Genomic DNA, 57168 nt, shown 5'->3' on the forward strand with positions numbered 1-57168 from the left:
GACCCGCGCAAGACCGCTCGTGTTTCGGGTTGCCATTACACTAACCTCCCCTTGGGCCTGCGCCATGACATGCGCCCGGCATATCCGGAAGAACCGGCTCATTCTTGTTCTGATTTGAAAGGCTTGAACGCCGCCATACAGACCGGCGGCTTCCGGCCCGGAGAGTTCGCTGCCCGGCATTGGCGCCGGACAGCGATCTTCGGGAGGATTACTTGATGTAACCGGCGCGGGTCATTTCACGCGTTGCTGTCGACTGGGCGCCCGCAAGCGCATCGTCAACGCTGGACTGACCGGCAACAACCGCCGAGAACAGCTGACCGACCGTCGTGCCGAGCGCCTGGAATTCAGGGATCGCCACGAACTGACCGCCGGTATAAGGCACGGGCTTTACGGTCGGCTTGGTGATATCGGCGGCGTCCATCGCGGCAAGCGTCGGCTTGGCGAAGGCGGCGGCCTTTTCATAGTCGGCATTCTTGTAAAGCGAGGTGCGGGTGCCCGGAGGCACGTTTGCCCAGCCTTCCTTGGAGGCGACGAGCGCGGTGTAGTCCTTGCTGGTTGCCCAGGCGATGAACTTCTCGGCCGCTTCCGACTTCTGCGAGCTCTTCGGGATCGCGAGGTTCCACGACCACAGCCAGTTGCCGTGATTCTTCAGCTCACCATGGGTCGGGAAGATGGCGTAACCGACCTTGTCGGCAACGGTGGAATCCTTCGGGTTGGAGACGAAGGAAGCAGCCACCGTGGCGTCGATCCACATGCCGCATTTGCCCTGCTGGAACAGCGTCAGGTTTTCGTTGAAGCCGTTGGAGGAAGCGCCCGACGGGCCGGCATCCTTCATCAGATCGACATAGAACTGCAGCGAGCTCTTCCATTCCGGCTGATCGAACTGCGGTTTCCAGTTTTCATCGAACCAGCGGCCGCCGAAGGAGTTGGTGAGCGCGCTGATGAAGGCCATGTTTTCGCCCCAGCCGGCCTTGCCGCGCAGGCAGATGCCGTTGATGTCGGCCTTGCGGTCGGTGACCTTGCGGGCGGCATCGCCGATGAATTCCCAGGTCGGGCTGTCAGGCATCTTCAGGCCGGCTTTTTCAAACAGGTCCTTGCGATACATGATCATGGCGGATTCGCCGTAGAAGGGCGCGGCGTAAAGCTTGCCTTCCATGGAAAGGCCGCCGCGGATGGCCGGCAGCAGATCGTCGATGTCATATTTGTCGCCGAGCTTTTCGAGCGGCAGCAGCCAGCCCTGCTTGGCCCAGATCGGCACTTCGTAATTGCCGATGGTCATGATGTCATATTGACCGCCATTGGTGGCGATATCGGTCGTCACGCGCTCACGCAGGACGTTTTCTTCAAGCGTCACCCATTCCACCTGGATGTCGGGGTTCTTGGCGGTGAAGTCCGAGGTCAGACCCTGCATGCGGATCATGTCGCCGTTGTTCACGGTCGCAATCGTCAGCGTCTCGGCGGAAGCAAGGGTCGAAAAGGCGAGTGCCGAGCATGCGCCCAGCAAAATGGTCTTCAATGTCATATCTTCCTCCCAGAAGAAAAATGATGAGCATTCGCTTTGCTCTGGAGCATTTACTCACCTGACGCGTAAAAAAGTCAAGCGACATCCTGTGCTGCGGCGCACATGGAAAAACCAAGCCTTTGATTTTATGTATTTAATTTTTGCTCAGTGAGTGAGCAAATATTCGCTTGTAACTTCATCGGTGATGAGGCCGTTCAGCAGACCGCCCCTCAGCGCCGCCAGAATCGAGGCGTTCTTGCGCGTCCCCTGCGCCATGCCGATGACCGTGCAGGTGTTTCGCGAGGGGATGGGCACGGAGGCGACACGCTCGTTGACCGAGTGCTCGAGAATGCGGCCATTGGCATCATACATCCAGCCGCAGATCTCGCCGACAGCCCCGCTCGCCATCAGCGCCTTCATCTCGTCGACGCCGAGAAAACCGTCAACGCAGAGCGGCGCGTTTTCGCCGAGTTCGCCGACGCCAACGAAAGTGACATTGGCCGCGGAACCCAGCGCCAGCGTGGAGCGCACCATGGACTGGTCATGCAGCAGTTCGCGCTCTTCCGCAGAGGAGCACAGTACCGGCAGCGGCATTGGAAAATGCCGCGCCTTGATGGCATCGGCCATGCTGAAGATGACGTTATAATAGGCGGCCGAGCCATCCGGCCCGATATTGCCCGTCAGCGACACGATACGGTGCTGCGGGCATTCCATCGGCGGCAGCTGGTCGACAGCGGCCTTCAATGTACGGCCGGTGCCGATGGCGAGCACGATGGGATCGGCATTCTTCAGCCAGCGCTCGATTTCCGCCGCCCCGGCCTCGGCGATCCCCACAGTGGAGGAAACTCCAGCCGGATCGCTCGGCACCACCTCGATATATTTGAGAGCGAATTTTTCCTTGAGACGCTCGGCCCTTTCGAGACAGGCGGCGATGGGGTGATCCAGCCGAACCTTGATCAACCGTTCGGCGACGGCAAGCGACACCAGCCGCTGCGCCGACTGCCGGGAAATGCCCATGGCGGCGGCGATCTCATCCTGCGTGCGGCCGGCGACATAATAAAGCCAGCCGGCGCGGGCCGCATCGTCCAGCCGTCCATGTGCGTCGTTTCGTCTGGCCATGCCGCTGCCCTTTTCGAATTCTGCTCGCGCATTTGCTGGCATTTTTTTGCGTCGGCTGTCAAACGGGGGATGCGGACGGGCACGTGCAGTGAACTGAAAATGACTGGCACGACGGTACGGCGCGTTTCTTCTCCCCGCCGGGGAGAAGGTGGCCCGAAGGGTCGGATGAGGGGGCGACGTCAGCGATATGCGGAGAGCTTGCCCCCTCATCCCGCTGCCGCGACCTTCTCCCCCCACGGGGAGAAGAAGCAAGCGGTAATCGCCCGGTCCCTTACCGGTGCTCAGCCCGAAGCCAGCACCGCTCGGTTACGCCGCTTCCTGCACCAGATGCCCCGCCGAAACCTCGCGGTAATGCCGCTGTGGCGGCACATAATCCACCGGCCGGATCGGGCTTCTGATCTCGTCGATCGCCATGTTGCGCCGGATCTGCCGCCGCGCCGGATCCGGCACCGGCACGGCAGACATGAGCTTCCTCGTATAGGGATGCTGCGGATTGTCGAAAACCGCCGCACGCGGGCCGATCTCGACGATCTCACCGAGATACATCACCGCCACACGATGGCTGACCCGTTCCACGACAGCCATATCATGCGAGATGAACAGGAAGGCGAGATTGAGGCTCTGCTGCAGGTCGAGCAACAGGTTGCAGACCTGCGCCTTGATCGACACATCGAGCGCAGACACCGCCTCGTCGGCGACGATGACCTTGGGGTCGAGCATCAGCGAGCGGGCGATGGCGATGCGCTGGCGCTGACCGCCGGAAAATTCATGCGGGAAACGCCGCATCATATCCGGGTTGAGGCCCACTTTTTCCAGAAGATCCGCCGCCTTTTCACGCGCCTGCTGCCTGGCGCCGAGCCGGTGCTCGATAAAGGGCTCCATGATCGCCGTGCCGATGCTCATGCGCGGATCGAGCGAGGCGAAGGGGTCCTGGAAGATCATCTGCACGCTGCGGCGCATGGTGCGCAGCGTTGTCTTGTCGAGCTTCAGCACCTCGTAACCGTCAAGCGTGACATTGCCCGATGTCGGCTCGATCAGCCGGGTGATCGAGCGGCCCGTGGTGGATTTACCGCAGCCCGATTCACCCACCAGCGACAGGGTCTCGCCTTCGGCAAGATCGAAGGAGACTTTCTCCACCGCATGCACGGCGCCGGATTTGCGGCCGAAAAGGCCGGAACGGATATCGAAACGTGTGGTCAGGTCCTTGACCGAGAGAATGGGCGTGCGCGAGCCGGAGACAGTGTCCTTCACCTCCACCACGGGCTGGCTCTCGCCAGTCTTGATATCGATGATCGGGAAACGCGCCGGCAGCACCCTTTCCTTCATCGAACCGAGCTTCGGCACCGCCGAAAGCAAGGCGCGCGTATAGGGATGCTGGCCGCGATGGAAGATGTCGTCGGTGGTGCCGGTTTCCACCACATCGCCGCGGAACATGACGATGGTGCGGTCCGAGACTTCCGCCACCACGCCCATATCATGGGTGATGAACAGGACCGACATGCCCTCCTCTTCCTGCAACGTCTTGATAAGGTCGAGAATCTGGCCCTGAATGGTGACGTCGAGCGCCGTCGTCGGCTCGTCGGCGATCAGCAGCTTCGGTTTGGAGGCGAGCGCCATGGCGATCATCACGCGCTGGCGCATGCCGCCGGAAAACTGGTGCGGATAATCGTCGAAACGGTTCTTCGCATTGGGAATACGGACTTTCTCAAGCAGACGGATGACCTCGGCGCGCGCGGCGGAAGAGGAAATATCCTGATGCACGGTCAGCGCCTCGGCGATCTGCTTGCCGATCGGGAAGATCGGGTTGAGGCTGGTCATCGGCTCCTGGAAGATCATCGAAATGTCTTTTCCGCGAACCTTGCGCATCTCCTCTTCCGGCAGCGCCAGCAGATCGCGCCCGCCGAGCATGCCCCTGCCTTCGATGCGGCTCGTCTTTTTATCGAGGAGGCGCATGATGGAGAGCGAGGTGACGCTTTTGCCCGAGCCGCTTTCGCCGACGATCGCCACCGTTTCGCGCGGCGCGATCTCGAAACTCATGTTGCGGACCACGGATTTCCAGCCGCCATCGACGCGGAAGGATGTGGTGAGATTCTGAACCGATAAAACCGGGCTTGCCGAACCGCCGGTCTGTTCCATTGATGTCGCCGCCAAAAGCATGCCTATCTCCTGAAAAGCAGAAGGCGGCCACGAGGGCCGCCGGTTGTCTTACGCAGCAAGTGCGGCTTCGGCCATCGAAACCCAGTAGCTGATGCCGTAAGGCAGCGCATCGTCGTTGAAATCATAGGCGGCGTTGTGCAGTCCGGCGGTATCGCCGTTGCCGATGAAGATGAAGGCGCCGGGACGCGCTTCCAGCATATAGGAGAAATCTTCCGCACCCATATGCGGGTTGGGATTGGTGTTGACGGCGTTTGCGCCGGCGACGCCCATCGCAACACCGGTCGCAAATTCGGTCTCGTCATTGTGGTTGAAGGTGACGGGATAACCGCGGTCATATTTCACCTCGGCCGTCGCACTATGCGCCATGGCGGTGGCGGTCGCCACTTCCTTCAGACGCTTTTCGGCGAAATCGCGGGTTTCCGGCAGAAGCGTGCGCACCGTTCCCGTCAACGTTACCGAACCGGGAATGACGTTTGAGGCCGTGCCGCCATGGGTGGTGGCGACGGTGACGACCAGCGATTTCAACGGGTCCGTCTCGCGTGAGACGATGGATTGCAGCGCGATGATGATATAGGCCGAGGTCAGAACCGGATCGACCGAAAGATGCGGTGCTGCCGCATGGCTGCCCTTGCCGGTAATGGTGATCTCGAAGGCGTCTGCCGCCGCCATGGTGGAACCCTTGCGGATGGCGAATTGCCCGACCGGAATGCCCGGCTCGTTATGCATGCCATAGACCTGCGAAATGCCGAATTTCTCCATCATGCCGTCATTCAGCATGGCGAGCGCACCCGCCCCGCCCTCTTCGGCCGGCTGGAAGATCACCGCCACGGAGCCCTTGAAATTGCGTGTCTCGGCCAGATATTGCGCCGCCCCCAGAAGCATCGCCGTGTGCCCGTCATGGCCGCAGGAATGCGCCTTGCCCGGCGTCTTCGAAGCCCAGGGCTTGCCGCTCGTCTCAAGGATCGGCAGCGCGTCCATGTCGGAGCGGAAACCGATGGTCGGGCCGTCCCCGTGCCGGCCCTTGATGATGCCGACCACGCCGGTCTTGCCGATGCCGGTCTCGACCACATCGCAGCCGAAGGATTTCAACTTTTCGGCCACGAATTTCGATGTTTCGTAGACATCGTAAAGCAGCTCCGGGTGTTCATGCAGATGGCGCCTCCAGCCGGCAACGTCTTCCTGCATTTCAGCCACACGGTTCAATATCGGCATTCTCTTTTTCCCTTTTTTTGTTCCCCGCCGGGTTGTCGGACGACATATTGCGTTTGGAATTTCTTCTTTTGCAAGCATGAAATTTGCTGCATGGGTGAAAAATAGGCCCAAAACTAAATGGCTCAAATTTTGTTCACTAAAGAGACATGGGGACTTGCTTTTCAAAAAAACTGACAATAGCATCATCGGGAATGGAGGAGTATTCCTTAGCAAAGTCAAATACTTACAATAAAAGACCTTGCACATGACGACGGGAAAAGCGTCAAACATTCAAATAGATAAAATCTAAAAAGGGGAAAACCACATGAAGAAACGCAACGTTCTCTTTGCCAGCACGGTGGCGGCGATGGCTCTCGCAGGCTCCGCCGCCCATGCCGAGCGCGGCAGCGACGGCGAACTGAAAATCCTGTTCTGGCAGGCCGTATCGACGCTTAATCCCTATCTTTCAGGGGGCACGAAGGAAATCTACAGCTCTTCCATGGTGATCGAGCCGCTGGCGCGTTACGATGAAAAGGGCGAGCTGGTGCCGATGCTGGTCACCGAAATTCCAACGATCGACAATGGCAGCGTCGCGAAGGATCTGCTCAGCATGACCTGGAAGCTGAAAAGCGATGTCAAATGGTCCGATGGTACGCCTTTCACCGCCGAGGATGTGATCTTCACCTGGAAATATTGCACCGCGCCGGATGGCGGCTGCGCGCAGGCGGCGCAATATGAAGGCGTGAAGAATGTCGAGGCCGTCGACGCCCATACCGTCAAGGTCAGCTTCACCGAACCGAAACCTTACCCCTATTCCGCATTCGTCGGCGCGCAATCGCCGGTCATCCAGAAGAAGCAGTTCGAAAACTGCGTCGGCGCCGCAGCCCCCGGCTGCACCTCCGCCAATTTCGGTCCCATCGGCACCGGCCCCTTCGTGGTCAAGGATTTCAAGCCGAATGACGTGATCAGCTTCGTCGCCAACACCAATTATCGCGACCCCGCCAAGCCCGCCTTCGCCACGGCGACCCTGAAGGGCGGCGGTGACGCCGCTTCTGCCGCGCGCGCCGTGCTGGAAACCGGCGAATTCGATTATGCCTGGAACATGCAGGTGGAGCCGGAAATCCTCGCGACCATGGTGGCCGCCGGCAAGGGCAAGCTGGAAACCGCCTTCGGCACCCAGGTCGAGCGCATCAATCTCAACTGGTACAATGCCGATCCTTCACTGGGCGACAAGCGCTCCACCAAGGAAGGCGGCCCGCACCCGGCCATATCAGACCCGGCCGTGCGCCGTGCATTGTCGCTCGCAATCGACCGCGATATCATCGACGAAGCCGGTTATGGCGAGGCGGGCAAGCCGACCTGCAATATCGTGCCGGCACCGGAAGCCGTCGCTTCGACCAAGAATGACAGCTGGTGCCTGAAGCAGGATGTGGAAGGCGCAAACAAGCTGCTGGACGATGCCGGCTGGGTGAAGGGCGCCGATGGCATCCGCGCCAAGGATGGCGTGAAGCTCTCCTTCCTCTACCAGACATCCACCAATTCCGTTCGCCAGGCCACGCAGGAACTGGTGAAGGACATGTGGTCGCAGATCGGCGTCGCTTCCGAACTACGCAATGTCAGCGCCTCGGTCTTCTTCGGCGGCGACCCGGCAAGCCCGGATACCTTCCAGAAATTCTTTGCCGACGTCGAAATGTACACCAATAATTTCGACGGCACCGACCCGGAAAAATATCTGGCGGAATGGCTGTGCGACAAGATCCCGGCCCCGGCAAACGGCTGGCAGGGTCAGAATATTCCGCGTTACTGCAACCCGGGATTCGACAAGCTGGTGGGCGAACTCTCCAAGACCGCCGACATCGCCAAGCGCGGTGAGATTTCCAAACAGCTCAACGACATGCTGACGGAGGAAGGCGCGCATATTCCGCTCATCCACCGCGGCAGCGTTTCCTCGCATTCGCTGACGCTGGAAGGCGTTCGCATGAATGCCTGGGACTCGGAACTCTGGAACGTCGCGGACTGGTCCCGCAAGAAGTAACACGCAGATGCGCCGGCTTCTCCACCCGGAGAGGCCGGCCCTCTGCATGCCCCTGGACCATGATCTGAAGACACATTTGCCGCATAAAGGCGAAAACGCTCCCAATTTTCGTCCTGCCGCGCTCTGGGTCTGGAGAGTTTCAGATGTTTACCTTTACGCTCCGGCGGCTTGCCTTTGCCGTACCGACGCTGCTTGTCATCAGCTTCGTCATCTTCGCGCTGCTCGATCTTGCGCCGAACGACCCGACCGGCGACCTGCCGCTCACCATCCCGCCTGAAGTGCGCGAGCAAATCCGCGCCTCGCTTGGCCTCGATCAGCCCTTCTTCATCCGCTACCTGATGTGGCTGCAGCAATTCTTCATCAACGAGCCGCTGAACCTCATTGAAAGGCTGACCGGCTGGCAGATCGGCGATGGCAGCCGCATGCGGGTGCTCTCCTGGGCGACACGCAGCCCGGTGGTCGATCTCGTCATTCAGCGCATGCCGCAGACGCTGTGGGTGGTAGGCCTCGCCTATCTCTTCGGTGCGCTTCTGGCCATCCCGATCGGCGTGATTTCCGCCTACAAGCAATATTCGATCTTCGACCAGATCGGCACCTTCGTCTCGATGGTGGGTTATTCGGTGCCGACTTTCTTCACCGGCGTGCTGCTGGTGGTCATCTTCAGCTCTTACCTGCAATGGTTCCCTTCCGTTTACGACACCAACCTTCAGGTGACCGACTGGGGAAGTTTCGTGGCGCAGGTGAAGCAGATGTTCCTGCCCGTGCTGGTGCTGACGCTCTACAATGTCTCGCAGATCAGCCGCTTCGTGCGCGCCTCCATGCTCGACAATCTGCACCAGGATTATGTGCGCACCGCGCGCGCCAAGGGCGTGAAGGAAAAATCCGTCCTGCTCGTCCACGTACTGCGCAACAGCCTGATCCCGGTGGTGACCGTGATTGCGCTCGGCGTGCCGACCATCTTTTCCGGCGCCATCATCACCGAGCAGATATTCCGCGTGAACGGGCTTGGCCAATTGCTGATTACCGCCGTTCAGGGCGCGGATATTCCGCTGGTGCAGACGCTGACCTTCATTTTCGCGGTGCTTATCGTGCTCTTCAACCTGATTGCCGACGTTTTGTACGGCATTCTCGACCCGAGGATCCGCTATGACTGACGCCACCATCGCAGCGCCGACGGTTGCGGCCACCCCCACACAATCCGCCCTTGCCGATATCTGGAAACAGTTCCGCGTTCACAAGGGCGGCGTGGCGGGGCTCTTCGTCTTCATCTTCATTCTGCTTGCGGTCTATGTCGGCCCCTATATCCACACCGTCGCGCCCAACGCCATCAATGTGAGGGAACGCAACCAGTGGCCGTCATGGGCGCATCCCTTCGGCACCGATAATCTCGGCAAGGACATGCTGGCGCAGGTGCTGGCCGGCGGCCGCATCTCGCTTGCCGTCGGCATCACCGCCATGCTGCTGGCGCTGTTTCTCGGCACGCTGGTGGGGGTGCTTTCAGGTTATTTCCGGAATCTGGATGGGCCGCTGATGCGGCTTACCGACCTCTTTCTGGCCCTGCCGCTTTTGCCGCTGCTGCTTGTCATCCTGATGCTGTTCCGCGATACGCTGCGCGCGGCCTTCGGGCCGGAAACCGGCATCTTCATCCTGATCGTCTTCGTGATCGGGATAACCAGCTGGATGCATACGGCCCGTATCGTGCGCGGCGATGTGCTGACGATCAAAAGCCAGGAATTCATCATGGCGGCGAAATCGAGCGGCATGCGCGAATACCGTATCATCCTCAGGCATATATTGCCGAATGTGCTGAGCTCGATCATGGTCTCGGCCACGCTCGGCATTGCCGCCGCCATCATCACGGAATCCGCGCTGTCCTTCCTCGGCCTCGGCTTCCCCTCCGATTTCCCGACCTGGGGACGGCTGCTGTTCGATGGCGCGAACTTCCTGCAACTGACGCCCTCGCGCGTTTTGTGGCCGGGGCTGGCGATTTCGCTGACGGTTCTGAGCGTCAACTATATCGGTGATGCGGTGCGCGATGCGCTTGATCCAAGGGCGCTGAAGAGTTGAGGAGACGGTGCGGCGCAAGCGTTGGCCGCAGAGGATGAAGACGAAAAACCTCTCCGCGTCATCCTCGGGCTTGACCCGAGGATCCATTGCCGTGCGTGATTGTGGATCCTCGGGTCAAGCCCGAGGATGACGTCGAGTGTGAGGCTCCAAATTAGTGATAATTCACCTTTTCCGCATCGAGAATGCTGTCCGCATCCAGCGCCGCAATCGGAATATCGCTGCGCGCCGGAATATCGCCGGAAAGCTGAAGCGCCAGATAACGCCCGCAGCAGACCCGCAGGAACGAGGTGAAATTGCCAAGATCGTGCCCGGCGTCGATCGATTCATTATAGAGCTTGGCGATCAGCTGCACGCTGTTCATGCCGTCGCGGCGCGCGATCTCGTCCAGTGTCGACCAGAAGAAGTTTTCAAGCCTGACACTGGTGACCATGCCATCGATCCTGAGCGACCGCGTATGGCTCTCCCAAAGCGTCGGGTCTGCCTTGATGAAAAGCTTGCACATGGTTTCCTCCCTCACCACGCCTGAAAGATAGGCTGAAAACGGGGCCGGAAAAAGCCCCGTTTCGCTAGTCTTATTTGCCGAGCACGCCCATGAATTGCGAAAGCCAGGCCGGATGCGCCGGCCATGCGGGCGCCGTCACCAGCTTGCCGTCGGTAACGGCCGCATCGATGGCGATATCGGCATAGGTGCCGCCCGCCAGTTCCACTTCGGGGCGGCAGGCGGGATAGGCCGAGCAGGTGCGGCCCTTCAGGACGCCCGCAGCCGCAAGCAGTTGCGCGCCGTGGCAGACGGCCGCCACGGGCTTATCGGCCTCGAAGAAATGTTTCACCGCCGCAAGTACATCCGCATTGAGCCGCAGATATTCCGGCGCGCGGCCGCCGGGAATGACCAGCGCATCGTAATCCGCAACCTTGATATCGGCGAAGGTGGCGTTGAGCGCAAAATTATGGCCGCGTTTTTCCGAATAGGTCTGGTCGCCCTCGAAATCATGGATGGCCGTGGCAATGGTCTGGCCCGCCTTCTTGCCGGGGCAGACGGCATGCACCGTGTGGCCGACCGCAAGCAGAGTCTGGAACGGCACCATGGTCTCATAATCCTCGGCGAAATCGCCGGCGATCATCAAAATCTTCTTCGGCATGTCTGCTCCTCCCGTTTTCGAATGCCTTTGGGCAACCTAACAGTCCGGGCGCAGATGCGGGTATTATGGCAATACTACATGGCCGATAAAGGTGGATCAGCGGGCCTGCGGCGGCTCCGGCCAGCGCCGCACACCCCCGCCCCAAGCCTCAAAGGCTTTTGAGAGTTTAAGCACGAACAAATCCTCGTAGCGCGGACCGACGATCTGCAACCCGATGGGCATTCCGGATTTCGAAAAGCCGCAATTGATCGAGGATGCGGGCTGTTCCGACATGTTCCACGGCACGGTGAAGGCGACATGTTCGAAAGGCCGCTCGGGATCGTTGGTGGGCGAGGCCCAGTCGGCCGGATAGGATACGATGGGATTGACCGGCGAAATCACAACATCAACGGACTGCATCAACCGCCCGCAAGCCTTACGCATTTCCATGGTCTGGTTGAAACCGAAAACGGCGCGGGCGCCGGAAATATCCGACCCCTTCTGCGCCCATTCATGAATATAGGGAAGAATCGCGGCGCGACGGTCCGCGCTCAGCGCCACCATGTCGCCCCAGAACTTCGCCCGCCAGAAATCGTCCAGCCCATCAAGCATTTCCCGCGTCAGCACCGGCTCGACCGGGATGACGATGGCGCCGGCCGCCTCGAACAGTGTCGCGGCGGAAAGCACGGCGTCCCGCACCTCTTCGTCCAGCGGCAGGCCGCAGCCGGCATCCAGCATCAGGCCGATTTTCAGGCCCTTCACATTAATATCGAGGTCCATCCAGTTGATATCGTTGGGCGGGAGCGATGTGCCGTCACGCCAGTCGGGCCGCGAAAGCGTCGCCATGGCATAGGCGGTATCAACAACAGTGCGGGTCATCGGCCCGGCGCAGCGGCCGGTATAATAGGGATCGACCGGGATGCGGCCCTGGCTCGGCTTGAAGCCGAACAGGCCGGTCCACCCCGCCGGCAGCCGCACCGAGCCACCAATATCCGTGCCGATATGCAGCGTGCCGTAACCCGCAGCCCCGGCTGCGGCCGCGCCGGCGCTGGAGCCGCCGGGGTTCTGGGTGGGGTCCCACGGATTGCGGCTGAGCTTGTGGAAACTGGAAAGGCCGGAGGAAAGCATGCCGTAATCCGGGCAGGTCGTCTTGGCGTAAATAATCGCGCCATCCTCGCGGCAGCGGGCGGCCACCGGCGCGTCCTCAACCGCGGGCACCAGTTCGACCGCCCTCGTGCCAAGCGGCACAGGATGGCCTTTCGTGGCGATCAATTCCTTCAGCGAGACCGGAATTCCATCGAGAGCCCCGAGCGTTTCGCCCTTTTGCCAACGCTCCGTCGAGGCCAGCGCCTGCCTGCGTGCATCTTCCGGATCATAGGCGTAAAGCGCGTTCACCACCGGTTCGAAAGCCTCGATACGCGCCTCCACCGCCTGCCAATATTCCGATGGCGAAAGCCTCTTATCCCGGTAAAGCGCCAGGATTTCGAGCGTGTTGAGGTCTATGAGATCGGTCATGGCATCGTCTCGTCAGAAAAACAGGAAATAGGGGCGACAGCTTTTTTGAGCGGTCAGCTGGTATCGCGCGGGTCCAGCAGGTCGCGCAGGCCATCGCCGAGAAGATTGAGGCCGAAGACGGCGAGCGCAATCGCAAGGCCGGGCATGATGGCGAGCCAGGGCGCCGTGCCAAGATAGGTCTGGGCATCGGCCAGCATCCGCCCCCAGGTGGCGGCGGGCGGCGGCATGCCGAGACCGAGGAAAGAAAGGCCGGCTTCCGTCAATATCGCAAGACCGAGCTGGATCGTCACCTGCACGATGATCTGGTTGGAAATATTCGGCACGATATGGAAAAGCGTGATCTTGGCGCGGTTCTGGCCGATGCTGGTGGCGGCGGTGACATATTCCCGCGACCATATCTGCAACGCCGCCCCCAGCGTCAACCGGGCAAAGACCGGCACCATGAAGGTGGCGATGGCGATGATGGCGGTAAAGCGGCCCGTGCCGATGAAAGCGCCGAGCATCATCGCCGACAGGATGGGCGGCACGGCGAAGATGATGTCGCAGATGCGCATGACCACGGTTTCGGTGACCCCGCGCAGGGCGGCGACCGCAACGCCGATGGTCGTGCCGATAAATGCGCCGATGGCGACGGCGGCGATGGAGGTGGAGAGCGAATTCCACGCGCCGGCCATCAGCATCGACAACACGTCGCGGCCGAAATGATCCGTGCCGAGGCCGCCATAAACGAAGGGCGATTTCAGCTTCTGGACGATCTGCATCTTGGTAGGGGACACTGGCGTCCAGACCAGCGACAGCAGGGCGACTGCGACCAGAAAGACCGTGACGGCGATGCCGACGGCAAAGGTGGGGCGACGGCGGATCAATCGCATCATCGCGCACCTGCCCGCAGTCTCGGATCGATGAAGAGATAGGCGATATCGACCACGAAATTCATGGTGATGACCAACGCCGAGAAAAACAGCACGACGGATTGCATGACGACGATATCGCGCTGGGTCAGCGCCTGATAGGCAAGCCGCCCGAGACCCGGCAGGTTGAACACATTTTCCACCAGCACCGCGCCGGCAATGAGGAAGGTGAATTGCAGGCCGATCATGGTGACGACAGGGATCATCGCATTCGGCACCGCATGCCGCCACAGCGCCACCCGCTCGCTCAGGCCCTTGGCCCGGGCGGTGCGCACGAAATCCTCATTCATCACTTCCAGCACGGCGGAGCGGCAGACGCGTGTAAGAACTCCGGCCTGCGACAGCGCCAGCGCGACCGCCGGAAGGATGAGCGCCGTGAGACCCGCTGAAAAGCTCGGCGTCCAGCCGGGAAAACCGCCAGCCGGCATCCAGCCGAGCGTGGTGGAAAAGACGATGATGAGCAGCAGCCCGACCCAGAAGCCGGGCACGGCAATGCCCACATGCGAAAACAGCCCGGCCGCAAAATCCAGCGCCCCGTTGCGGTTCCGCGCCGCCGCCACGCCGAGCGGAATGGCAATGGCCACCGAAAGGCAGACGGCCAATAGCGCAAGCGGCAGGGTAACGGCCAGCCGCTCGACAATCAGCCCCGCCACCGGCACGCCATAGGTATAGGATTGCCCGAGATCGCCATGAAACACGCCGGCGAGCCAGTGGAGATAACGCAGCGGCAGCGGCTGATCGAGGCCCATCTGCTTCTGCAGCGCGGCGAGCGTATCGGGGCTCGCCGAGGTTCCGAGCATGATGGCTGCGGGATCACCCGGCAGCAGGCCCATGACGACATAGATGATGAGGGAAACGGCAAACAGCGTGATGACGAGGCTTAAAAGACGCCGGATGAGGACGGCTAACATCTGGCATCTTCTCCTTGCGTGGTTTTGTAGCCGGATATCGTGGAGAGATTTGTTGTCATCCCCGCACACTCTTCCCTCATCCCTGTTCCCCGGAACATGCCCGAGGATGTCACAGGGATCCAGCCGACGCGTGTCCGCGCGGCGGGGAGACTCCTTTCAGCCCAAGGACTTGGGCTGGCTGGATTCCTGTGACAGGCACAGGAATGAGGTGGATGGGGAAACTGCGCCCTACCCCTCACAACAAACCCTATTCTTCCCAATGCACATCCGTCAGCACATTCGAGGGAATGGGCTCGTTTTCCCACAGCCCCTTCACCTTCTTGTCCCAGACACCGAGTTTCGGCATGACGAAAAGGAAGAGAGCCGGCACGTCCTCGGCGAGGATTTTCTGGGCTTCGCCATAGAGCTTTTCCTGCTCGCCGGCATCCGCCGTCTTTTCAACATTCGCCACGACCTCGTTGAAAACAGGGTTCCTGTAATTGAAATAATAGGGGTCGCGCGCATAGATATCGATATCCATCGGCTCGGCATGGGCAACGATGGTCATGTCGTAATCCGCACCTTTGAGAACATCCGCCACCCATTTCGCCGGAAATTCGGTGGTCTCGATGGTCATGGTCACGCCGAGTTCGGCAAACATCGCCTGCAGGATCTGCGAGGTGCGCTGGGCATAGGCCATTTGCGGGGCCTTGATGGTGAAGTTGAATCCGTCAGGATAACCGGCTTCCGCAAGCAGCGCCTTGGCCTTGTCGATATCGTAAGGATGTACCCCGGTCGTATCGATATAGCCGCGATCGTTCGGCGTGTAATGGCTGCCAATGGCCGTGCCGAAGCCGGACCAGGCGCCTTCGATGACAGTGCCGCGATCCACCGCCATCATCAGCGCCTGACGCACGCGCTTGTCGTCAAAGGGCTTGCGGGCATTGTTCATGCCGGCCACGACCTTGAGCTCGGTATTGCCGACGAAGGTGCCGAGGCGCGCGTCGCCATCGAAGGAGGTCATCAGCTCCGGCGCGCCGAATTCCGGGAAAGCGTCGATATCGCCGGATTTCAGTGCGGCGGCCTGCGCCTGCGGGTCGGAGACGAAACGGAAGGTCGCCTTCTCCAGCTTCACCGCCACGGCCTTGTCCCAATAGGCGTCGTTCTTCTGCATCTGGACCTTGTCGCCCTTGGCCCAGTTCACGAATTTGAACGGGCCGGTGCCGACAGGAGTGGTGCGGTTATTCTCCGCGCTTTTCGGCGCCACCATCACGGAGGCCGGCCAGCCGAGCCAGTAGAGAAGGCTGCCGGCCGGCTGCTTCAGCTTCAGCACCAGCGTTGCGGCATCCGGCGTCTCGATACTGTCGATGGCGGCGAAGAAGCGCTTCTGCGGATTGACCGAGCTTTCGCCACGCGCCCGATCCAGCGCAAATTTCGCGACAGCGGAATCGAAAGCCTCGCCATCATGGAAGGTCACGCCCTTGCGCAGCTTGAACGTATAGGTCTTGCCATCAGGGGAAATTTCCCAGCTTTCGGCAAGCTGCGGCTTTACCTTGCCTTCGCGGTCGATTTTCACCAGACCTTCGAAGACATTCTGCCAGGTGACCTGGCCGATGGCGACGGGGGCGGCGATGGTCGGATCGAGACCGGCCGGCTCGACGGCCATGCCAAGCGTCAGCGCGGTTTTCGGCGCGGCTTCGGCAACCGTTGCCGAAAGCGGCAGCCAGAGCGCCGTGCCCAATGCGAGGCTCAGCGCGGTACGGCGCGAAAGCGTTGCCGCCTGCGAAAGATAAGTGCGTGGCATCATTGTCCCCTGTCTGGCGGCCGGGGCATTTTTGCCCTCGGAAGACCGCCCGTTGCAAAAAGAGTGTCATGTTGCAGGCGCACACACAATCTCGATTTTTGTGTGCTCCGCGTAGCTGAAATGGCTACACGGAAATGCGGATGGAAATCAACCTTCCGGGCGGAAAGACCAAACCGTCCCGCTTACCCCGCCGTCGCCTCGCGCATGAAGCGCTCGATGAAATCGGCGAGCTTGGAGGCGGCGAAGGACAATTGCCGGTCGGGCGCAACGCAGAGATCGATCTGGGTATGGATGCCCTTCTTGCCGGAGAGCGGAACGGCGACCATCTGCCCGCTGCGGATTTCCCGCGCCACCGAAAGCGCCGGCAAAAGCGTGGCGGCGGCGTGGCCCAGCACCAGTTCCTTCAGCATTTCCAAAGAGCTGGTGATGAAGACCGGATCAAGCTCGATGCCCGCATCGGCAAACAGCGTGTCGAAGGCCTGACGCGCCGCGAAACTCTTGTCCGGCAGGGCGAGCGGCAGCCCGGCCAGCTCTTTCAGCGAGATTTCCGGCTGTGCTGCGAGCGCATGACCGGCCGGGAAGATGACATCATAGCTGATACGGGTGCGCGAGCGCACTTTTACGCCGGAAAGCTTCGGCGCAAACAGGCTGACGACCAGATCGGCTTCCGCCGCATCCAGCGCCTCCATCGCCTGCCGGGCGCTGGTAATATGCACCTCGAAACGCAGCTTCGGATATTTGAGGCTGAACTGCGCCAGCACCGGCGCCAGAAGGTTCGCCACCGTCGCGCCATTGGCATAGACCGTGACCCGGCCGCGCTGCAGCCCCTTCAAGTCATCGATAAGCTGATGGACATGGTCGAGCTCGCGCAGCGTCTTGCCGGCGCGGGCGGCGAGCAATTCGCCTGCCGCCGTCAGCTTCACGCCGCGGCTGGAACGCTCCACCAGCGGCGAGCCGAAATAATATTCGAGGTTCTCGATCTGCCGGCTCACCGCTGTCGGCGCGACATTCAGGTTTTCCGCCGCGGCGCGCATGGAATTGGTGCGGACCAGTTCGTCGAAATACATCAGGGCGCGCAGTTGCATGGGGTGGGTACCTTGTTCGGGTCAGCCGGTGTTGGGGGCTCACCATATCATCGCAGCGTCGCGAGAAAATACTTCACACGGGAAGATCGCTCGTGAAAGCAAAACTCGCCGCTTGTGTCTTCTCCCCGCCGGGGAGAAGGTGGCGCGCAGCGCCGGATGAGGGGGCGACGGCAGAGATATGCTGAAAGCTTGCCCCCTCATCTGCCCCTTCGGGGCATCTTCTCCCCGGCGGGGAGAAGAAACGGGCCGCAACGTCGCACTCCTCAAGCGCGCTTGAAGCCCTCGCTCGCCACCAGCAGCTGCCTTGTATAATCCGCGCTGAATTCCCGGCTTTCCAGCGCCTCGGCCTCCAGCATTTCCACCACTTTACCGCTTTTCATCACCGCAAGGCGATCGCACATATGGCTGATAACGCCGAGATCGTGGCTAACCATGACGAAGGTCAGGTTACGGTCCTTGCGGGCCTGTTCCAGCAGGTTGAGGATTTCCGCCTGAATGGAGGCGTCGAGCGCCGAAGTCGGCTCATCCAGCAGCAGGATTTTTGGCTCGACGATCAGCGCACGCGCAATGGCGATGCGCTGGCGCTGGCCGCCGGAAAGCTGGTGCGAATACCGGAAACGGAAGCCGGAGCCGAGGCCCACCTCGTCCAATGCCCGGGCAATGCGCTGTTCGCGATTGTCGAGGCCGTGGATGACCAGCGGTTCGAGCAGCAGCGCATCCACCGTCTGGCGCGGGTGAAGCGAGCCATAGGGGTCCTGAAACACCATCTGCACATCGCTATAAAAGCCCTTATCGCGGCGCTTGCCGGCATAGGAGCGCCCGGCAACCATCAAGGAGCCTTCATCGAAATGGTTGAGGCCGGCAATGGCGCGCAGCAGCGTCGACTTGCCGGAACCGGATTCGCCGACGATGCCGAAGGATTCACCCTCGGCCACATCGATGCTGACGCTGTCGAGCGCGATGTAACCGTCGAAATCGACCACCATGTCTCTGACGGAAAGAACTGAACTCATGCGCGCCACTCCGGCTTGCGTTCCAGAACCGGCAGCGGATGCCGGTGGCCGCCGATCTCAGGCAGGCAGTTCAGCAGGCCCTGCGTATAGGGATGTTTCGCCTCTTTCAGATTGGCGGAAGCAAGCTCCTCCACCACCTTGCCGGCATACATGACGAGAACGCGGTCGCAGAAGGAGGAGACGAGTCTCAGATCGTGGCTGACGAAGATCAGCCCCATGCCGCGATCCCGCACCAGCCTGTCGAGAATGTCCAGCACTTCGAGCTGAACCGTCACATCGAGCGCCGAAGTGGGTTCGTCGGCGATCAGAAGCTCCGGGCCGCAGACCAGCATCATGGCGATCATGACACGCTGGCCCATGCCGCCGGAAACCTCGTGCGGATAAAGATCGAAGACGCGCTCGGGATCGCGGATCTGCACGGCTTCGAGCATGGCGAGCGTGCGCTGGCGCGCCTCGCCGCCGCCGATCTTTTCATGGGTGCGCAGGGTTTCCATGATCTGGCGGCCGATGGTCATGACCGGGTTCAGCGAATATTTCGGGTCCTGCAGGATCATGGCCATGCGCTTGCCGCGCATGATCCGCCGCTCCTTTGCAGACGCCTTGAGCAGATCGATATCGCCGAAACGCAGCGCATCCGCCTCGATGCGCGCGCTTTTCGGCGTCAGCCCCATGATGGCGCGGCCGGTCTGCGACTTGCCGGAGCCGGATTCGCCGACGATGCCGAGGCGCTCGCGGCCGAGCGTGAAGGACACGCCGCGCACCGCCTCCACCAGCCCGGTGCGGGTGGGGAAGGAGACACGCAGGTTCTGAACGGTCAGAAGCGGTGCACTCATTGGCCCGCCTCCTTGGGATCGAGCGCATCGCGCAGACCGTCACCCAGCAGGTTGAAACCGAGGCTGACGATGAGGATCGCCACGCCCGGCATGGCCGCGACCCACCATTGGTCGAGAATGAAGCGGCGGCCGGAGGCGATCATCGCGCCCCATTCCGGCAGCGGCGGCTGTGCGCCGAGACCGAGGAAGCCGAGGCCCGCGGCGGTGAGGATGATGCCCGCCATATCCAGCGTCACACGCACGATGAGCGACGACAGGCAGAGCGGCATGACGTGCTTCAGCACGATACGGAAAGGCGACGCGCCCATGAGTTTGACGGCGGCGATGAAATCGGAATTACGGAAGGTCATGGTTTCGGCGCGCGCGATGCGCGCATAGGGCGGCCATGAGGTAAGCGCGATGGCGAGCACCGCGTTTTCGATGCCCGGCCCAAGCGCCGCGACCAGCGCCAGCGCCAGAACGAGCTTCGGAAAGGCAAGGAAGATATCGGTGATGCGCATCAAAACCGCATCCACCCAGCCGCCGGCATAACCGGAAACCGTGCCGACGATGAGGCCGACGGGGGCCGCGATGATGGCGACCAAAAGCACCACGAACAGCGTCAGCCGCGAACCGTGAATGAGGCGCGAGAGAATATCGCGGCCCTGATCGTCGGTGCCCAGCAGATAACCTTCCGTGCCGGGCGGCAACAGCCGGGCATTGCGCAGATCGCCCTGCACCGGGTTATGCGGGGCCAGAACATCGGCAAACAGCGCCACGAACAGCAGCGCGATGATGATGCCGAGCCCAAGCAGCGCCAGACGGTTTTCAGAAAAGCGCCGCCAGATGACATAGGCGCGGCCAAGCCGCGCCTGCTTGCGCGAGGCCGGCCGGTCGGAGAGCAGCCATTCGCGGCTATAGGGTTTGATCGTATCGGTCGAAAGGGTCATCGGCTGCGCGTCCTTGGATCGAGCGTCCGGTAAAGCAGATCGGAGAAGAGATTGATGCCGACGAAGATGGCGCCGATCACGATCGTGCCGCCAAGAACGGCATTCATATCCGCATTCTGCAGGGAATTGGTGATGTAGAGGCCGAGCCCCGGCCAGGCGAAGATGGTTTCGGTGAGCACCGAACCTTCCAGCAGACCGGCATAGGAAAGCGCAATCACCGTTACCAGCGGCACGGCGGCATTGCGCAGCGCGTGGAACCAGATGATGCGGGTCTCCGAAAGCCCCTTGGCGCGGGCTGCGACGATGTATTCCTGGGCGAGCTCGTTCAGCATGAAGGAGCGCGTCATGCGGCTGATATAGGCCAGCGAAAAATAACCGAGCAGAGAGGCTGGCAGGATGATGTGGCGGAACAGGTCCCACAACACGTCCCATTGCCGCTGCCAGATCGCGTCGATCAGGAAAAAGCTCGTAACAGGCGTGAAGGTGAATTCATAAACGATATCCATGCGGCCGGGATAGGCGACCCATTGCAGCCGGGCGTAAAAGACGAGCAGCGCCAGAAGGCCGAGCCAGAAGATCGGCACGGAATAACCGATGAGGCCGATGACGCGCACCACCTGATCGGCAAGGCTGCCGCGCTTGACGGCGGCAAGCACGCCGAGCGGTATGCCGAAAACGGCGCCGATGATGGTGCCGATCGTGGCAAGCTCGATCGTCGCCGGAAACACCCGCTTGATATCCTCCATGACAGGATTGGTGGTGAGGACGGAGGTGCCGAAATCGCCAGACAGCGCCTGTTTCAGATAAAGGAAAAACTGCTGCCAGAGCGGCAGGTTGAGGCCGAGCTGCTCACGCACCCGCTCGACCACATGCGCAGGCGCGCGGTCGCCGACGATCGCCAGTGCGGGATCGATCGGCACGACGCGGCCAATGAAAAATGTGACCGCCATCAACCCCAGAAAGGTGGTGATGACGGTGACGGCGAAGCCGAGAACGGCTTTCACGCGGGCATTGGCACGGCGTTTGCCGTGCCTCGCCCTGCTGTTGCTTTCAACCATGCTCAAGAGACCGATCCTTCCGGATCATTCCTTGGAAATGGTGTAGACGAAGTTGGTGTCGAAGCTCGGTCCGAGCTTCAGGCCCTTCAGCTTGGCGGAATATCCCGCCACTTCCGTCTGCTGGAAGATGATGACGAAGGGACCCTTCGCCAGAACTTCCTTCTGCAGGTTTTCATAGATGGCGGCGCGCTTGGCGCTGTCCTTCTCCAGAAGCGCCGACTGGGTTTCCTTGGTCAGATCAGGAACGTCCCAGGCATTGCGCCAGGCGAGCGTCTTGTTCTTGCCCTCGTCGGAATTGTCGTAGTTGATGGTGAAGGTTTCGGCATTCGAGTTCGGGTCGAAATAGTCCGAACCCCACTGACCGATATAGATATCATGCGTGCGGGCGCGATATTTGGTCAGCGTCTGCTTGCCGTCGCCGGGGATGATTTCCAGCTTGATGCCGGCCTGCGCCAGCGTCTGCTGCACGCTTTCGGCAATGCCGGTCACCGGCTGCGTGTTGCGCACATCCATGGACACGGTGAAGCCGTCCTTCAGGCCAGCCTTGGCCAGAAGCTCCTTCGCCTTGGCGACGTCGAGCTTGTAGGGGTTCTCGTCAAGCGCACCCAGCTGGCCCTTCGGCAGGAAGGTCTGGTGAACTTCACCGATGCCCTTGATGATCGTCGCACCGATGGCGTCATAATCGACGAGGTATTTGAAGGCTTCGATGACCTCGGGCTTCTTCAGGTTCTCGTTCTTCTGGTTGAGGCTGAAATAATAAACGGTGCCCTTCGGCGCGGAGGTGACGGCAAGGCCTTCCTTCTTGGAAACGGCTTCCATGTCGCCCGGCTCGAGGTTGCGGGCCACATCGATATCGCCGTTCTCAAGCGCCAGGCGCTGGCCGGAGCTTTCCTTCATGTGGCGATAGACCACACGCTTCAGCTTCGGCTTCTCGCCGTAATAATTCGGGTTGGCTTCGAGGATCACCGCCTCGTTGGCCTTCCAGCCGAGGATCTTGTAAGGGCCGGAACCGGCATAACCGGTCTTCAGGAATTCATTGCCGAAATCGGTGTCGTATTTGTAATCGGCGCTCGGGGTAACGGCCTTCGCCTTTTCAGTGATGAGCTTCTTGTCGACCACCGAAGCGACAGTTGCGGTGAGCACGTTCAGCACGAAGCTCGGCGCATAGGGCTTGTCGACCGTCAGCACGAAGGTGTTCGCATCCGCGGCTTTCGCCTTTTCGTTGACATTGTCGCCCTTGAGGCCGAACTGCGTCAAAAGGAACGCCGGCGACTTGTCGAGCTTCACCGCCCGCTCGAAGGAGAAGGCGACGTCATCAGCGGTAACAGGATTGCCCGAAGCGAATTTCAGGCCGGATTTCAGCTTGAAGGTGTAGGTCAGGCCATCCTCGGAGGTCGTCCAGCTTTCGGCGAGGTCGCCGATCACCTTGGACGTGTCGTTGAGATCGATGGAAACCAGCTTGCTGTAGGTATTGCCGGTGACTTCGGCGGCGGAGAGCTCGAAAGCCTCGCCCGGATCGAGCGTGATGATGTCGTCAATGGCGAAACCTTCCACCAGCGTATCGGCCGGCGTGGCGGCAAAGGCGTGCGGCGCAGACAGCATCATCAGCGACAAAGCGGCGCTGGTGCTCAGAATACGCATGGATTTGTTGAGCGATTTGATCATAGGATCTCCCCTTTTGTTATGAGATTGATTTCGTTCGCTTAAAACTGTTCTCAGGCCGCCTCGCGCCAGGCCTCGGACAAAACGCGCAGCCAGTTTTCCCGGCATATTTTAGCAAGTTCTCCGTCACCGTAGCCCGCCGATTTCAGCGCCGCAACCAGATTGTGATTGCCGCTGGCATCGGCAACGCCGACGGGTATCGTCGCGCCGTCGAAATCCGATCCGAGCGCCACGCAATCGATGCCCATCCGCTCCACCATGTAGTCGATATGGCGCACCATGTCGGAAAGCGGTGTATCGGCAATGTCACGCGCATCGGACCTGAGCATGGTCACGGCATAGTTGAGGCCCACCAGCCCGCCACTTTCCTTGATGGCATCCATCTGCCGGTCAGTGAGATTGCGGGCGACGGGGGTGAGGGCATGCGCGTTGGAATGGCTGGCGATCAGCGGCTGGCTGGTGGTCTTCGCCACATCCCAGAAGCCCTTTTCGGTGATATGCGCGAGATCGATGAGAATGCCGAGCCTGTTGCATTCCTTCACCAGCGCAAAACCGGCGTCGGTTAGGCCGGGCGCCGTATCGGGAGACATGGGATAAGAGAACGGAACGCCATGGCCGAAGATATTGTGCCGGCTCCAGACCGGGCCGAGCGAACGCAGGCCGGCGGCATAAAACACCTCCAGCGCGTCGAGATCGGCCCCAATCGCCTCGCAGCCTTCCATATGCAGCACGGCGGCGAAGATATCCTCGGCAAAGGCCTTGCGAATCTCGGCCGTGGAGCGGCAGAGCCGCCAGGCGCCGGCGCGATCGAGCCTCAGCGCAATCGCCGCCTTTTCCATGGCGATATCGAGCGAAGGCAGGCGCTCCAGCGGAGCGGCGAGCGGCGTGTTGTAATGGCCGCTTTCATCCGGTTCCTGCAGGATGAGATCGCCGGAGGGAATGTAGATGGCGCAGATGCCGCCACCGAGACCGCCTGCCCTGGCACGCGGGCCGTCTATATGGCCTTCCCGTGTGCCGTTCCTGAATTCGGCCACCGGATCGGCGCCGGCCTTGCTGTTGCGCCACAACCGAAGCAGCACATCATTATGACCGTCGAATACTGCATGCATGGGAAGAAATTCCAGTCATCGGAAAGAACAAAAAGAGGGCGGGCAGACGCCGGGATGACACCGCGCGAAAGCAAACCGGCGTATTGTTCGCCGACCGCTATTGTCTGTCGGAGCCGATCTTAGGACGATCTCTTCGAGCTTCGCAAGACACAAATTAGGCAGCGGTGAAATTATCACCACTTGCCTTTTTCCGGAATTTGCGCTTCGTCAGGCGCGCCAGCCATCTTCCGCTTTTGTGAGCAGCGGCGTTGAAAAAACACCCCTCACCCGCTCCGGCCATTCCGGCCCGAAAGCGGCGATTTTTTCCCGCCAGCGATCCGATTGCAGCATGGCCGCGCCGATGACGGCGGGCCTAATGCCCGAGGCGGCGAGAAGCGAAAGACCCGATATGATGGAGCTGCCGCTGGAGATCACGTCATCCACCAGCGCCACCCGCCGGTTCTCGATGAGCGGCAGCATGCGCGGATCGATATAGAGCCGTTTTTCCTGCCTTGTGGTGATCGAGGACATCGGCACCGACAGTTCCTCCAGATACCAGAATTTGCGCGAGGTGCCGAGCGGCACATAACGGGAATGGCCGAGATGCCGGGCGACGGCGGCAGCGAGCGTCAGCCCCAGTGTCGGCAGGCCGATGACGACATCCGGGTTGAAAGGGGCGAGCTTGGCGGCGAGATCGGCGGCAAGCGCCTCCAGCACCGCGAATGACGCCTGATTGACGATGAGCGACGCCAGCGCGTGTTCGCCATCCGCAAGCGGCCGGATGGGCAGGCAGATCTGCCTTCCGTCATCCAGCGCCGCCGGAAAGAAAGTGGAATGCGGGCCGGCCGTTTCAAAGGTGGCGGGCGGAAGAACATCCTGCCAGAACTCATGCGGCGCGGCGGGGGAATGGGCGGCGGACGATGCGGATGGCGGCATCGGTTTTCCTTTCAGGATCGGGATCGCGCAAGGCGGAGGTGGTTTTCGACCGCGCCGATCCCGTTCGACAAATCAGGCATTTCAACAACCGCAAATATACGGCGGGTTCATTTCATTGGCTTTTTCCGCTAGAACGGAAACAAAGCAACAGGCATTCGGACAAACCCACCTATGACGCGGGTTTTCCCCATATTCAAGGACAAGCTTCCCATGAGACTGCTGGACCGGATCGGCGAGGACCTGCCATTCCTGACGGAGCTCCGTCATGACCTGCACGCGCATCCGGAACTGGGTTTCGAAGAGGAGAGAACCAGCGCCATCGTCGCCGATCTTCTCGAGCGCGCCGGGCTGAAGGTGCATCGCGGCCTCGGCGGCACCGGCCTGGTCGCCACGTTGCAGGTGGGTAACGGCACCCGCAGCATCGGCCTGCGCGCCGACATGGATGCGCTTGCCATGCCTGAGGTGCCCGACCGGCCCTACAAATCGAAATTCCCCGGCAAGATGCATGCCTGCGGCCATGACGGCCACACCGCCATGCTGCTGGGTGCGGCGCGTTACCTCGCAAAGACCCGCGATTTTTCCGGCACCGTGCATTTCATCTTCCAGCCGGCCGAAGAAGGCCGCGGCGGCGCGAAAAAAATGGTGGAGGACGGGCTTTTCACCCTGTTTCCCTGCGATGCGGTCTATGGCCTGCACAATATGCCGGGGCTTGGCATCGACGAAATGGCGGTGGTGGAAGGACCGCAGCTCGCCTCTTCCGACAGCTGGCGCGTCACCTTCAAGGGCATCGGCACCCATGGCGCCAAGCCGCATCTCGGCCGCGACCCGGTGACGGCGGCGGGCGCCTTCCTCGCCTCGCTGCAAACCATTATCGGCCGCGTGGTCGATCCGCTGCAACCCGCCGTGGTCAGCGCCTGTTCGGTGCAGGCGGGCGACCCGAAGGCGCTCAACGTCATTCCCGATCTCGTCGAAATCGGCGGTACGGCGCGCGCCTATGCGCCTGAGGTACGCGACCAGCTGGAAGCCGAGATCGGCAGGCTGGCCAGGGGCACGGCGGCGATGTTCGGCATCGAGGCGCATTATGAATTCATCCGCCGCATTCCGCCCGTCATCAACGAGGCGGATGCGACGAAACGGGCGCTGCGCGCCGCCAAGACCGTCTTCGGCAACAAGACCCGCACCGCCTACCCACCCTCGACCGCCGGCGACGACTTCGCCTTCTTCGCGGGCGAAGCCCCCGGTTGCTATGTCTGGCTCGGCAATGGCCCGGCGGTGGATGGCGCGCTGCACCACAACACCTCCTATGACTTCAACGATGCGGCCATCGTGCCGGGCGTGGCGTTCTGGGCGACGCTGGTGGAGCAGGAACTGGCGGCGGAGTGAAAACGGCCGCCCGGCACAGGAGCCGGTGCGGCTTTCAGACGTGAAGCATCCGATCAGCAATCGCCGCCGGGCACTGCGGCGAAACAATACTGTCTGCGCGCAATAATTCTGGATCATATACATCGATATCCAATAGACTCAACCGGTAAATTAGTATACATACACGGCATAGTCGCATTTCATTATGTATTTCCGGTCCAATTTTTAAAACGGGCAAGCATCATGACGAGACTTGTTGTGCCGAAAAGTGCGATCAACGGGCGTCTGGCCTCCAAGTCGTTAAAAAACCTGCCGCCCGACGATTATCGCGACCGTCTTATCAAATATATTCCGGCGGAATCCGTGGCCCTTTATGTTGCCGTCGATAAAATGGTCAATTCCCATTACGGGTTGAGCACACTCACGGCGGATAGCGTCGTCTCCACACAGGCCGTGATCGTCAGCTGGGCAATTCTCGCCCTCGGCATCATCGGCACACCGATCTATCTCTACCGCCGTAAGCTCTCGGGCCAGCCATGGCTCTTGAATGCCGTCATCTCCACCATCGCCTTCGTGCTCTGGGCCTATACATTGAGCGGCTCCGTCTTTCTCGTGCACCAGTGGTACAGCGTTTTCGCGGCCGGCCTGCTCGCGCCGATCTTCACCTTTGTGGCCGGGTTTTTCGAACCCAAACCGGAGTAAGCGTTCATGCCGACCTATGAGGACCTGCGCGCCTATTTCGACGCTTCCGAAGCCATGACGCAATTGGCGCGCGGGGCTTCGGACATCCCCATCGTGCATGGCTTCACACTCGATGTGGATCCGGTGTGGATGCTGCTCTACGATCTGGAAGACGATGTGGTGCCGGAAAGCGAACGCTACTGGTATGAATATCTGCTCACGCGCCGCCCGCTCCACGACTGGCTGGCTGGCCCCTCCACCTTTCCGAACTGGCCGATCCAGCTGCCCTATCAGGGATACCGGCGTCGCGACCTCAACCGCAAGGTTTCGTTGTGGAACGCCATCCCGGGGCCTGTAAGAAACGGCCCGGTCATGATGACCATCGTCTACGGTCCATTGAGGACGCCGGTGAAAGGCGTGCGCGCAGCCGAAGAGGGCTCCGGCGATATCGCGGCGCTTCGCCAGCTGACCGCTCTCGTCAACCGCAGCCCCGCCGCCGCCCGCATCGAGGAACGCCCGAGGGCACGACTTGCCTTTGCGACCGGCGACGAAATCACCACCAGCGCCGGTGAAACCGGCACCTATGGCGGCACGCTGACCGACCAGTACAACAAGAAATACGGCATGACCTGCGCCCATGTCGCCAAAACCGGCGACGATATTTTCGATGTGTCGGGACAGCGGATCGGTACGGCAAGACACCACACCAAACTCCATGCCCTGCCGGCGCAGACGGTCTGCGATCCGGTGGCCCTGCCCATGCCCAATCCCTATCCCGGCAATAGCGGTTCGGTGAATATGTTCGATTTTTCGCTGATCGAGCTTACCGCCGCTCCGGCAGCGTCTTCATTGGGCGGCGTGGCCGCCAGCCTGACAACGGGGCAAAACGTCACGCTCAGGGGCAAAAGCGGCACTTATAAATGCAAGCTCGGCTCGCTGGCGATCAGCTACGCCTTCACGGATGGCAGCTCAACCTATTGTTTTCGCGACCAGATCGAACTCAAGCCACAGCCGGTCATTCCGATCGGCGGCGCCCTGGGGCATCTCGTCACTCCCATGCCGACACAGGGCGATTCCGGCGGATGGGTTCTGACCGATGACGTGACGCCGCTGTGGGCCGGCGTGTTTTTCGGCGAGGATGGCAGTCGCGGTTATTGCTCGCGCGCCAGCTGGGCGCATGACTGGGCCGAAAACCAGGTCGGCGGCTCCCTCTCCGTTTAACCCCCGCCCTGCACCCGCCCCCGCTCACTGGGATCGGGGAAGAGCCGGGCGCTCACTCCACCACGGCAATCACCGGGCTTTCCATCACCCTGCCCGTCAGGACATCGGCAATGCCCATATCCGTCTGGTGCGGACCGATATTGCAGGCGAGGGTCGCGCCGAAACAGGCCTTGAAGACGAGATAGGGCGGCTGCCATTCCACCACCCTGCCGACGGCTTCGCGTAGTTCCTCGAAAGCCTTTGCCACGTCTCCAAGCGGCGCATCGGAAACGAGGCCGGAAAGCGGCAACGGGAGAAGTGCTGTCACCTTGCCTTCGGAGGCGACGGCCATGCCGCCGCCTGCCGCTATCACCGCATTGGCGGCGAGCGCCATGTCTTCGGCATTGCCGCCGAAAACGGTGAGGTTGTGGCTGTCATGCGAAACGGTGGTGGCGAAGGCGCCATTCCATTTTCCCCAGCCGGTCAGGAAGCCGGTTCTGGTGACAGCTTCAGCCTTGCCGTGGCGATGGGTGACGGAAATCATCGTCGCCCCTTCGGGCGGAACGACGAAACCGTCCTTCACCTCGGCTTCCGCCTCGCCCCATTGGGTGAAACGCGGGCGGTCGATGGTGGCGAGGCGCACCTTGGCGCCTTCGCAGGCAACCCGGAAATCATCGGCTACGCGCAGCGGCAGCTTCATCGAGCCTTCGAGCGCTGCGGCATCACAGGCCGGAACGTCGACGAGCATATGTCCGTCTTTCGCAACCGCCCTGCCCCCGACCAGGACATGGCGAGCGGCAAAACCGCTCAGATCCTCGAAGACGGCGATATCGGCGCGACGGCCGGCGGCGATGAGGCCGAGATCGGCGCGGCCGAGCCTTTGGGCGGCATTCAATGTTGCGGCGCGCAGCGCCCATTCCGGCTTCAGGCCATAACGGACGAGGCGTCGCACCACATCGTCCAGCCCGCCGCCATGCAACAGGTCATCGGGGAAGACATCGTCGGTGCAGAGCGTCACCGTCTGCGGCAGATGGCCAAGCGCATTCAGCGCCTCCACAAATTCCGGCAGCAGGTGATCGTGCGAACCGCGCAGCTCGATGGTCAGTCCGACCCTGAGCTTCGCCATCAGGTCTTCGCCCGACACCAGCTCGTGATCGGAGGAGACGCCCGCCGCCATGAAGGCGTTGAGATCGGCATCTTTCAGGCCGCGCGCATGGCCGCAGACCAACTTCTCCGAGGCAAGCCCGGCCTGCACGATGCCGCTCATGCGCGGATCGCGCTCGATGACGCCGCGCATGTTCATGATTTCCGCGATACCGCCGACCTCAGGCCATGACAGGATATCGGCGAGAATGGCGGCGTCGAAATCCGCGCCGCCGCGCTCCAGCCCCGGTGCGGAAGGCACGCAGGAGGGTGCGAGCAGAATGGCGCGCAGGGGCAGGTTTTCGATGGATTTCGCCGCCCAGCGCGCACCTTCAACGCCGTGCACATTGCCGAATTCATGCGGGTCCCAGACGATGGTGGTGACGCCGCGGGCGACAACCGCCGCCGCATAGGCGGCCGGTGTGACCATCGAGCTTTCGATGTGCATATGCGTATCGATCAGGCCGGGCGAGACATAGGCCCCTGCCGCATCGATAATCTTCGCAGCCTCACTGCGGCTTGCCGGTGCGTGCACGCTGGCGATCAGCGGGCCAACGATGCCGATATCGGCGGCGCGCAGCTCGCCGGTCACCATATCCACCAATGTTCCGCCGGTGACGAGAATATCGAAAGGCGCATCGCCGCGGGCGGCGGCAACGGCGCGGGCGCGCAGGGTGTCATCGTTGAGATCGGCCGGCTCACGTGTCAGTGAATTGGCATTCATCGGGCAGCCTCCCGGTGCAGCGCCTCAAGAATAGCCGCCTTCGCACCCTCTGCATCCACCGTTTCGGCGAAGTGCGCGTTGAAAGTCTGGGCTTTCTCCAAGCGCGTCTCGACCACAGTTCGCCCGCGTGTCAGCGTCGCCTGAAGCTCGACATCGATCCGCGCATGACGCCAGCCGATGAGACCGGAGGCGAAAGCGACGGCGGCCACGGGATCGTAAAGCGCCATGGCGGCTCGGCCACGGCTGGTGGCGATGCCGATGAAGCCTTCCAGCAGATCGGCGATCAGCCCCGCATTCCTGCCGCCGGCATTGCGGATCGGCGGCACATCGTCCGGCGAGGCGGTGACCTGCCGGCAGGCATCGAGATCGACCATGCGCAGCGGCAGGCCGTGGGCAAGCACGATGGCCAGCGCTTCCGGATCGGCAAAGGCGTTGAATTCGGCCGATGCCGTATGGTTACCGCTGGTGACCCCGCCGCCCATCCAGGTCAGGTCGGAGATTTTTGCGGCGAGATCGGGCCGGGCGAGACACAGGGCAGCGATGTTGGTGAGCGGGCCGAGCGCCAGAATGCGCTTCTCGCCCGCCCCTTCAAGCCAGCCGCAGAGCGCGGCAAAGGCATCGCTTTCCGGCAAGGCCGGCGCATCCGGCAGGCTTTGGCCGGCGGTCGGAATGCCGCAATCGCCCAGAACGCATTGCGCGGTTTCGAGCGCGCCGAGAACCGGCATGGCGCGGCCCTGATGGATCGGCATCGCCCAGGCAAAGGCGACGGCGGCGCCTGCGGCATTTCGGCAGACCGCATCCAGCGTCGCATTGCCGAAAACCAGCGAAATGCCGTCGATGGCAACATCCGACGATTGCACCACCATGATGGCGGCGATGTCGTCAAAGCCCATATCGGTGTCGATCCACACGCCCATGGTCAGTTGAACACCTTGAGGCTCGCCGCCTTTTCAACCGGCAGGTCGAAGGCAAGCATATCGCCGATGGCGTGAGAGGTCAGGGCGGCGTCCGTTTCCGCCTTGATGGGCCCGAGCGGCGTGTCGAGCAGATATTCGCGGCTGTTGCCGGCAAAGGAGGTGCCGCGCACGGTTCCCTGGAAAGGACCTGAACCGAGGGTAACCATGCGCGGCCGCCAGGCCAGTCCGGATGCTGAAAGGACTGGTCCGGGAAGCGGTGTTGTGCCGTTTGCGGTTTTCAACGCGCCGCCTTCCAGCGCGAAGATGTTCTCAAAGCCGACGAAGTCAGCCACGAAGGACGAAACCGGCGCGTTGTAAATCTCTTCCGGTGTGCCGATCTGCTCGATCTTGCCGCCCTTCATGACGACAATGCGGTCGGCGAGCGCCAGAGCCTCGATCTGGTCATGGGTGACGAAGACCATCGTCACGCCGGTTTCCTTCTGCACGCGCTGCAATTCGGTGCGCATTTCAAGCCTGAGGCGCGCATCGAGGTTGGAGAGCGGCTCATCGAGCAGGAGCACCTTCGGCTCCATGACCATGGAGCGCGCCAGCGCCACGCGCTGCTGCTGGCCTCCGGAAAGCTCCGCAGGCTTTCGCGAGGCGAAGCTGGACAAGCCCACCGATTTCAGGCCGGAGGCGACCTTGTCCTCCAGCGCCTTGCCGTTCATGCCCTTTAGCTTCAGGCCGAAGGCGACGTTTTCATAGACCGTCAGATGCGGGAAGAGCGCATAGGACTGGAACACCAGCCCGACGGCGCGCTTGTTCGCGGCCACCCGGGTAATGTCTGCCCCATCGAGATCGATGCGCCCGCCCGCCACCGGCATCAGCCCGGCAATGGCGCGCATCGTCGTGGTCTTGCCGCAGCCTGATGGTCCGAGAAGGGCGAGCAGCTCGCCCTTGCGGATATCGAGATCGAGATCCCTGACGGCGACATTGCCGCCATAGGCGAGCGAGACTTTGTTGAGCGAAAGGTATTTTGCGTCAGACATAACGGGAGAACCCCAGGAAACGTTCGGCCATGAAGACGATGCCGATGGAAAGGAAGGCGAGCAGCGAAGAAAGGGCTGCAACGGAGGGATCGAAGACGATTTCCATGTAGCCCAGCATGTCGATGGGCAGCGTGCGAACGCCCGGACCGGACAGGAACAGCGACACTGGCACCTGGTTGAAACTCGTCACGAAACCGAGAATGAAGGCAGAAAGAATGCCGCCGCGAATATTCGGCAGCACCACCCGGAAAAACGCCCCGAGCCGCGACGAGCCGAGCAGCACCGCCGCCTCCTCGATATCGGAACGCAGATTGTTGAGGCTGGCCGATACCACCCGCACCGCATAGGGCAGGATGAGCGCGGTATGGGCAAGGAACAAAGCAAGCGTGATGCCGATGCCGAAGGGCACGACGAAATAACGCAGCAGCGCTAAGCCGACGATGATACCGGGCACGATAATCGGCGCGGAAACGATGGTGCGCACCGTCTCGCTAAGGGGCAGCTTGTAGCGCGACATGGCGTAAGAGGCGGGAATGCCGAGGATGAGCGCCGTGAACGTGCCGCCGATGGCAAGGAACATCGACATGGCAAAGCTTTCGCGGAAGCTTTCGACCGTGAAGACCTTGGCGATCCATTTCAGCGAAAAACCCTGCGGCGGAAAGGCGAGCGTATCGCCGGCCGAAAACGAGGCCGCGACGATGATGAGGAACGGCCCGATCAGGAAACCGACGACAAGCAGGAGCGTGAGCGGAATGAAGAGCTGCCGGGTCATTTCTTGTTCCTTGCGGTGGCGATGCGCTTCAGCAGGATATTGGCGGCAAAGCTCATGACGATCAGGATGAAGGCGATGACGCTGGCGGAGACGAAATTGTTGGAAACCGTTACCTGCTGGTAAAGCAGGGTTTCCAGCATCAGCACCTTGGAACCGCCGAGAATGGCGGGCGTGATATAGGCCGTCAGCGAACCGGTGAAGACCAGCGTGCCGCCGACGACCAGCCCCTCTCTGGTGAGCGGCAGGATGACCTTCCAGAACACTTGAAACCAGTTGGCGCCGAGCACGCGGGCGGCGGCGATCGTATCCTTCGGCATGTTTTCCAGTGCGCTGATGAGGGAGATGATCATGAGCGGCAGGAAAAGCTGGAGGAGACCAATGAAGACGGCCGTTTCCGAAAACAGGATGCGGATCGGCGCGTCGCTGAGGCCCACCGCCTGCAGCGCCTGATTGACGATGCCGGTTCTGCCGAGAATGACGATCCAGGCATAGGTGCGGGCAACCGGTGAAATCATCAGCGGCAGCACGACGAGATTGACCACATGGCCCTTCGTGCCCGGCGACAGGTTGACGATGGCGAAAGCCGCCGCATACCCCACCACCGCCGAGACGACGGTGACAAGCGCGCCGAGCTTCAGGGTGCGCAGGAAAACCGTCTGGTTCAGCGGATCGGAAAAGAATGCGGCATAGGCCGACAATGTCCAGCCGTCAGCGGTGCGAAAGCCCTCCGACAGAAGCATGAAGACCGGCACAAGAAAGACCGCCGCCGCAAAAATTGCGGCGGGCAAGGCAAGCGCCAATGCTTCGGCCCGATTCTGAAACATGGGTTTATTCCCTGAACGGCCTGAGGGCCGGTTGTTACGGCAGCCGGACACACCGGCCTGCGAAATTGGAAGGTGGAAAAGCGGTCAGGGGACGACCGAACCGCTTTTCCCGGAATGGAGCCGTCCTGACGGACGTTTCGATGCCCCATTCCAAACGGTGAATGACTTACTGGCCGACCTTGGCGTTCCACTCCGACAGCCACTTGTCACGGTTATCGAGCGTTACGTCGGAAGGAATGAGTTGAAGGCTTTTTGCGGTTTCGTCGCCATAGGTGATGTTGTTCGCCACCTCGTCGGAAACCTTGACTTCCCTGTTGGTCGGGCTGTCCACCAGCTTTTCGGCCAGCGCCTTCTGAACTTCGGTCGAGAGCCAGAAATCCATGAACTGCAGCGCAAGCTCCTCGTTCTTCGTGCCCTTCGGCACCACGAGCACATTCATGCCGCCGGTCTGGCCTTCCTTGGGCGTTGCCCAGGCAAGCGGCAGATCGAGCTTGGTGAAAGGCGCCCAGGAGAAGCGGCCGATGGGCGCTGCCCAGATTTCTTCCTGCTGCATGAGCTGTACGAGCTGCGAGGATTTGACGTAGAAAGTGACGATGTCGTCCTTCTTTTCGCCCACGGCCTCGATGGCGCCGGAAAGATCGGGCGTATCCTTGCCAATGGCCTTGCCGAGCATATAAAGCGCCGGCGGGCCCTGGTTGGTGGTGACATTCGGGAAGGCGACGTGGTCGACAATGCCGTCCTTCAAAAGATCGGCCCAGCTGTCGATCTTCATCTTGTCGGTGCGGTAAACGATGGAGGTGGCGTAGAAATTGACGCCGACGCTCATGCCGTCGCCATTCGGATCCTTGGCGATGTCATAGAGCTTTTCGATATTCGGAACCTTGGACGCGTCGATCTTCTGGATCAGGTCCTTGCGGGTGGCCGACAGCGCATCGGCCATGGAAACGATGGCAAGATCGACCACCGGATTGGCCTTGTTGGCCTCCATCTTGGCCAGACGCTCGACGCTGTTGCCGGTCTCGACAACCAGCTTGCAGCCGCATTGCTTTTCGAACGGCGTGTAGACCAGCTCCTTGAATTCGTCCTGCGCGAAGGCATAGACCGAGATCGTCAGCGTCTTGTCCTGCGCCTGCGCGGCGCCCATCGTCAGCATCAGGGCGGCGCCCGATGCAAGAATGATTTTTTTCATGGTGTGAGTTCTCCTGCTGTCGTTTTTTTGGCTTCAATCGCATCATGCTTTGCCTTGCCGGTGGAGCCGCGCATGATCAGCGCCATCGGTACTTTCGAGATGTCCGCCGTCACATCGACGGCGACGCCGTTTTCGCCCGCCCCGTCGATTGCGCGCAGCAGCGCGCCGACGGCGAGATCGGCGATACGGCCCATATCCATGCGCATGGTCGTCAAGGGCGGGGTGACCACGGCGGAAAAGATGAGATCGTCGAAGCCGGTGACACTGGCCTCTTCCGGCACCTCGATGCCCTCGCGCTGCAATTCCGTGAGCACGCGCAGCGCATGCAGATCGGATACGGCGGCAAAGGCGGTGAAACCTTCGGCAACCTTTTCTGCAAGACCAAGCCGGCAACCCGCGCCGCCCGCCTGTTCAATGGCGTCCACCCAGAGCGTCTGCGTCACGCATGCCTTACCAAGACCATCGCGAATGCCGCCGAGACGGTCGTTCTGCACGTTGGAATCGCGGTTCTTGCCCACCAGCACTACCTTGCGATGGCCAAGCCCCGCCAGATATTCGCCCACCTGCCGGCCGCCATCCCAATGGTCGGCGGCGACCGTGTTGCCGGGCGTCGAGGGGCTGTCGATCACCGCGACGGGACAATCGACATCGGCAATGCGCGTGCCGCGGCGGGGAACGATGACCATGCCATCCACACCGCGCTCGATCAGCCGGTTGATCGCATCCGTCTGCATGGCGATCTCGCCGCGCGAGTCGGCGATCAGCACGCCGTAACCGGCAGTGACGGCCGCCTTTTCGATCGCCTGCGCGATCTGCGGAAAGAGAGGATTGGCAATATCCGGCAGTACCAGCCCCAGAACCCCGCTTCTGCCGGTGCGCAGCGCCCTGCCCGCCGAACTCGGCACATAGCCCAGCTCGCTTGCCGTCTTGCGAATGCGCTCCACCAGCTCCGGCGAAACGCGACCCTTGCCCGACAGCGCATTGGACACGGTTGCCGCCGACACGCCGAGTGCCGCTGCTATCGCGCTCAGATTGGTGGCAGGCCGTGAAGACGCCATGATGGTCCGGAAGGGCTGATTAAACGTTTAATCTCGATAATCGAGCAAGGCCGCCCTGTCGAGTCCGGAGGTGACAAAAATCAGGGCTATCCCCGGAAACGGGAAAGATTGTAGCCGGGCGTGTCAGCGGCTACCGGCCGGATGGGATCATTGCTGCGGCCTGACCTGCGACATGATTGCCAAAATGCCACCATCCGGGTCCTTGAAAAAGGCCATCCACTCCTCGGTTCCATCGCCATGACGATGAATGAGATGCGGAGGACTTTTAAATTCGACGTTGCGTGACAACAGACCTTCATAAGCGGCACCGATATCATCCACCCTGAAATAGATGACCGCATTTGTCGGCCCTCGCCCATCGACCGAAAGGAAGAGGCGCGTGCCGCCACAATCGAAAAACGCCAGATCGCCGAATGTATAGAGATGGGTTAGCCCGAGCACATCCCGATACCATGCCTCTGCCGCAGGCAGATCGCTGACGGAACGGGAGATCTGGCCAATGGCGCCGAGCGCGATATTTTTATTCATCGGGTTCCCCTGTTTTCCCAAGGCGCTGTCGACCGGCACGGCGAACCAGCGCAAAAGCATTTTCCTGTTCTCGAGACCAAGCTTCCCGAGCGCATTGGCGATGTGAAACTTGACGGCATCGAGGCTGATGCCACGGCGGCTGGCTATCTCTCGGTTCGTCATGCCGTGCTGGGCGGCATGAACGGTCCGCCATTCGGCGGGCGTCAGAATATCCTCATGCGCAGGCCGGCCGCGCTTCCTTTTTGGTTTCATGACCGATTTCATAGCCCGGCTTGCCGCGATTTTCCCTCCCCCTGCCGGCATTTATCGCCGCGAGGGTCAGCATCCGTTAAACCGTCTCTGCCACGGCTTTATGAAAGGGGCGCATTGCGGGCGGCATGATAGGCCTCCACCTGCCGCACCAGCCAATCGCGAAACAGCACGACCGGCACGTGATTGGCGCGCGAAAGCGGCGCCACGGCATAATAGGAGCTGGGGCTTCTGGCCTGATGATCGAAGGCCTTTACCAGTTGCTTCGATTTCAGCTCGTTGTCGATCAGGAAAAGCGGCATCAGCGCCACGCCGAGCCCGGCGATGCAGGCCTGCGCCACGCTGGAAAACTGTTCGAAGCGCATGCCCTGCGGCAAAGCGAGCGACAGGCCGAGGCTTTCGAACCAGTGACCCCATGCGCCCGGCCGCGAGGCCATGTGCAGCAGCGGCAGGGCGGCGATATCCTCTCCCTTTTCCACGGGATGGGCGCTGAGGAATTGCGGGCTGCACACCGGCGCAACCATTTCATGCATCAGAAAGGTGCTTTCCGCCCCCGGCCAGTCGGCCTGGCCGATATGGATCGCCATATCGAGCTGCTCGCGCTCAAAGTCGAATTGCCCGATGCGGGTGGCGAAATTGATGGTGATTTCGGGGTGGTTCGCCACGAAGTCCGGGATACGCGGCAGAAGCCAGCGGGTGCCGAAGGTGGGCAGCATGGCGAGGTTCAAGGTATTGCCATGCGTTTTGGTCATGATCTGCAGCGAGGCGGAGCGTATCTCGCCAAGGGCGGAGGCAATCGATTTTGCATAGGCGCGGCCCTCTGTCGTCAGCGCCACGCCGCGTGCGCCGCGTTCGAACAGGCGCACGCCAAGCTGTTCTTCCAGTGACATAACCTGCCGGCTGATCGCCCCCTGCGTCAAAGCAAGCTCATCGGCGGCGGCGGAAAAGCTGCCGAGCCGGGCCACGGAATCGAAGGCGGCGAGCGCACTGGTGGAAGGCAGGAGTTTGCGGCTGAGAGACGTCATGAGCCATTACTATATGTAATGCAAAAATGAGTAAACATGGCTTGTGCCGACTGGCTCGAATACCAATAATCCGGCCAGCAAATCCGGAGGCATCACGTGAGCGAACACGCAGCATTCAATTGGCAGGACCCTTTTCTGCTCGAAGACCAACTGAACGACGACGAGCGGATGATCCGCGACGCCGCCGCCGCCTTCGGCAAATCGGAACTCTTGCCGCGTGTCTCCGAGGCCTATCTTTCCGAGACCACCGAACCGGAACTGTTTCGCCTTATGGGCCGCACCGGCCTGCTCGGCGTCACCCTGCCGGAAGAATATGGCGCGGCCAATGCCAGCTATGTGGCTTACGGCCTCGTCGCCCGCGAGGTGGAGCGGATCGACAGCGGTTACCGCTCGATGATGAGCGTGCAGTCCTCGCTCGTCATCCATCCGATCTTCGCCTATGGCTCGGACGAGCAGAAGAAGAAATACCTGCCCGGCCTCGTTTCCGGCGAATTGATCGGCTGTTTCGGCCTCACCGAGCCGGATGCCGGTTCCGATCCCGGCGGCATGAAGACCCGTGCTGAAAAGATCGCCGGCGGCTATCGCCTGCGCGGTTCGAAAATGTGGATTTCCAATGCGCCAATCGCCGATGTCTTCGTCGTCTGGGCGAAATCGGAAGCCCATGACAACCAGATCCGCGGCTTCGTGCTGGAAAAGGGCATGAAGGGCCTCTCCGCTCCCAAGATCGGCGGCAAGCTGTCGCTGCGCGCCTCGATTACAGGCGAAATCGTCATGGATGGCGTCGAAGTCGGCGAAGACGCGCTGCTGCCCAATGTTTCCGGCCTGAAAGGCCCGTTCGGCTGCCTCAACCGCGCCCGTTATGGCATTTCCTGGGGTGTCATGGGTGCTGCGGAAGATTGCTGGTTCCGCGCCCGGCAATATGGTCTCGACCGCAAGCAGTTCGGCAAGCCGCTCGCCGGCATGCAGCTTTACCAGAAGAAGCTCGCCGACATGCAGACCGAAATCGCCCTCGGCCTTCAGGCATCGCTCCGCGTCGGCCAACTGATGGACGACCATAAGATGACGCCGGAAATGATCTCCATCATCAAGCGTAACAATTGCGGCAAGGCGCTGGATATCGCCCGCCAGGCCCGCGACATGCATGGCGGCAACGGCATCCAGATCGAATATCACGTCATGCGCCATGCGCAGAACCTCGAGACGGTGAATACCTATGAAGGCACGCACGACGTACACGCGCTGATCCTCGGCCGGGCGCAGACGGGCATTCAGGCGTTTTTCTGAGGCTTTTCCCTGAAAGAATTGGAGGCCCGAAGACCTCCGACGGGTCATCCTCGGCCCTGAGCCGAGGATCCACTGTTTCAAGCGGGCTGTGGATCCTCGGGTCTAGCCCGAGGATGACGCCGGGTGTTTGGGATCACTTTACCCCAAGTAAGGGCCTTCGAAGATCACTTCGAAGGCCCTTTGCTTTTCAACTCAGGTGGCGGCTCAGAATGTGCCGCGCACGCCGATGCCGAACATGCGCGGTTCGGTCATGCTGGCCTCGATGCCGCCGATGCCGCGGTTTTCCTTCATCAGCGTCGGGGCGCGCTCGTCGAAGACGTTCTTGACGTAAGCGTAGAATTCAAGCTCGTCCTGGAACTTGTAGCTCGCCCGCACATCCGCGATCGTATAGGGGTCGATCGCATAAACGGCCTTGTTATCCGTGTCGGAGTAATAACCGTCGAGATGGCGCACCTGCCCTGACACGGTGAATTTATCAGTGACGTCCCAGCTGGCGCCGATGGTGAAGCTGTAACCCGGCGACTTGGCGAATTCCTTGCCGACATAGGCGGCGCTGCTGGAAATCTCGTCGATCTTCGTTTTAAGCAGACCGGCGCTGGCCTTCAGCGTCAGATTGTCGAGAACCCGATAATCCGCGCCGATTTCCAGGCCGTAAGCATGGGCCTCTTCGGCGTTGACGGTGTAGGATTCGCTGATGCCGGTGGAAACGACGACCGGGACGTTAAACTGGGCATTGTTCATGTCCATGTAGAACAGGTTGCCGTTCACCGTCAGCGTATCGTCCAGCAGGCTGGCGCGGGTGAAGAGCTCGTAGTTCCAGATGGTTTCCTTGTCGAAGGTCCGCCATTTGCTGGTCGTCAGGTCGAATGCGACGCCGCCGGGGTTGTAACCGCGGCTGATCAGGCCGCCCACCGTCCAGTCGTCATTGATGGCATAGGCGAGCGATGCCTTCGGCAGGATTTCCGAGAAGGTTTCGTCATAATTGACCGAGCTTCTGCTGGTGGCGGAGAGCGTCCGGTAACCGGCGCGCTGGATCTGGTCCTGCTGGTAGCGCAGGCCGCCGGTCAGGGTCCACTGGTCGGTCAGGCGATAGCTCAGCTCGCTGAAGAGACCGAGATTATCCTTGGTATCGTTGAAGCGCGAGGTGCCGCGCAGGTAAAGCACCTCGTCGGCTTTGGTATGCGCGTAATAAATACCCGCGACGCCGCTCAGCACGTCCTCCTGATCGCCGAAGGTCACACGTGTCTCGTGGGAGGTGTTCTTGAGATCGATATCGGCATCGCCATTATTCGCAATGCCGACCCGGCGCTTGGCGATGGAAGAGGAAAACTGCGTCTGGTTGAACAGCTTCACACCGTTCTCGAAGTCGTAATTGATGTCGAGAATACCGGTATTGGTATATTGGCTGAAGCTCGGCATGGTGGTGGTGACGTGGTTCAGGTCCTCGAAGGGACGCGACGCCGCCTCCTGGCTCGGCCGGTTGGAAGCGTTATAGGAATAGGTCAGCTTGGTCGAAAGGCCGGGAATTTCCGACGGTTCCCACAGAAGCTTGAAGCGACCGTTGAATTCCTTGAAGTCCTGGTCCGTGCCGGCATGGGCGAAAGCCGAGTTGATGTAATCGATGAAGGTGTCGCGGCCGGAATAGTCGATGGCCATGCGCGCCGCCAGCTCATCTTCGATCAGCGGGCCGGAAACGGCGAAGGAGCCGCGCTTCTGGTGATAATTGCCGATCTCCGCCTGATAGCTCGCTTCCGGCGTAAAGGTCGGGTCCTTGGTGTTGACGAGGATCGCGCCGGCAATGGCGTTGGCGCCCTGCGAGGTGGTCTGCGGGCCGCGGAAGACCTCGATGCTGTCGACATCCCAGATGGAACTCGCGCCATAGATGAACTCGTTATAACCGAGATAGTGACCGTCGACATTGATCGTGGCGCGCGGCACCGTGCCGGTGAAGAAAGCGATGGAGCCGGTGTTCGGCCCCTGCGTATCCTGTCCGCGAATGATGGGAGCGCTGACACTGTCGGTGTAAACGACGTTCGGAATATCCTTGATCGCGTCCGATACGGTCGGGCTGCCGGTCTCTTCCTTCCTGATTTCCTCGGCGGATTTGACCGAGACGGACGACGCCGTGTTCTTCATGTCGCGCGCCACTTTTTCACCGGTCACGACGATCGGTTTGAGAACGGTCGTTCCCGAGGCCTCGGCCTGCTGATCCTGACCGAAAACCGGCGTCACAAACAGCGTCGCCAGCGTCAGAACGCTGACCCCGCTCATCAAGCGACCGTTAGAACGAAACCCCATCACACACCCCTAGATAAACATGAGTATTAAAGTCATATTCAAGTAACGGAAGCGTTATACGTTTCGCAATAGAGAATACGTTCTGCATTGCGGACAAACAGGGTTCCGTAACGGGATGTGCCATATTTACAACAAAGTTTACCGACCGCTTCTTCCGCACCCCGTCGCGTCTCGAAAGGAAACAGCGCATCGCGGCGCGCAAAAATCGATTCCGATTTCCGAGCCGATGCGTTAGGCATGCTCGACAAAACGGGGGAACGGGCTTGGACGCCATGGATGACGATTCGGACAATCTGCCGGAAAACGAGGGTGAAAAGCGCTCCGCACTCATTCAGTCAGTGTCGATTGCGGCACGTTTCCTCAATCTTCTCGCCAGATCGGACACGGCTCTTGCGCTTGGCGAGCTGGCCAAACGCGCCGGCACCGGCCGCTCCACCGCACATCGTTACATGCAAAGCCTCGTGCGGGAAGGACTGGTGATACAGGACCCAGCAAGCGGCAGTTACGATCTCGGACCCGCAGCGCTCGGAATAGGCATCAGCGCGCTCAGGCGAATCAATCCGGTCGAAACCGCCGGCCGCCGGATGAATGCGCTTGCCTCCAGGATCGGCGCCAGCTGCGGCGTGGCGATCTGGACCGAACGCGGCCCGACCGTGGTGCGGTGGGCGAGAAGCGCCAGCTTTTCCATCAGCACCGTGGCGCTCGGCGATGTTCTGCCGCTGGACAACAGCGCCTGCGGGCTGGTTTTTCAGGCCTACCTGCCGCCGGACAGGATAGCCGCCGTGCGCAGGCTGCAACCGGCCGCCTTTCGTGGCTCCCGCCCCGATGCCGGCATTCTGGAAACCATTCGCGAAGCGGGTGGCGCGGAACTCAATGAACATCTGTTCTCCGCCCTGACCGGCAAGGCTGCGCCGGTTTTCGACGCACAGGGCGAACTCTGTTGTGTCGTCACCACCGTATCCTTCGTGGCCACCGCCGAGACCGAACGGCATTTTTCCCGGCTGATCGAAGCCGCCGGACAGGCGACGGCCGAATCCGGCGGCGCGTAAGCCTATTCGGCCAGATGTTCCGCAAAGGTACGGCCGGAATAGGCCGTGCGGAAAAGCCCGGCATCGCCGAGCTTCGGCAACAGCCGCTCCAGCACCAGCCGCATGGACGCCACCGAACCGCCGGGCACCGCGACGAAACCGTCTATCGCACCCGCAGCAGCCCATTCGCGGATGGCCTCAAGGGCATCTTCAACGGTGCCGATGATCTGCCAATGACCCGACCCCATCACTTCCGGACGCCGCAATAATTCCGCAGCACTCAGCGTCTCCCGCTCGATCAGCCGGCGCAGCAGGCCGGCGTGGGTGCGGCTTCTCGGTGTCTCCGGCGGCGGCGGCAGGTCGGAGGCGGTGACGATCCGCGTGAGCGGCCAGTCCGTGAGATCAAGACCCGTCATATCGCGGATGGAGGCAAAGGCGCGGGCGCGATTGGCGCGGGCATGGGTTTCCGCGAAAAGTTCCAGCGCCTCCCTGGCGGTCTCCGCAAGGTAGAGGCTGAGGCCCGGCATCAGCTTCACCCCGTCGGGGTTGCGGCCGTGGCCCTCGGCACGCCGCCGCAAATCCGCCCTGAGTTCGATGGCCGCCTGCATATCCGGCGTCGAGGCAAAGACAGCGTCCGCCACTGACGAGGCGAAATCACGACCCTCGGGAGAGGCGCCCGCCTGCACCAACGGAATGCGGCTGGCATGGGACGGCAGGTTGAGCGGGCCCTTGACGCTGAAATGCCTGCCCTCATGCGCCACCGGATGCACCAGCGAGGAATCGGCGAACCGCCCGCTTTCCCGGTCGAGTTTGAGAGCTTCGTTCGGAAAGCTCGCCCAGAGCTGCTGCACCACCTGCGTGAATTCGGCGGCGCGCTCGTAGCGTTCCTGCGGCGAAGGCATCTCTTTCAGGCCGAAATTTTCGTGCCCCTCAAGCGCCGTGACGATATTCCACCCTGCCCTGCCATTGCTCAGCCAGTTCAGCGACTGGATCTGGCGGGCGACGACATAGGGCGGCAGAAATGTAGTCGAAACGGTGGACAACAGCCCGACATGGCTGGTTTCCCGCGCAATCGCCGCAAGAAGCATGGTCGGGTCCATGCTGGCAAATCCGCCGCCGGTCTCCAGCCCCTCGGTGCGCAGAAAAAGCGTATCCGGCCGGAACACGAAATCCACATGCGCGGCCTCCGCGCGCTGCGAAAGATCGACGAAATAATCGCTGGAAAACACCCCGTTTATATCGCTGTCCGCGCGCCGCCATGCCTCGCCGCTGAGCCAGGTTGGGGCCAGCGACATGCCGACATGAAGCTTGGCTGTGACTGACATGATGCACCTCAACTGCAATAACCGGGAAGAAATCCGCACGCTGAATCGGCAAATTTCGATTTGTGGAGAGTTTTACTATAGTTTAGTGTCGCTTCAAGACCACACCGTCGCGCCTGCCGGAACGAAATGTCTTTTCCACTGGCTCGATGTTTAAATTCAAACACTTAAATAGCCCGCGCGACGCCTCGACGCACGGGTGCATGAATAACAGGAGCTGTATCCGGTGCTTGACGCCACGGACCTTCACGCCAGCTATGGCCATGTTCCCGTCCTGCGGGGGCTCTCCGCCCGTTTCCGGTCCGGCCGCGTCACCGCGCTGGTTGGTCCCAATGGCTGTGGCAAGTCGACGCTGCTGAAGACCGTCATGGGTTTTGTGCCTTTGTCATCGGGCGCGATAAGGCTTGGCGAGCGTTCGGTCAGCGAGATCGGACGCCGCGAACTGGCGCGGCGCATCGCCTATCTGCCGCAGGAGTGCCATTGCCCTGACTATATGACGCTCGGTGAGCTGATCGAGCTTGCCGGTTATGCGCGCTACGGTCTTGCCGGCGGCCCGACCGAGCGCGACCGCGCGCTTTTCGCCGAGGCGCTGAAGACCGTCGGGCTGGAAGACAAGGCGAAGGCACAGGTCAATAGGTTGTCCGGCGGCCAGCGCCAGCGCGCCTTCATCGCCATGGTGCTGGCGCAGGATACGGATGTGATCCTGATGGACGAGCCGGTCAACCATCTCGACATGAAATATCAATATGCCGTTCTCGGCCTCGTGCGCGAACTGACGGACAGGCATGGCAAGACCGTCATCGTCGTGCTGCACGATCTCAACCTTGCCTCCACCTTCGCCGATGATGTCATCATGCTGAAAGCCGGGCGGGTTCTGGCATCCGGGCCGGTGGAAAGAACGGTCACGTCCGAAAATGTCGCCGAGGTCTTCGATCTCGAAGCCGATATCTTCTCCCGGCAGGGGCGGCTCATCTGCGTGCCCCGGCTGGAGCGGCAGGAACAGGCCATTCCGGCATGACACCGAAAATAACGCTGATTTTCGCCGCCGCGCTGCTGCTGGCCGCCATCCTCGCCATCAATCTGCTGGTAATGTCCGGCGACATGCCGCCTGCCGAAATCATGGCGACGCTCTGGCGCGGCGAGGCCGACAGCTATGAGCAATCGGTGCTTCTCTATCAGCAAATCCCGCGCTCGCTGATTGCCATCTATGTGGGGGCGACGACGGCCGTCAGCGGTTGTGTGCTGCAGGGGCTTGCGCGCAATCCCCTCGCCTCGCCCTCCACCCTGGGGCTGAATGCCGGCGCGACGCTTTTTGTGATTGCCGGCGCGCTGGTGTTCGATTTCTCTCCGGAAATACAGGGCCTTGCCGCGCTCACAGGCGCTGGCTTCGGTTTTGCCGGCTGTTTCGTCGTCGCACGTCTCGCCGGTCGGTCAAACGATCCGCGCGGCCTGTCGCTCATCCTTTCCGGCGCGCTGGTTTCCATGCTGCTGATCGGCGTGACCAACGCCCTGCTTCTCTCCAACCCCACACGCCGCGCCGAGTTCCTCAGCTGGGTGGGCGGCAATATCAACCACGTCTATGCCGAGCGCCTCACCGATTTCTGGTGGATCGGCGCAATTGCGCTGGTGATATTGTGGGCGGTCGCCCGGCCGCTGACGCTGGTTCTGCTGGGCGCGGAAAAGGCCGCCTCCGCCGGTGTGAATGTCACGCGTATTTCCCGGGTCGCGCTCTTCGCCACCATGCTGGCCTCGGGTTCGGCGGTGGCGATCTGCGGCCCCATCGGCTTCGTCGGCCTCATCGTGCCGCATATGATCCGGCCGCTGGTTGGCGTGAACTTCACGCTTGCCCTGCCGGCCTCCGCGCTTGTCGGCGCGGGCCTCTGCGTGCTGGCCGATCTTGGCGCGCAAACCCTGTTTGCGCCCTATGTGGTCAATACCGGGTTGTTCATGGACCTGCTTGGCGGCCTCGTCTTCATCGTCATCGTCAAGCGCTTCTATCTGTCGCCTTCGGCGAGGGGGCTGTCATGAAGGGGGCTTTCATGAAACGGCATTTCGCCACCGACGGCAAAGCCGTCCTCCGGCTGCCGAGCGGCCTGCAGATCGGCATCGGCAATCTGAAAGCCGGCCTTGCGCTGATGGTGCTGGCGCTGGCGCTCGCCGCCCTGTCCGTCAGCCTCGGCAATACCGAAACGGGCCTCGCCGATCTCCTGCGCGGATTGGTGGGCGGGCATCTCGGCGACGATCAGGCCTATGCGCTGTGGACGGTGCGGCTGCCGCGTATCCTCATCGGTTTCATGGCCGGCTGGAGCGTGGCGCTGGCGGGCGCCATGCTGCAATCCGTCGCCCGCAATCCGCTCGCCGATCCCGGCCTGTTCGGTCTGAGCCAGGGGTCGATGACCACCATCATGCTGCTTCTGGTGCTGGTGCCGGCCGCACCCAAGACGCTGGTGGCGCTTGCGGCCGTCGGCGGCGCTCTGGCCGTCGCCTTCCTTCTCATCGCCCTCGTCGGACGGGAACGCTCAAGCGGCCTAGCCATATTGCTGATGGGTATTGCGATCGAATCCGCCCTCTCATCCGTCTCTTCTGTCCTTTTGCTTTACACGCCGGCCGAAACCTCGCTGTCGCTGGCCGACTGGATGGCGGGCTCGCTGTTTCAGGCCAGCTGGTCGACCATCCTCGTTTTCGCGCCCCTCTTTGGCGCAAGCCTCGTGGGCATTTTTCTCATCGGCCGGGCGCTCGCGGTCTTCGATCTCGGCAATGAAATGGCCATGGCGCTCGGTGAAACCGTCAGGCATTCCCGCCCGCTCGTCATTGTTTTTGCGGTCATCCTCAGCGCCTCCTCGGTTACCGCCGTCGGCCCGCTGACCTTTCTCGGCGTTATCGCCCCGCATCTCGCCACCTTCGTTTCGCCCGCCGTCGGTCGCGCCAGGCTTTTCCTGTCGGGGCTTACCGGCGGCATTCTGGTCGTCACCGCCGATACGCTGTCGCGCGGGCTGGTGGCCGATACGCCGATGCCGATCGGCCTTGCGCTGACGCTGATCGGCGTGCCGCTTTTCATCCTCACGCTGCGCCTTCAGGCGCTGCACAGAACCAATAGCCACTGAAGACATCGAATAAAGGGAATGCCATGCGAATTGCCATCCTCATCGCCGCACTTCTGGCCGCCGGAACGAGCCTCGCCGCCGAGCGCAGCGTGACCGATGCCGCCGGCCGCACCGTCTCCGTTCCGGCAAAGCCGCAGCGCATCGTCGTCATGCACGAGCCGCTGCTCGGCGTGCCGCTGATGGATCTCGACGCCAATGTGGTCGGCGCTTATGGCCGCAACAGCGACGGCAAATTCGCCACCGCCGTCGATTTCGTCGACACCGTTCTCGGTGAGGGCCGCACGAAACCGAAAGGTTTCGGCGCGGTCGGCCAGATCGACCTTGAAAAACTGCGGGCGCTGCAACCGGACCTCATCGTCGCCACGGAAATGGATGGCGGCAAGGCCGAACAGCTCTCCACCGTCGCCCCCGTCTATCTGCAAAAGGCCAGCGCCGGCAAAGCCTATGGTTTCAGCGTCGAAGAAAACCTTGCCGCCCTGGTCGGGCGAAGCGATGTCTTTGCCGAGCGCCGGAAGACCTATGACACGAAGCTCGCCGCCGTCAAAAAGACGCTGGGCGACGATATCAAGGGCAAGACCTATCTCGCGATCCTGCTGACCGACCAGATCAATGCGGTGGGTGACATGTCCGGCGCGGTGCAGGCGCTGGAGGATCTGGGTTATACCCGCCTGAAGATCGACAACGCCGCCTCTTCGGGCGGCATGGGCTCGACCCTGATGATGCCGCTGAGCGCCGATGCCTTCGGCAAGCTCAATCCCGATCTGCTGGTGGTGATGAACAGCTATACCAGCCCCGCCCGCGGCGAGGCCGGAACGCGCGCCGCCCTTGAAAAGATCATTCCCGGCTGGGAGCGTTGCGTAAAACCGGCGCGCGAGAAAAGGATCGTTTTCCTCGATTCCACCAGGGTCACGACGCCTTCCATTCCAAGCGCCCTGCACACATTGAATGAGGTGGAAAGCTGGGCAGGCCGCCGCTGAACGGCGTTCTCTCAAGCCAATCCCGGCACGATTTATGTGCCGGGTATAAACTTGAGTTTTTGGAGAAAGTTATATTGCCGGGGCCGAAACCGCCTGTTATGGTTCGCGCATCTTGACGCAACGACGCCGGAATATCGCGCCGGATTAAGATTCCCAACGCGCGATCGTCCGGCACGCCGACCCGGGACAGCGAGACCGCCGAACCCGTCGGCGATATCCCAGGAAAGACAACAGCATGAGCATGCCAGAAACCATAGATTCCCCCATTCCGGACCGCACTCCCAAACGCCATCGCCACGCCGTCGCGCTGCGCGCGCTCAATGTCGCGCGTATCGAAAAGCTCAGCCGGTCCATGGTCCGCATCGTCCTGACCGGGCCGGAACTGGCGGGCTTTGCGAGCCTCGGTTTCGACGACCACGTCAAGATGTTCTTTGCCCAGCCCGGCGAAACCGAACCGAGCCTGCCGGTGATCGGCCCGAACGGCATTGAATTCCCGGAAGGCGCGCCGCGCCCGCTGGCCCGTGACTACACGCCGCGCAGCTTCGATGCCGAAAAAGGCGAGCTCGCCATCGATTTCGCCACCCATCACGACGGCCCCGCCAGCAACTGGGCGAAAGCCGCCAAAGCGGGTGACAAAGCGTGGATCGCCGGTCCGCGCGGCTCTTTCACCGTTCCCTTCACCTACGACTGGCACCTGCTGATTGCCGACGATACCGGCCTTCCCGCGCTGGCGCGGCGGCTGGAGGAAATGCCTGAGGGCACCCGCGTCGTGGCGCTGATCGAGGTCGAGACGGATGCCGACCGGCTTGAACTCACGACGAAGGCGGATGCGTCTATCGTCTGGGTGACGCAGAAGACGGAGAACGAAACCGACCACGACGCTCTGGTGGGCGCGCTGCGCAAGCTCGACCTGCCGAAGGGCGATTTCTTCAGCTGGGTCGCCTGCGAATCGAAGGCTGCAAAGGAGGTTCGCGCCCTTCTGGTCGAAGAATTCAGCGCCAACCCCAAATGGACTCGCGCTTCCGGTTACTGGCGGCGCGGCGCCAGCGGCGTTCACGATCATTTCGATGAATGAACCGGCAATCGCGGCGAACGCCATGCCGGAGGCGGAAACGATGATGACGGAACTCAAGGCCCTTATCGCCAGGGTTCTCGACGATGAAGTGCGCGACATCGAACCGGGGGACAACCTGTTCGGTCGCGGGCTTCATTCGCTTGCCCTCATGCGCCTGATGCCGCCGCTTTCCCAGCTTGCCGGGACACGGCTCGATTATGAGAATCTGGCCCGGCAGCCCACGCTTGCCGCCTGGCAGGCGCTCATCGAACGGTCGCGCGCGGGACATTGATCCCACGACACAGCTCTTTTCGCGCCGGAGCGCGATTCCCGAATATTTCCAAGGAGAGGACCATGGCAGCAGACAATACGCGTATGCTCGCACGTCGCATCGAAGAAAGTTTCGACAGGGGAGATGCAGCCCCGCCGAGCCAATACGAAGAACGGGTCTGGTTCGAGCAGTTTCAGGATCCCGATCACGTCTTCCGCGCCCTTCTCGCCTATCGCATCGGTGAAGAGTGCGATCTGCTGCGTCTGACCTCGGCGCTGAAGACGGTTTGCGAGGTCTGGCCCGAACTTCGTGCACGCTTTGCCTTCGGCGAGGACGGCACGCTTGCCAAGAGCATCGAAGCCCCGTCCGCATCCATCGTGCAGCTGCTGCATGTTCCATCGGCGGGCGAGGCCCTGACCTTGCTGCACGACCTGCAGGCAAGGCCCTTCGATGCAGAGACCGACCCGCCGTTTCAGGCCGTCGTGCTCTTAAGCGAAGGAGAAATCCTGCTGGCATTTCTGGTCCACGGCCTGCTCGGCGAAGTCCTCTCGCCGCAAATCCTGCTGGAAGGCATTACGGCGGCCTATGCCGGTGAGACACCGAAACCGCTTTCGCCGCGCGCGGTCGAAAGTAACAGTGTCGACCCGCTTCCGCTTCAATGGCTGCAACGTCCGGCCTCCGGCTCGACCGTCGTGGCGCTGCGGCAAAACGGGGTCGACAGGCCGGCGAGCCACAGCCACGGCGTCGATCTTCCCGCCACCCTGCTCGGCCTCAACAGCTCCACGGCGACGAATGCGCTTCTGGCCCGCGCCGGATCGCGTTTTGCCCTTTTCGTGGCAAAAAACGGCGGTCCCGAGACCGTAACCCTGCGCCTGCAGCCCGGTGTCGGCGCTTCGATGCCGATGTCAGCCGAGGCTGCGGCACGGGTAGCGATCTCCCGCGACCAATCGCCCGAACAGGCTGAAAAAGCCGTGCTGTCCGGTCTGGAGCAGCGAAACGACAATGAAGGCGGAACCGCCACCTTCACGCTGCAGGCGCTTGCGACACCCGTTCAGGCCATATCGGAGCATGGGCTCCAGTTTGAGCACCTGCCCCTGGCCTCCCTGCAATCCGGTCTCGGCCTGACGCTTGCCGCCGGTCCGACAGCCGCCGGCGACATCCGCCTCGAACTGACGGGCGGCAGGGAGACCTCGCCGCATGCGACAGCCTTCCTGCTGGAGCGCTTCGTCAGCCATCTCGAAGGTGGGGCGGATTTTTCCGGCATCGTCCCCCAAAACGCCGCGACAGCACCGCAGGCGGCCCTTTCGCCCGCTGCTTCCGGTGAGAACGACGACGACACCGTCGCAACGATCCTTGCGGAATTCCGTGAAGCGCTCGTTTCGCCCGACATGGGGCCGGATGACGATTTCTTCGATTTCGGCGGCCATTCGCTGATTGCGACGCGTATCATCGGACGTCTTCTCAGCAATCACGGCATCGAGCTGCGCTTCAACGACCTGTTCAGCTACCCGACCGCCGCCTCGCTCGCAAAACAGGCGACCCGGCTCGAAACCGCAGCACCCGCGCAGGCCGAAGCGACGGCGAGCGGCTCGCTCACCGCACCGCTTTCGCTGGCGCAGATGTCGCTCTGGAAGGCCTATGCCGCCTTCGGCTTCGGCGAAATCTTCAACATTCCCTTCGCGCTCGATTTCCTCGATCCCGTGGATGAGAATGCCTTCGAATGCGCCTTCCTCGATATCATCGAGCGCCATCCCGGCCTGCGGACCCATTTCTACGTCGAAGACGATACGGTTCTGCAAAAGATCGTGCCGATGCACGACCTGCCCGGTTACAAATGGTTCTGGACCAGCGAAGAAAGCGAAGGTGTGGACCGGCACGCGGAGGCCGGCTGGCGGTTCGATCTTGCGCGTGAACTGCCGATGCGGCTGCGCTTCCTTAAGGATGCGCAGACCGGCCGCCAGGTGCTTTCCTTCCTCTTCCATCACATCGTGCTCGACGAATGGTCGGTGAACCTGATGATGGACGAGCTGACCGAGGCCTACCGGGCAAGGGCGGCGGGCAAGGCCCCGGCCTTTGCCACCAAGCCGGCGCCCTTCCATGAATTTGCGAGAAAACAGGTCGCGTCAGGCGTCAATGCCGACCACCTTGCCTACTGGACCGATATGCTGCGGGATGCGCCGAAAGGCCTTACCCTCAACGGACAGGACGGCACGCCGCACGAGGCATCGCAGGACGAAGCACCGGCAGGCGGCTGGATCGAGTTCAAGCTGGAAAAACATGTCAGCGACGGGCTTTACGCCATTGCCAAGCAGAACAGCGCCTCGCTGTTCAACGTGGTTTACGCCGCCATTGCCGCATCGCTGCGCCATCTCGGCGGGTTGAGCGATCTCGTGGTCGGCACCTCGGCTTCGGGCCGCACCGATAGCGGTTATTTCGATACGATCGGTTATTTCACCACGGTTGTCGCCCATCGCGTGCGTTTCGGCGAGACAATGACCGTCGGCGACCTGATTTCCTCGGTGAAGAACACCATCAACGGCTCGCTGGAACATAGCGAAATCCCGATCGATCTCGTCGAGGAAGCGCTGGGCATGACGCCCGGCCGCGACCATCTGTTCGAGGTCTTCATCCAGATCCACGCCAAGAACAAGCTGAACGGCACCCTTGCCGGGCCGGATGGCAAGCCGGTGGAGTTCCGCCAGATCGACCCCGACAAGCATGAATCCATGCTGGGACTGCAATTCGAGGTGATGGAAGAGACAATCGGCGGCGAGCGCTCCATTCGCGTGCTGATGAGCTACCGTTCGGACCGCTACGGCCCGCAGGACGTCGAGCGGCTGCGCAACACCACCAGCGGCGTCTTCAGCCGCTTTGCCGAAGCCGGCGCTTCGAGCCGCGTGCTGACAACGCTCGCCTGAGCTGGACTTGGGCAAGGAAAACCCGGCTTCGCCTTAGCGGAGCCGGGTTATTTTTTGCCTATGAACGCTGATGAGAATGTATTGGCGCGGCCGCTGCATCCGCACGCCGTCACCCCGGGCTTGGTCCGGGGTCCAGTGCGATCAAGTCCTTGATCGCGAGAGAGGCCTTTCACGGCGCAGACGCGCCGTGGCTGGATGCCGGATCTAGTCCGGCATGACGGAAAAGGGATTGTTGTAGCGCGCAAAATCGGCTGGCAGGAAATGCAAAATCACTTGGCAACAATTTTGCTGCGCTTGGAGCGCTCATTTATGCGGATCGATTCCCAATATCGATAGGCCGCTTTCAGGGATGGCGTGCGCGCCGTCCCGAACGTCTTTTTGCACTCTTTAAGTAGACTTGCAACGGGCTTCAATCCGAACCCGTTTGCCAAGAAAATAGCAACCTCAGGATCGCGGCTGATTGTCGATCTGCTGGGCCGGATAAGCTGGTTATGATTGACGTGCCATTCCGCCAGTTGGCGGCTCTCGTCCAGCAAGCGGGCGTAGTCATCGGCGGGGATCGTCACCACAGCGATACCGGAGATCGTGGCGAAGATCGGCTGCAAAGGTTCCTTGTCCGCTTCCATGTCGCTCACTGAGGCAGCATCCCGGTTTCGAAATGGCGGGCCATTGCGGTTTCCACAATCGCCTCGACGGACTCTCCCCACGTCGCAATTGCCGTCCGCTGCTCGTCAGTGATGCCGGGACTGGCGAGAAATACGCCGATCAAGGCGCGGTCGCAAAGCGTCAACTGGTTGAGAAGGTCACTGTAGAAGGCGGCAACCTCTTGCGCCGATACGTTTTCATCGGGGAATTGAACCTGCATAAAAGCCTCCTGAAAGATGACGCGGCCCGGAGGTGAACACGTCCCCGGGCCGCGCTTGGTGCGAAGGTGGCGACTCCTTCGCGAGAGAACGGCAGCACCGATGTCCAATCCGCTGCCGTCTTATCCCGCCCTGCCGCTGAAACAGGGCAGAAATGGATTAGGCGATGGCGTTCTGAATGATGCAGCCGAGCGACTTGGCGCAAACGATCTCCTCGACCATTTCCGCAACACGAAGCTGGTTGCCGCCCTTGATGCCGACATTCGGGTTGAGGATCGTACCGGCGATCCTCTTGCCGTGTTCAGCTGTGAAGCCCCATGTCAGAACATTGTCGGTAGCGTCTTTCTTCGTCGGGTCGATATGCAGGAACTGGATCGACTTGCCCCACGCATAACGGAGATCGACGGGTTGACCCTTTGTGGCGACATTGACCATGCCAGCCCCGATCAGAAGGTTTTCCGGCTTGATTTCCATAAGCTCGGCAAACTGCTGACGGTTGATTGCGCCGTCCTCGGCCAAGCCGCCCTTGACGGCTTTAATCAGCCTTGGATGACGCTTGATCGTTTCCCACACGTCCTCGCTCATGGCGATTGTGTTGGCCCGGTAGATGAGAGGCTTGCGCATGCAGGCATTCATGACCTCGAACGGATCGGAGTTCACAAAGTCATTGAACTGCTGATTACCCGCCAGCACCACGCGGCGCGCCGCATCATAGTTATTCGGGTCCTGAACAACCTTTGCGGCCCGAACTTCACGGCCAAGCTGGATAAGGCTGGTAAGTCCTTCCACGGAGTTTGCTTCCGGGTCGAAGGTGCTCAATTTACGGGTCCGGGCCTCTTTCGCTTCATCAATGTCGGTGATGGGAATAAGATCATCGAGACCGTAGTGCTTGATGCGGCCTTCGTTGTCTTCTGCCGTGAAAGAGATTTTCCCCGGCTGGCTTGTACGGCCCACCTGCAATTCAGGCACAGTGAAGGCTTCTTCAATGGGGAAGCTCAGCCAGCCGAATTTTTCCGTGTAGACCGGTACGGCTGGCAAAACCTTGTCGTAAATCAGCGAGGCGGCGGAGTTCCGGTAGCCGATTGCGATTGCCGTGAGGGTTGTGTTGATAGGGAACGGGCGATTCATGCTCATTGGAGGTTCTGTCCTTCGGGTTCAGGTGTTTGCAAAGAGGCTGGTGGATTGCACCGATCTGACAGCCTCGGTAATCGTGACGAACCGGCCAAGCGCGGCCTGTTCGGTCTGGTAGGTGCGGGCCGCACTGGCGAGCGCTACGGCGGCGAGCTGCACGCGCTGTTCATCAAAAACCGGCGTCTGCGCATCCAGCGGCGGCAGGTACAAGGCGGGCCGGTTCACCAATCCAGCGCCGTTGAGGCCGACGATATGTCCGTCTGCAAGGTGCTGAATGCTTGGCGAGATGAAGCGATATTCGCGGCTGGCGATGGCAGAGCGGGCGTTTTCGGTCCATTCGACCTTGCCCCACAGCGCACCGTCACGGCCTTCCATGCCGACGATCCAGCCAGCCACAGGCGCTTTTTTGCCGGACGCTGCGCGCAGTTCCTGCGCGTGCTCGTAATCGATAACAAGCGGGCCTTGATTGGCAGCGAAGGCGTTGACGATCTCTTCCGGATCATACGTCCAGTTGCGTCCGTCGCGGGTAGCCAGATCGGGGCCAACCGGAAGCAGCATGACGAATTCGGGAACGGTTGCGGCGTCCATCATCAATAGTTTCCACCGTCATTGAACATGCCGCTTTTGGTGGCGCTGATAGCAGCCCCCATCCTGTAATTCGCCTCACGCGCTATGGCCTTGGGATCGGTGCCGCCGGTGATGTGTTGCGTCAGATTGACGACAGGCGGGCGCGTGTCGTGAATGACGGCCTTAACCGTTTTTTGCAGATCGGCATCCGTCACGCCGGGGCCAGCGGCACCCGCCGCAGCGGGCCTGTAAGGCTCAATCTGCGCCGGTTGTTCCTCACTACCAAACCAACGCTTTACAGGTCCCCAGCCGGTAATCAGGTCGCTGACATCGATCCTGCCAATGGCGGCTCTAATGCGGGACGGCACACCGGCAAACCACTGATAGATGGCCTCGAAACCGGCCTTGATGCCGTCCAGCATATCGGTGGCAAGCTGGCGTCCAGCGGCGTTCATTCCCGCCTTTGCGCTGTTGGAAAGCTTTTCCTGCGAGAAGAAACCGGAGATCGTATTCCAGAAGTCCTGGAGCTTCGTCTTGGCGGCGTCGATCAGGCCGGAGAAGTCGAGCGCGGATTTGATGCTTGCCTTAAATGCCTCGATCTTACCGGGATCGATCCCAAAGGCACGGCCCACCATGTCGATGAAGTCATTCAACGCCGTACCGAGCTTGGCGAGACCGGAACTGAACAGGTCTATGAACGGCCCTGCGAAACCGGAGACAAAGGAAGATACGCGGTCCCAATATTTCCAGATCGCAAAGCCAGCCGCCGCCAGTAGAGCAACCAGCGTCCACACAGGCGCGGAGATCGCGGCGACAGCGCCCGCAATGCCCGCCGCAGCGGCTTTGAGAACGGCAACGACTGCGACCATGGCACCGCCGAGACCGCCTCCAGCCGACGCCGAAAGCATGGCGAGACCGGCAACCGCGTTGCGCAGCGGACTGAGCATGAACAGCATGGCGCTTCCAAGGCTTCGGGCCGCACTGGCGGCAAGCGTCCAGCTTCCGGCGATGATGCGCCAGCCGGTGGCGATGTTCTTGCCATCCTGAAACTTGAGGAATGTGGAAGTCAGACCGATTGCGCCAAGGCGCAGCGCCGCCAGTCCATAAGCTGCCGTGCGCATGGCGACGGATGCGGACAGGAGGCCAGCCGTCACTTTGACAATCGTGCTGGTCAGCTTCGGATTGGCCGTAGTCCAGTCATTGACCTGACGGAGAAGGCCGGTCAGCCGCTTGACGATATCCTGCACCACGGGCAGCAAGCCGCTGCCTGCGGAAAACAGGTTATCGACCTCCGTTACAAGCCCCTTCATCTCGGTTTTAAGGCCCGCGACAACGTTCGCGAAATCCTTGTCGATGACGCCGCTTGCGCCGCCCGCTTCATTGCGGATGCGCTGGTATTCCTGCAAATTCGGGATCAGGGCGCGCAGGAAGTCGAGAACCTGCTTATCCGCGAACAGTTCGCCCATCTTGAACTGGTCGCCGCCTGTGGCCTTCTGGATCAGCTCCAAGGAATGCAACAGCGGATCGGTGCCATTTGCCGCCGCCGTCTTCATTTCCTTTTCGATGTCGATACCCATCTTCTTGAAGTTACGCACCGTCTCCGGCGACGTGATCTTGCCAAGGAAATTCGACATGTTGTTTGCCGCCTGATCGGCGGAACCAGCCGATTTCATGGCGATTTGCAGCGCGGCGGCAAGCGAGGCAACGGCGGGAACGCCTTTCATCTGCAAGGCGGATGCGTTGGCGGTCAGTTCCGGGAAATTGCGGGCCATGTCCTTCAGTTCGAAGGAACCCTGTTTGCCGGTCGCGGCCATGACGTCGAAAGCCTTGGCAAGCTCGGCGGCACCAACCTTGAGGTTGTCCATCACGGCAAAACCGGCATTGCCCATGTCGGAGATTTCCGATTTCGTGGCCGTGGATGCGCGGCCCGTCGCCTCGATCGCCGCAAGGCTCTCGTCAACGCCCATGCCCTTGCCGACATAGGTTGCGAGGATTTGCAGCAGTTCGGACTTGTTTTTGCCGGTGGTGCGGGTGGCGGCAATCAGTTTCGCCTCGATCTCGCCCATGCGCTCGACCGGGATTTCCGCGACGTTGGCGAAGTCGATAAAGGCATCCTGAAAGTCAGCGGCCTTGATGACCGGCGCGGCAATCGCAATCGCCTGTCCCACCGCACCGATCATGCGGCTGCGGGCATCGCGCAAGGCGGCTTCCGCGTTCTTGGTGGCGTTCTCGATGTTCTCGACCGAAAAGCCTTCCTTGAAAGCGCCTGAAAGGCCCTGCTTGGCGGCTTCGCCAATGTCGAGCATGCCCTTTTTGACCTTTGCGGCAGGGCCGGTCAGTTGGTCAACAAGCCGGATGACGAATGAGAGGTCCATTAGCGGCGTCCTCTTTCCCTGCTCATGTCGATGCGCTTGATAACCGATGCCAGAATGGCTTCCGGCATGTTGATCTTTTGGGCGATTTCCGGGTGACTTTTGCCGTCCCTGAGCATCTCCCTGATGCGCTGGCCGTGGATGCGCAAACGCTGCTGTACGAATTTATTGCGCGCCCGGAAAACCGTTCTCACATGGAGATTGAGTGCGGTCGCAACCGCTGGCGCGGCAAAACCCTCATTGAGCAATTCAGCGATTTGAAGATAATTCTCTTTCGCCCGATGGATATCGCCTTTGGGCAATGTCAGTCGAAACCCGGATTCTCCGAGACGGTAATGCTCGCAGAGCTTTTGGGCGGCACTGTAGC

At 61.3% G+C, this 57168-nt stretch carries 51 protein-coding genes (1 of these 51 only partly in view); 17 read left to right on the forward strand and 34 right to left on the reverse strand.

Translation table 11 applies throughout. The features are described from left to right. On the forward strand, positions 1–216 hold a 216-nt coding region (locus N5D22_RS16760; RefSeq protein WP_279656977.1), incomplete at its 5' end, for a hypothetical protein. On the opposite strand, the gene N5D22_RS16765 is transcribed toward N5D22_RS16760, so the two are convergent. The 4 genes from N5D22_RS16765 to N5D22_RS16780 all read right to left on the reverse strand — a co-directional run bounded on the left by N5D22_RS16765 (position 209) and on the right by N5D22_RS16780 (position 5989). After that, positions 209–1522, reverse strand: coding sequence for a sugar ABC transporter substrate-binding protein (locus N5D22_RS16765; RefSeq protein WP_279656978.1), 1314 nt, complete (start codon positions 1520–1522; stop codon positions 209–211). The two genes, N5D22_RS16760 and N5D22_RS16765, sit on opposite strands and share 8 nt — an antisense overlap. Positions 1523–1666: 144 nt before the next feature. Continuing rightward, the gene (locus N5D22_RS16770; protein ID WP_279656979.1) at positions 1667–2620 is read right to left on the reverse strand and encodes a sugar-binding transcriptional regulator; all 954 of its coding nucleotides are present in this window, start codon (positions 2618–2620) and stop codon (positions 1667–1669) included. Positions 2621–2926: 306 nt separating this feature from the next. Next, the gene (locus N5D22_RS16775) at positions 2927–4777 is read right to left on the reverse strand and encodes an ABC transporter ATP-binding protein (RefSeq protein ID WP_279656980.1); all 1851 of its coding nucleotides are present in this window, start codon (positions 4775–4777) and stop codon (positions 2927–2929) included. Between the two features lie 48 nt (positions 4778–4825). Beyond that, positions 4826–5989, reverse strand: a complete 1164-nt coding sequence (locus N5D22_RS16780; RefSeq protein WP_279656981.1) for a M20 family metallopeptidase — start codon at positions 5987–5989, stop codon at positions 4826–4828. Between the two features lie 304 nt (positions 5990–6293). On the opposite strand from N5D22_RS16780, the gene N5D22_RS16785 reads away from it, so the two are divergent. From N5D22_RS16785 to N5D22_RS16795, 3 genes are all read left to right on the forward strand, one after another. After that, positions 6294–8003, forward strand: coding sequence for a peptide ABC transporter substrate-binding protein (locus tag N5D22_RS16785; RefSeq protein ID WP_279656982.1), 1710 nt, complete (start codon positions 6294–6296; stop codon positions 8001–8003). Positions 8004–8146: 143 nt separating this feature from the next. Beyond that, on the forward strand, positions 8147–9157 hold the full coding sequence (locus N5D22_RS16790; RefSeq protein WP_279656983.1) for an ABC transporter permease: 1011 nt from the start codon (positions 8147–8149) through the stop codon (positions 9155–9157). Next, entirely contained in the window at positions 9150–10070 is a 921-nt protein-coding gene (locus tag N5D22_RS16795) for an ABC transporter permease (RefSeq protein WP_225338314.1), read from the forward strand. The genes N5D22_RS16790 and N5D22_RS16795 overlap by 8 nt, the downstream gene beginning before the upstream one ends. 151 nt (positions 10071–10221) lie before the next feature. On the opposite strand, the gene N5D22_RS16800 is transcribed toward N5D22_RS16795, so the two are convergent. The 14 genes from N5D22_RS16800 to N5D22_RS16865 all read right to left on the reverse strand — a co-directional run bounded on the left by N5D22_RS16800 (position 10222) and on the right by N5D22_RS16865 (position 24912). Next, positions 10222–10572, reverse strand: coding sequence for a ribbon-helix-helix domain-containing protein (locus N5D22_RS16800; RefSeq protein ID WP_080853594.1), 351 nt, complete (start codon positions 10570–10572; stop codon positions 10222–10224). Positions 10573–10642: 70 nt separating this feature from the next. Then, complete coding sequence (locus N5D22_RS16805) at positions 10643–11209, reverse strand: DJ-1/PfpI family protein (protein ID WP_279656984.1); 567 nt, start codon at positions 11207–11209, stop codon at positions 10643–10645. 96 nt (positions 11210–11305) lie between these two features. After that, on the reverse strand, positions 11306–12703 hold the full coding sequence (locus N5D22_RS16810) for an amidase (protein WP_279656985.1): 1398 nt from the start codon (positions 12701–12703) through the stop codon (positions 11306–11308). 53 nt (positions 12704–12756) lie between these two features. Beyond that, the gene (locus tag N5D22_RS16815; RefSeq protein WP_279656986.1) at positions 12757–13578 is read right to left on the reverse strand and encodes an ABC transporter permease; all 822 of its coding nucleotides are present in this window, start codon (positions 13576–13578) and stop codon (positions 12757–12759) included. Further along, complete coding sequence (locus tag N5D22_RS16820) at positions 13575–14525, reverse strand: ABC transporter permease (RefSeq protein ID WP_279656987.1); 951 nt, start codon at positions 14523–14525, stop codon at positions 13575–13577. Before N5D22_RS16820 ends, N5D22_RS16815 begins: the two co-directional genes overlap by 4 nt. Positions 14526–14772: 247 nt before the next feature. Further along, a complete protein-coding gene (locus N5D22_RS16825) occupies positions 14773–16308 on the reverse strand; it encodes an ABC transporter substrate-binding protein (RefSeq protein ID WP_279656989.1) in 1536 nt (511 codons plus the stop codon). Between the two features lie 182 nt (positions 16309–16490). Then, complete coding sequence (locus N5D22_RS16830) at positions 16491–17393, reverse strand: LysR family transcriptional regulator (RefSeq protein ID WP_279656990.1); 903 nt, start codon at positions 17391–17393, stop codon at positions 16491–16493. A 263-nt stretch (positions 17394–17656) separates the two neighbouring features. After that, on the reverse strand, positions 17657–18406 hold the full coding sequence (locus tag N5D22_RS16835) for an ABC transporter ATP-binding protein (RefSeq protein WP_279656991.1): 750 nt from the start codon (positions 18404–18406) through the stop codon (positions 17657–17659). Then, positions 18403–19239: an ABC transporter ATP-binding protein gene (locus N5D22_RS16840; protein ID WP_279656992.1), complete on the reverse strand. Its 837-nt coding sequence runs from the start codon at positions 19237–19239 to the stop codon at positions 18403–18405. The genes N5D22_RS16835 and N5D22_RS16840 overlap by 4 nt, the downstream gene beginning before the upstream one ends. Then, positions 19236–20168 (reverse strand): ABC transporter permease, encoded by a 933-nt coding sequence (locus N5D22_RS16845; protein WP_065117720.1) that lies wholly within the window; start codon positions 20166–20168, stop codon positions 19236–19238. Before N5D22_RS16845 ends, N5D22_RS16840 begins: the two co-directional genes overlap by 4 nt. Beyond that, on the reverse strand, positions 20165–21232 hold the full coding sequence (locus N5D22_RS16850) for an ABC transporter permease (RefSeq protein ID WP_279656994.1): 1068 nt from the start codon (positions 21230–21232) through the stop codon (positions 20165–20167). Before N5D22_RS16850 ends, N5D22_RS16845 begins: the two co-directional genes overlap by 4 nt. Before the next feature lie 18 nt (positions 21233–21250). Beyond that, positions 21251–22891: an ABC transporter substrate-binding protein gene (locus N5D22_RS16855; protein WP_279656995.1), complete on the reverse strand. Its 1641-nt coding sequence runs from the start codon at positions 22889–22891 to the stop codon at positions 21251–21253. 50 nt (positions 22892–22941) lie between these two features. Further along, positions 22942–23997: a dipeptidase gene (locus N5D22_RS16860; protein ID WP_279656996.1), complete on the reverse strand. Its 1056-nt coding sequence runs from the start codon at positions 23995–23997 to the stop codon at positions 22942–22944. A 207-nt stretch (positions 23998–24204) separates the two neighbouring features. Then, the gene (locus tag N5D22_RS16865; protein ID WP_279656997.1) at positions 24205–24912 is read right to left on the reverse strand and encodes a phosphoribosyltransferase; all 708 of its coding nucleotides are present in this window, start codon (positions 24910–24912) and stop codon (positions 24205–24207) included. Positions 24913–25122: 210 nt separating this feature from the next. Here N5D22_RS16865 and N5D22_RS16870 point away from each other — a divergent pair, with 210 nt between their 5' ends. The 3 genes from N5D22_RS16870 to N5D22_RS16880 all read left to right on the forward strand — a co-directional run bounded on the left by N5D22_RS16870 (position 25123) and on the right by N5D22_RS16880 (position 28176). Continuing rightward, positions 25123–26295, forward strand: coding sequence for a M20 family metallopeptidase (locus N5D22_RS16870; protein WP_279656998.1), 1173 nt, complete (start codon positions 25123–25125; stop codon positions 26293–26295). A 222-nt stretch (positions 26296–26517) separates the two neighbouring features. After that, positions 26518–26976, forward strand: a complete 459-nt coding sequence (locus N5D22_RS16875) for a hypothetical protein (RefSeq protein WP_279656999.1) — start codon at positions 26518–26520, stop codon at positions 26974–26976. 6 nt (positions 26977–26982) lie between these two features. Next, on the forward strand, positions 26983–28176 hold the full coding sequence (locus tag N5D22_RS16880) for a hypothetical protein (RefSeq protein ID WP_279657000.1): 1194 nt from the start codon (positions 26983–26985) through the stop codon (positions 28174–28176). 52 nt (positions 28177–28228) lie between these two features. Here the strand turns inward: N5D22_RS16880 and N5D22_RS16885 are convergent, their stop codons facing one another. From N5D22_RS16885 to N5D22_RS16925, 9 genes are all read right to left on the reverse strand, one after another. After that, positions 28229–30022 (reverse strand): adenine deaminase, encoded by a 1794-nt coding sequence (locus N5D22_RS16885; RefSeq protein ID WP_279657001.1) that lies wholly within the window; start codon positions 30020–30022, stop codon positions 28229–28231. Next, positions 30019–30939: a nucleoside hydrolase gene (locus N5D22_RS16890; protein ID WP_279657002.1), complete on the reverse strand. Its 921-nt coding sequence runs from the start codon at positions 30937–30939 to the stop codon at positions 30019–30021. Before N5D22_RS16890 ends, N5D22_RS16885 begins: the two co-directional genes overlap by 4 nt. Positions 30940–30941: 2 nt before the next feature. After that, positions 30942–31967 (reverse strand): ABC transporter ATP-binding protein, encoded by a 1026-nt coding sequence (locus N5D22_RS16895; protein ID WP_279657003.1) that lies wholly within the window; start codon positions 31965–31967, stop codon positions 30942–30944. Next, positions 31960–32739 carry an ABC transporter permease gene (locus N5D22_RS16900; protein WP_279657005.1) on the reverse strand — a complete coding sequence of 260 codons (780 nt, stop codon included), beginning with the start codon at positions 32737–32739 and terminating at the stop codon, positions 31960–31962. The genes N5D22_RS16895 and N5D22_RS16900 overlap by 8 nt, the downstream gene beginning before the upstream one ends. Further along, positions 32736–33563, reverse strand: coding sequence for an ABC transporter permease (locus tag N5D22_RS16905; RefSeq protein ID WP_279657006.1), 828 nt, complete (start codon positions 33561–33563; stop codon positions 32736–32738). Before N5D22_RS16905 ends, N5D22_RS16900 begins: the two co-directional genes overlap by 4 nt. Positions 33564–33729: 166 nt before the next feature. Then, positions 33730–34752, reverse strand: coding sequence for an ABC transporter substrate-binding protein (locus tag N5D22_RS16910; RefSeq protein WP_279657007.1), 1023 nt, complete (start codon positions 34750–34752; stop codon positions 33730–33732). Then, positions 34749–35810, reverse strand: a complete 1062-nt coding sequence (locus tag N5D22_RS16915) for a LacI family DNA-binding transcriptional regulator (protein WP_080853609.1) — start codon at positions 35808–35810, stop codon at positions 34749–34751. Before N5D22_RS16915 ends, N5D22_RS16910 begins: the two co-directional genes overlap by 4 nt. A 147-nt stretch (positions 35811–35957) precedes the next feature. Next, entirely contained in the window at positions 35958–36590 is a 633-nt protein-coding gene (locus N5D22_RS16920) for a VOC family protein (protein WP_279657008.1), read from the reverse strand. Between the two features lie 98 nt (positions 36591–36688). Further along, positions 36689–37612: a LysR family transcriptional regulator gene (locus N5D22_RS16925; RefSeq protein ID WP_174058699.1), complete on the reverse strand. Its 924-nt coding sequence runs from the start codon at positions 37610–37612 to the stop codon at positions 36689–36691. Between the two features lie 168 nt (positions 37613–37780). Between N5D22_RS16925 and N5D22_RS16930 the strand changes: the two genes are divergently transcribed. Further along, entirely contained in the window at positions 37781–38896 is a 1116-nt protein-coding gene (locus tag N5D22_RS16930; RefSeq protein WP_347881153.1) for an acyl-CoA dehydrogenase, read from the forward strand. A gap of 204 nt (positions 38897–39100) precedes the next feature. Here N5D22_RS16930 and N5D22_RS16935 read toward each other — a convergent pair whose 3' ends face one another. Next, positions 39101–41167 (reverse strand): TonB-dependent receptor, encoded by a 2067-nt coding sequence (locus N5D22_RS16935; RefSeq protein ID WP_279657011.1) that lies wholly within the window; start codon positions 41165–41167, stop codon positions 39101–39103. Positions 41168–41466: 299 nt separating this feature from the next. Here N5D22_RS16935 and N5D22_RS16940 point away from each other — a divergent pair, with 299 nt between their 5' ends. Beyond that, on the forward strand, positions 41467–42243 hold the full coding sequence (locus tag N5D22_RS16940; RefSeq protein ID WP_279657012.1) for an IclR family transcriptional regulator: 777 nt from the start codon (positions 41467–41469) through the stop codon (positions 42241–42243). A gap of 2 nt (positions 42244–42245) precedes the next feature. Here N5D22_RS16940 and N5D22_RS16945 read toward each other — a convergent pair whose 3' ends face one another. Continuing rightward, positions 42246–43547, reverse strand: a complete 1302-nt coding sequence (locus tag N5D22_RS16945; RefSeq protein ID WP_279657013.1) for an NtaA/DmoA family FMN-dependent monooxygenase — start codon at positions 43545–43547, stop codon at positions 42246–42248. 214 nt (positions 43548–43761) lie between these two features. Here N5D22_RS16945 and N5D22_RS16950 point away from each other — a divergent pair, with 214 nt between their 5' ends. The 7 genes from N5D22_RS16950 to N5D22_RS16980 all read left to right on the forward strand — a co-directional run bounded on the left by N5D22_RS16950 (position 43762) and on the right by N5D22_RS16980 (position 51868). After that, complete coding sequence (locus N5D22_RS16950) at positions 43762–44562, forward strand: ABC transporter ATP-binding protein (RefSeq protein ID WP_279657139.1); 801 nt, start codon at positions 43762–43764, stop codon at positions 44560–44562. After that, entirely contained in the window at positions 44559–45572 is a 1014-nt protein-coding gene (locus N5D22_RS16955) for an iron ABC transporter permease (protein ID WP_279657015.1), read from the forward strand. Before N5D22_RS16950 ends, N5D22_RS16955 begins: the two co-directional genes overlap by 4 nt. Before the next feature lie 11 nt (positions 45573–45583). Beyond that, on the forward strand, positions 45584–46648 hold the full coding sequence (locus N5D22_RS16960; RefSeq protein ID WP_279657017.1) for an iron ABC transporter permease: 1065 nt from the start codon (positions 45584–45586) through the stop codon (positions 46646–46648). A gap of 23 nt (positions 46649–46671) precedes the next feature. Continuing rightward, the gene (locus tag N5D22_RS16965; protein ID WP_279657019.1) at positions 46672–47625 is read left to right on the forward strand and encodes an ABC transporter substrate-binding protein; all 954 of its coding nucleotides are present in this window, start codon (positions 46672–46674) and stop codon (positions 47623–47625) included. 235 nt (positions 47626–47860) lie between these two features. After that, positions 47861–48700: a siderophore-interacting protein gene (locus tag N5D22_RS16970; RefSeq protein WP_279657021.1), complete on the forward strand. Its 840-nt coding sequence runs from the start codon at positions 47861–47863 to the stop codon at positions 48698–48700. Then, positions 48693–48971, forward strand: a complete 279-nt coding sequence (locus N5D22_RS16975; RefSeq protein ID WP_279657022.1) for a phosphopantetheine-binding protein — start codon at positions 48693–48695, stop codon at positions 48969–48971. Before N5D22_RS16970 ends, N5D22_RS16975 begins: the two co-directional genes overlap by 8 nt. Positions 48972–49033: 62 nt before the next feature. Beyond that, positions 49034–51868: a condensation domain-containing protein gene (locus tag N5D22_RS16980; protein ID WP_279657024.1), complete on the forward strand. Its 2835-nt coding sequence runs from the start codon at positions 49034–49036 to the stop codon at positions 51866–51868. A 269-nt stretch (positions 51869–52137) separates the two neighbouring features. On the opposite strand, the gene N5D22_RS16985 is transcribed toward N5D22_RS16980, so the two are convergent. The 5 genes from N5D22_RS16985 to N5D22_RS17005 form a co-directional block, all read right to left on the reverse strand. After that, the gene (locus N5D22_RS16985) at positions 52138–52503 is read right to left on the reverse strand and encodes a hypothetical protein (RefSeq protein WP_279657025.1); all 366 of its coding nucleotides are present in this window, start codon (positions 52501–52503) and stop codon (positions 52138–52140) included. Beyond that, positions 52500–52733, reverse strand: coding sequence for a hypothetical protein (locus tag N5D22_RS16990; protein ID WP_279657027.1), 234 nt, complete (start codon positions 52731–52733; stop codon positions 52500–52502). The genes N5D22_RS16985 and N5D22_RS16990 overlap by 4 nt, the downstream gene beginning before the upstream one ends. Positions 52734–52890: 157 nt before the next feature. Beyond that, positions 52891–53865, reverse strand: a complete 975-nt coding sequence (locus tag N5D22_RS16995) for a capsid protein (RefSeq protein WP_279657029.1) — start codon at positions 53863–53865, stop codon at positions 52891–52893. Between the two features lie 21 nt (positions 53866–53886). Then, complete coding sequence (locus N5D22_RS17000; RefSeq protein WP_279657030.1) at positions 53887–54453, reverse strand: phage protease; 567 nt, start codon at positions 54451–54453, stop codon at positions 53887–53889. Further along, positions 54453–56804 (reverse strand): phage tail tape measure protein, encoded by a 2352-nt coding sequence (locus N5D22_RS17005; protein ID WP_279657032.1) that lies wholly within the window; start codon positions 56802–56804, stop codon positions 54453–54455. Before N5D22_RS17005 ends, N5D22_RS17000 begins: the two co-directional genes overlap by 1 nt. On the opposite strand from N5D22_RS17005, the gene N5D22_RS17010 reads away from it, so the two are divergent. Beyond that, positions 56792–57168: the 5' portion of a hypothetical protein gene (locus N5D22_RS17010; protein ID WP_279657033.1), read on the forward strand. 220 nt of this gene lie beyond the right edge of the window; the window shows 377 of its 597 coding nt (coding positions 1–377); its start codon is at positions 56792–56794; its stop codon lies beyond the right edge, outside the window. The genes N5D22_RS17005 and N5D22_RS17010 overlap by 13 nt on opposite strands.

Origin of the sequence: Agrobacterium sp. GD03872, from assembly GCF_029840625.1 — a bacterium.
Classification (GTDB): domain Bacteria; phylum Pseudomonadota; class Alphaproteobacteria; order Rhizobiales; family Rhizobiaceae; genus Agrobacterium; species Agrobacterium fabrum_A.

Bases quoted from the DNA above. Each gene is read 5' to 3' on its own strand.
- N5D22_RS16765 (WP_279656978.1), bottom strand. From the start codon at position 1,522: ATGACATTGAAGACCATTTTGCTGGGCGCATGCTCGGCACTCGCCTTT.
- N5D22_RS16770 (WP_279656979.1), bottom strand. From the start codon at position 2,620: ATGGCCAGACGAAACGACGCACATGGACGGCTGGACGATGCGGCCCGC.
- N5D22_RS16775 (WP_279656980.1), bottom strand. From the start codon at position 4,777: ATGCTTTTGGCGGCGACATCAATGGAACAGACCGGCGGTTCGGCAAGC.
- N5D22_RS16780 (WP_279656981.1), bottom strand. From the start codon at position 5,989: ATGCCGATATTGAACCGTGTGGCTGAAATGCAGGAAGACGTTGCCGGC.
- N5D22_RS16785 (WP_279656982.1), top strand. From the start codon at position 6,294: ATGAAGAAACGCAACGTTCTCTTTGCCAGCACGGTGGCGGCGATGGCT.
- N5D22_RS16790 (WP_279656983.1), top strand. From the start codon at position 8,147: ATGTTTACCTTTACGCTCCGGCGGCTTGCCTTTGCCGTACCGACGCTG.
- N5D22_RS16795 (WP_225338314.1), top strand. From the start codon at position 9,150: ATGACTGACGCCACCATCGCAGCGCCGACGGTTGCGGCCACCCCCACA.
- N5D22_RS16800 (WP_080853594.1), bottom strand. From the start codon at position 10,572: ATGTGCAAGCTTTTCATCAAGGCAGACCCGACGCTTTGGGAGAGCCAT.
- N5D22_RS16805 (WP_279656984.1), bottom strand. From the start codon at position 11,209: ATGCCGAAGAAGATTTTGATGATCGCCGGCGATTTCGCCGAGGATTAT.
- N5D22_RS16810 (WP_279656985.1), bottom strand. From the start codon at position 12,703: ATGACCGATCTCATAGACCTCAACACGCTCGAAATCCTGGCGCTTTAC.
- N5D22_RS16815 (WP_279656986.1), bottom strand. From the start codon at position 13,578: ATGATGCGATTGATCCGCCGTCGCCCCACCTTTGCCGTCGGCATCGCC.
- N5D22_RS16820 (WP_279656987.1), bottom strand. From the start codon at position 14,525: ATGTTAGCCGTCCTCATCCGGCGTCTTTTAAGCCTCGTCATCACGCTG.
- N5D22_RS16825 (WP_279656989.1), bottom strand. From the start codon at position 16,308: ATGCCACGCACTTATCTTTCGCAGGCGGCAACGCTTTCGCGCCGTACC.
- N5D22_RS16830 (WP_279656990.1), bottom strand. From the start codon at position 17,393: ATGCAACTGCGCGCCCTGATGTATTTCGACGAACTGGTCCGCACCAAT.
- N5D22_RS16835 (WP_279656991.1), bottom strand. From the start codon at position 18,406: ATGAGTTCAGTTCTTTCCGTCAGAGACATGGTGGTCGATTTCGACGGT.
- N5D22_RS16840 (WP_279656992.1), bottom strand. From the start codon at position 19,239: ATGAGTGCACCGCTTCTGACCGTTCAGAACCTGCGTGTCTCCTTCCCC.
- N5D22_RS16845 (WP_065117720.1), bottom strand. From the start codon at position 20,168: ATGACCCTTTCGACCGATACGATCAAACCCTATAGCCGCGAATGGCTG.
- N5D22_RS16855 (WP_279656995.1), bottom strand. From the start codon at position 22,891: ATGATCAAATCGCTCAACAAATCCATGCGTATTCTGAGCACCAGCGCC.
- N5D22_RS16860 (WP_279656996.1), bottom strand. From the start codon at position 23,997: ATGCATGCAGTATTCGACGGTCATAATGATGTGCTGCTTCGGTTGTGG.
- N5D22_RS16865 (WP_279656997.1), bottom strand. From the start codon at position 24,912: ATGCCGCCATCCGCATCGTCCGCCGCCCATTCCCCCGCCGCGCCGCAT.
- N5D22_RS16870 (WP_279656998.1), top strand. From the start codon at position 25,123: ATGAGACTGCTGGACCGGATCGGCGAGGACCTGCCATTCCTGACGGAG.
- N5D22_RS16875 (WP_279656999.1), top strand. From the start codon at position 26,518: ATGACGAGACTTGTTGTGCCGAAAAGTGCGATCAACGGGCGTCTGGCC.
- N5D22_RS16880 (WP_279657000.1), top strand. From the start codon at position 26,983: ATGCCGACCTATGAGGACCTGCGCGCCTATTTCGACGCTTCCGAAGCC.
- N5D22_RS16885 (WP_279657001.1), bottom strand. From the start codon at position 30,022: ATGAATGCCAATTCACTGACACGTGAGCCGGCCGATCTCAACGATGAC.
- N5D22_RS16890 (WP_279657002.1), bottom strand. From the start codon at position 30,939: ATGGGCGTGTGGATCGACACCGATATGGGCTTTGACGACATCGCCGCC.
- N5D22_RS16895 (WP_279657003.1), bottom strand. From the start codon at position 31,967: ATGTCTGACGCAAAATACCTTTCGCTCAACAAAGTCTCGCTCGCCTAT.
- N5D22_RS16900 (WP_279657005.1), bottom strand. From the start codon at position 32,739: ATGACCCGGCAGCTCTTCATTCCGCTCACGCTCCTGCTTGTCGTCGGT.
- N5D22_RS16905 (WP_279657006.1), bottom strand. From the start codon at position 33,563: ATGTTTCAGAATCGGGCCGAAGCATTGGCGCTTGCCTTGCCCGCCGCA.
- N5D22_RS16910 (WP_279657007.1), bottom strand. From the start codon at position 34,752: ATGAAAAAAATCATTCTTGCATCGGGCGCCGCCCTGATGCTGACGATG.
- N5D22_RS16915 (WP_080853609.1), bottom strand. From the start codon at position 35,810: ATGGCGTCTTCACGGCCTGCCACCAATCTGAGCGCGATAGCAGCGGCA.
- N5D22_RS16920 (WP_279657008.1), bottom strand. From the start codon at position 36,590: ATGAAACCAAAAAGGAAGCGCGGCCGGCCTGCGCATGAGGATATTCTG.
- N5D22_RS16925 (WP_174058699.1), bottom strand. From the start codon at position 37,612: ATGACGTCTCTCAGCCGCAAACTCCTGCCTTCCACCAGTGCGCTCGCC.
- N5D22_RS16930 (WP_347881153.1), top strand. From the start codon at position 37,781: ATGATCCGCGACGCCGCCGCCGCCTTCGGCAAATCGGAACTCTTGCCG.
- N5D22_RS16935 (WP_279657011.1), bottom strand. From the start codon at position 41,167: ATGAGCGGGGTCAGCGTTCTGACGCTGGCGACGCTGTTTGTGACGCCG.
- N5D22_RS16940 (WP_279657012.1), top strand. From the start codon at position 41,467: ATGGATGACGATTCGGACAATCTGCCGGAAAACGAGGGTGAAAAGCGC.
- N5D22_RS16945 (WP_279657013.1), bottom strand. From the start codon at position 43,547: ATGTCAGTCACAGCCAAGCTTCATGTCGGCATGTCGCTGGCCCCAACC.
- N5D22_RS16955 (WP_279657015.1), top strand. From the start codon at position 44,559: ATGACACCGAAAATAACGCTGATTTTCGCCGCCGCGCTGCTGCTGGCC.
- N5D22_RS16960 (WP_279657017.1), top strand. From the start codon at position 45,584: ATGAAACGGCATTTCGCCACCGACGGCAAAGCCGTCCTCCGGCTGCCG.
- N5D22_RS16965 (WP_279657019.1), top strand. From the start codon at position 46,672: ATGCGAATTGCCATCCTCATCGCCGCACTTCTGGCCGCCGGAACGAGC.
- N5D22_RS16970 (WP_279657021.1), top strand. From the start codon at position 47,861: ATGAGCATGCCAGAAACCATAGATTCCCCCATTCCGGACCGCACTCCC.
- N5D22_RS16975 (WP_279657022.1), top strand. From the start codon at position 48,693: ATGAATGAACCGGCAATCGCGGCGAACGCCATGCCGGAGGCGGAAACG.
- N5D22_RS16980 (WP_279657024.1), top strand. From the start codon at position 49,034: ATGGCAGCAGACAATACGCGTATGCTCGCACGTCGCATCGAAGAAAGT.
- N5D22_RS16990 (WP_279657027.1), bottom strand. From the start codon at position 52,733: ATGCAGGTTCAATTCCCCGATGAAAACGTATCGGCGCAAGAGGTTGCC.
- N5D22_RS16995 (WP_279657029.1), bottom strand. From the start codon at position 53,865: ATGAGCATGAATCGCCCGTTCCCTATCAACACAACCCTCACGGCAATC.
- N5D22_RS17000 (WP_279657030.1), bottom strand. From the start codon at position 54,453: ATGATGGACGCCGCAACCGTTCCCGAATTCGTCATGCTGCTTCCGGTT.
- N5D22_RS17005 (WP_279657032.1), bottom strand. From the start codon at position 56,804: ATGGACCTCTCATTCGTCATCCGGCTTGTTGACCAACTGACCGGCCCT.